51 protein-coding genes (2 of these 51 only partly in view) are annotated in these 55,918 nt (G+C 73.0%); 23 read left to right on the top strand and 28 right to left on the bottom strand.

Going from position 1 to position 55,918, the window contains the following annotated elements:
- From kdpB to BMX74_RS13035, 4 genes are all read right to left on the bottom strand, one after another.
- Window positions 1-1,973, bottom strand: the 5' portion of a protein-coding gene (gene kdpB, locus BMX74_RS13050; RefSeq protein WP_091100464.1) for a potassium-transporting ATPase subunit KdpB. It extends 151 nt beyond the left edge of the window; the window shows 1,973 of its 2,124 coding nt (coding positions 1-1,973); the start codon lies at window positions 1,971-1,973; its stop codon lies off the left edge, out of view.
- Window position 1,974: 1 nt separating this feature from the next.
- On the bottom strand, window positions 1,975-3,636 hold the full coding sequence (gene kdpA / locus BMX74_RS13045) for a potassium-transporting ATPase subunit KdpA (RefSeq protein ID WP_055504529.1): 1,662 nt from the start codon (window positions 3,634-3,636) through the stop codon (window positions 1,975-1,977).
- Window positions 3,636-3,725 (bottom strand): K(+)-transporting ATPase subunit F, encoded by a 90-nt coding sequence (gene kdpF, locus BMX74_RS42990; RefSeq protein ID WP_055504528.1) that lies wholly within the window; start codon window positions 3,723-3,725, stop codon window positions 3,636-3,638. Before kdpF ends, kdpA begins: the two co-directional genes overlap by 1 nt.
- Window positions 3,726-3,982: 257 nt before the next feature.
- A complete protein-coding gene (locus BMX74_RS13035; RefSeq protein ID WP_143078642.1) occupies window positions 3,983-4,360 on the bottom strand; it encodes a hypothetical protein in 378 nt (125 codons plus the stop codon).
- Window positions 4,361-4,438: 78 nt separating this feature from the next.
- On the opposite strand from BMX74_RS13035, the gene BMX74_RS42980 reads away from it, so the two are divergent.
- The 5 genes from BMX74_RS42980 (at window position 4,439) to BMX74_RS44030 (ending at window position 6,935) form a co-directional block, all read left to right on the top strand.
- The gene (locus BMX74_RS42980) at window positions 4,439-4,630 is read left to right on the top strand and encodes a hypothetical protein (protein WP_143078641.1); all 192 of its coding nucleotides are present in this window, start codon (window positions 4,439-4,441) and stop codon (window positions 4,628-4,630) included.
- Complete coding sequence (locus BMX74_RS13030) at window positions 4,627-6,045, top strand: hypothetical protein (RefSeq protein WP_143078640.1); 1,419 nt, start codon at window positions 4,627-4,629, stop codon at window positions 6,043-6,045. Before BMX74_RS42980 ends, BMX74_RS13030 begins: the two co-directional genes overlap by 4 nt.
- A gap of 66 nt (window positions 6,046-6,111) precedes the next feature.
- On the top strand, window positions 6,112-6,594 hold the full coding sequence (locus BMX74_RS13025) for a hypothetical protein (protein ID WP_091100460.1): 483 nt from the start codon (window positions 6,112-6,114) through the stop codon (window positions 6,592-6,594).
- A 2-nt stretch (window positions 6,595-6,596) separates the two neighbouring features.
- The gene (locus BMX74_RS44035) at window positions 6,597-6,749 is read left to right on the top strand and encodes a hypothetical protein (RefSeq protein ID WP_177227329.1); all 153 of its coding nucleotides are present in this window, start codon (window positions 6,597-6,599) and stop codon (window positions 6,747-6,749) included.
- 33 nt (window positions 6,750-6,782) lie between these two features.
- Window positions 6,783-6,935, top strand: coding sequence for a hypothetical protein (locus BMX74_RS44030; protein ID WP_177227328.1), 153 nt, complete (start codon window positions 6,783-6,785; stop codon window positions 6,933-6,935).
- A gap of 7 nt (window positions 6,936-6,942) precedes the next feature.
- Here the strand turns inward: BMX74_RS44030 and BMX74_RS13020 are convergent, their stop codons facing one another.
- Window positions 6,943-7,680: a DUF4118 domain-containing protein gene (locus BMX74_RS13020; protein WP_256256930.1), complete on the bottom strand. Its 738-nt coding sequence runs from the start codon at window positions 7,678-7,680 to the stop codon at window positions 6,943-6,945.
- A gap of 774 nt (window positions 7,681-8,454) precedes the next feature.
- Window positions 8,455-9,441 carry a hypothetical protein gene (locus BMX74_RS45540; protein WP_256256929.1) on the bottom strand — a complete coding sequence of 329 codons (987 nt, stop codon included), beginning with the start codon at window positions 9,439-9,441 and terminating at the stop codon, window positions 8,455-8,457.
- A 152-nt stretch (window positions 9,442-9,593) separates the two neighbouring features.
- Here BMX74_RS45540 and BMX74_RS13005 point away from each other — a divergent pair, with 152 nt between their 5' ends.
- From BMX74_RS13005 to BMX74_RS12985, 5 genes are all read left to right on the top strand, one after another.
- Complete coding sequence (locus BMX74_RS13005) at window positions 9,594-10,562, top strand: helix-turn-helix domain-containing protein (protein WP_091100454.1); 969 nt, start codon at window positions 9,594-9,596, stop codon at window positions 10,560-10,562.
- Window positions 10,559-10,978, top strand: a complete 420-nt coding sequence (locus tag BMX74_RS13000) for a nuclear transport factor 2 family protein (RefSeq protein WP_091100452.1) — start codon at window positions 10,559-10,561, stop codon at window positions 10,976-10,978. Before BMX74_RS13005 ends, BMX74_RS13000 begins: the two co-directional genes overlap by 4 nt.
- A 197-nt stretch (window positions 10,979-11,175) precedes the next feature.
- Complete coding sequence (locus BMX74_RS12995; protein WP_256256928.1) at window positions 11,176-11,748, top strand: dihydrofolate reductase family protein; 573 nt, start codon at window positions 11,176-11,178, stop codon at window positions 11,746-11,748.
- 17 nt (window positions 11,749-11,765) lie between these two features.
- Window positions 11,766-12,143: a YciI family protein gene (locus BMX74_RS12990; RefSeq protein ID WP_091100447.1), complete on the top strand. Its 378-nt coding sequence runs from the start codon at window positions 11,766-11,768 to the stop codon at window positions 12,141-12,143.
- On the top strand, window positions 12,125-13,378 hold the full coding sequence (locus BMX74_RS12985) for an RNA polymerase sigma factor (RefSeq protein WP_256256927.1): 1,254 nt from the start codon (window positions 12,125-12,127) through the stop codon (window positions 13,376-13,378). Before BMX74_RS12990 ends, BMX74_RS12985 begins: the two co-directional genes overlap by 19 nt.
- A 34-nt stretch (window positions 13,379-13,412) precedes the next feature.
- Here BMX74_RS12985 and BMX74_RS12980 read toward each other — a convergent pair whose 3' ends face one another.
- The 5 genes from BMX74_RS12980 to BMX74_RS12960 are packed head-to-tail and all read right to left on the bottom strand — an operon-like array spanning window position 13,413 to window position 17,182.
- Window positions 13,413-13,931, bottom strand: a complete 519-nt coding sequence (locus BMX74_RS12980) for a DUF1707 SHOCT-like domain-containing protein (RefSeq protein WP_091100444.1) — start codon at window positions 13,929-13,931, stop codon at window positions 13,413-13,415.
- Window positions 13,928-14,731 carry an ABC transporter permease gene (locus BMX74_RS12975; protein WP_055504518.1) on the bottom strand — a complete coding sequence of 268 codons (804 nt, stop codon included), beginning with the start codon at window positions 14,729-14,731 and terminating at the stop codon, window positions 13,928-13,930. The genes BMX74_RS12980 and BMX74_RS12975 overlap by 4 nt, the downstream gene beginning before the upstream one ends.
- Window positions 14,728-15,693, bottom strand: a complete 966-nt coding sequence (locus tag BMX74_RS12970) for an ATP-binding cassette domain-containing protein (protein WP_091100441.1) — start codon at window positions 15,691-15,693, stop codon at window positions 14,728-14,730. Before BMX74_RS12970 ends, BMX74_RS12975 begins: the two co-directional genes overlap by 4 nt.
- 17 nt (window positions 15,694-15,710) lie before the next feature.
- On the bottom strand, window positions 15,711-16,652 hold the full coding sequence (locus BMX74_RS12965; RefSeq protein WP_256256926.1) for a DUF4097 family beta strand repeat-containing protein: 942 nt from the start codon (window positions 16,650-16,652) through the stop codon (window positions 15,711-15,713).
- Window positions 16,652-17,182 (bottom strand): toxin-antitoxin system HicB family antitoxin, encoded by a 531-nt coding sequence (locus BMX74_RS12960; RefSeq protein WP_055504515.1) that lies wholly within the window; start codon window positions 17,180-17,182, stop codon window positions 16,652-16,654. The genes BMX74_RS12965 and BMX74_RS12960 overlap by 1 nt, the downstream gene beginning before the upstream one ends.
- A gap of 158 nt (window positions 17,183-17,340) precedes the next feature.
- Between BMX74_RS12960 and BMX74_RS12955 the strand changes: the two genes are divergently transcribed.
- A complete protein-coding gene (locus BMX74_RS12955; protein ID WP_055504514.1) occupies window positions 17,341-17,613 on the top strand; it encodes a GlsB/YeaQ/YmgE family stress response membrane protein in 273 nt (90 codons plus the stop codon).
- Window positions 17,614-17,680: 67 nt separating this feature from the next.
- On the opposite strand, the gene BMX74_RS12950 is transcribed toward BMX74_RS12955, so the two are convergent.
- The 4 genes from BMX74_RS12950 to BMX74_RS12935 form a co-directional block, all read right to left on the bottom strand.
- Complete coding sequence (locus BMX74_RS12950; protein ID WP_143078639.1) at window positions 17,681-18,088, bottom strand: hypothetical protein; 408 nt, start codon at window positions 18,086-18,088, stop codon at window positions 17,681-17,683.
- A gap of 316 nt (window positions 18,089-18,404) precedes the next feature.
- A complete protein-coding gene (locus tag BMX74_RS12945) occupies window positions 18,405-18,812 on the bottom strand; it encodes an arsenate reductase ArsC (protein WP_055504512.1) in 408 nt (135 codons plus the stop codon).
- Entirely contained in the window at window positions 18,805-19,887 is a 1,083-nt protein-coding gene (gene arsB, locus BMX74_RS12940; protein ID WP_091100436.1) for an ACR3 family arsenite efflux transporter, read from the bottom strand. Before arsB ends, BMX74_RS12945 begins: the two co-directional genes overlap by 8 nt.
- Before the next feature lie 10 nt (window positions 19,888-19,897).
- Window positions 19,898-20,239, bottom strand: a complete 342-nt coding sequence (locus BMX74_RS12935) for an ArsR/SmtB family transcription factor (RefSeq protein WP_256256925.1) — start codon at window positions 20,237-20,239, stop codon at window positions 19,898-19,900.
- Between the two features lie 179 nt (window positions 20,240-20,418).
- On the opposite strand from BMX74_RS12935, the gene BMX74_RS12930 reads away from it, so the two are divergent.
- The gene (locus BMX74_RS12930) at window positions 20,419-20,892 is read left to right on the top strand and encodes an iron chaperone (protein WP_055504509.1); all 474 of its coding nucleotides are present in this window, start codon (window positions 20,419-20,421) and stop codon (window positions 20,890-20,892) included.
- Window positions 20,893-21,241: 349 nt separating this feature from the next.
- Here the strand turns inward: BMX74_RS12930 and BMX74_RS12925 are convergent, their stop codons facing one another.
- The 8 genes from BMX74_RS12925 to BMX74_RS12885 form a co-directional block, all read right to left on the bottom strand.
- Window positions 21,242-22,468, bottom strand: a complete 1,227-nt coding sequence (locus BMX74_RS12925; RefSeq protein ID WP_091100432.1) for a wax ester/triacylglycerol synthase domain-containing protein — start codon at window positions 22,466-22,468, stop codon at window positions 21,242-21,244.
- Between the two features lie 50 nt (window positions 22,469-22,518).
- Window positions 22,519-23,307, bottom strand: coding sequence for an SDR family NAD(P)-dependent oxidoreductase (locus tag BMX74_RS12920; protein WP_143078638.1), 789 nt, complete (start codon window positions 23,305-23,307; stop codon window positions 22,519-22,521).
- Window positions 23,308-23,424: 117 nt separating this feature from the next.
- On the bottom strand, window positions 23,425-24,042 hold the full coding sequence (locus tag BMX74_RS12915; RefSeq protein ID WP_055504507.1) for a hypothetical protein: 618 nt from the start codon (window positions 24,040-24,042) through the stop codon (window positions 23,425-23,427).
- Window positions 24,043-24,102: 60 nt separating this feature from the next.
- The gene (locus BMX74_RS12910; RefSeq protein WP_091100430.1) at window positions 24,103-26,316 is read right to left on the bottom strand and encodes an MMPL family transporter; all 2,214 of its coding nucleotides are present in this window, start codon (window positions 26,314-26,316) and stop codon (window positions 24,103-24,105) included.
- 101 nt (window positions 26,317-26,417) lie between these two features.
- Window positions 26,418-33,884: a type I polyketide synthase gene (locus BMX74_RS12905; protein WP_091100427.1), complete on the bottom strand. Its 7,467-nt coding sequence runs from the start codon at window positions 33,882-33,884 to the stop codon at window positions 26,418-26,420.
- Window positions 33,885-34,315: 431 nt separating this feature from the next.
- The gene (locus BMX74_RS12895) at window positions 34,316-35,800 is read right to left on the bottom strand and encodes a hypothetical protein (protein WP_337959846.1); all 1,485 of its coding nucleotides are present in this window, start codon (window positions 35,798-35,800) and stop codon (window positions 34,316-34,318) included.
- Window positions 35,797-36,819: an alpha/beta fold hydrolase gene (locus tag BMX74_RS12890; RefSeq protein WP_143078637.1), complete on the bottom strand. Its 1,023-nt coding sequence runs from the start codon at window positions 36,817-36,819 to the stop codon at window positions 35,797-35,799. The genes BMX74_RS12895 and BMX74_RS12890 overlap by 4 nt, the downstream gene beginning before the upstream one ends.
- Window positions 36,820-37,648: 829 nt before the next feature.
- Complete coding sequence (locus BMX74_RS12885) at window positions 37,649-38,845, bottom strand: ROK family transcriptional regulator (protein ID WP_091100420.1); 1,197 nt, start codon at window positions 38,843-38,845, stop codon at window positions 37,649-37,651.
- A gap of 90 nt (window positions 38,846-38,935) precedes the next feature.
- Between BMX74_RS12885 and xylA the strand changes: the two genes are divergently transcribed.
- From xylA to BMX74_RS12855, 6 genes are all read left to right on the top strand, one after another.
- Window positions 38,936-40,087, top strand: a complete 1,152-nt coding sequence (gene xylA, locus BMX74_RS12880; protein WP_091100418.1) for a xylose isomerase — start codon at window positions 38,936-38,938, stop codon at window positions 40,085-40,087.
- Window positions 40,084-40,827, top strand: a complete 744-nt coding sequence (locus BMX74_RS12875; protein WP_091100415.1) for a sugar phosphate isomerase/epimerase family protein — start codon at window positions 40,084-40,086, stop codon at window positions 40,825-40,827. The genes xylA and BMX74_RS12875 overlap by 4 nt, the downstream gene beginning before the upstream one ends.
- The gene (locus BMX74_RS12870; protein WP_218153947.1) at window positions 40,824-41,927 is read left to right on the top strand and encodes a Gfo/Idh/MocA family protein; all 1,104 of its coding nucleotides are present in this window, start codon (window positions 40,824-40,826) and stop codon (window positions 41,925-41,927) included. Before BMX74_RS12875 ends, BMX74_RS12870 begins: the two co-directional genes overlap by 4 nt.
- Window positions 41,928-42,013: 86 nt before the next feature.
- Window positions 42,014-43,618: a lysine--tRNA ligase gene (gene lysS, locus BMX74_RS12865; RefSeq protein WP_091100412.1), complete on the top strand. Its 1,605-nt coding sequence runs from the start codon at window positions 42,014-42,016 to the stop codon at window positions 43,616-43,618.
- A gap of 216 nt (window positions 43,619-43,834) precedes the next feature.
- Window positions 43,835-44,563, top strand: a complete 729-nt coding sequence (locus tag BMX74_RS12860; RefSeq protein ID WP_055504496.1) for a glycosyltransferase family 2 protein — start codon at window positions 43,835-43,837, stop codon at window positions 44,561-44,563.
- A gap of 90 nt (window positions 44,564-44,653) precedes the next feature.
- The gene (locus BMX74_RS12855) at window positions 44,654-45,031 is read left to right on the top strand and encodes a hypothetical protein (protein WP_091100409.1); all 378 of its coding nucleotides are present in this window, start codon (window positions 44,654-44,656) and stop codon (window positions 45,029-45,031) included.
- A gap of 8 nt (window positions 45,032-45,039) precedes the next feature.
- Here the strand turns inward: BMX74_RS12855 and BMX74_RS12850 are convergent, their stop codons facing one another.
- Window positions 45,040-45,489 carry a hypothetical protein gene (locus BMX74_RS12850; protein WP_256256924.1) on the bottom strand — a complete coding sequence of 150 codons (450 nt, stop codon included), beginning with the start codon at window positions 45,487-45,489 and terminating at the stop codon, window positions 45,040-45,042.
- A 62-nt stretch (window positions 45,490-45,551) separates the two neighbouring features.
- Here BMX74_RS12850 and BMX74_RS12845 point away from each other — a divergent pair, with 62 nt between their 5' ends.
- Window positions 45,552-47,453, top strand: a complete 1,902-nt coding sequence (locus BMX74_RS12845; protein WP_055504494.1) for a sensor histidine kinase — start codon at window positions 45,552-45,554, stop codon at window positions 47,451-47,453.
- Here the strand turns inward: BMX74_RS12845 and BMX74_RS12840 are convergent.
- From BMX74_RS12840 to BMX74_RS44025, 3 genes are read right to left on the bottom strand one after another with little or no spacing between them, the layout of a single operon-like run.
- Window positions 47,412-47,909, bottom strand: coding sequence for an NUDIX domain-containing protein (locus tag BMX74_RS12840; RefSeq protein ID WP_091100406.1), 498 nt, complete (start codon window positions 47,907-47,909; stop codon window positions 47,412-47,414). The two genes, BMX74_RS12845 and BMX74_RS12840, sit on opposite strands and share 42 nt — an antisense overlap.
- A gap of 27 nt (window positions 47,910-47,936) precedes the next feature.
- The gene (locus BMX74_RS12835) at window positions 47,937-48,680 is read right to left on the bottom strand and encodes an MBL fold metallo-hydrolase (protein WP_063792147.1); all 744 of its coding nucleotides are present in this window, start codon (window positions 48,678-48,680) and stop codon (window positions 47,937-47,939) included.
- A gap of 9 nt (window positions 48,681-48,689) precedes the next feature.
- Window positions 48,690-48,833: a hypothetical protein gene (locus BMX74_RS44025; protein ID WP_176573406.1), complete on the bottom strand. Its 144-nt coding sequence runs from the start codon at window positions 48,831-48,833 to the stop codon at window positions 48,690-48,692.
- Window positions 48,834-49,188: 355 nt separating this feature from the next.
- Here BMX74_RS44025 and rho point away from each other — a divergent pair, with 355 nt between their 5' ends.
- The 3 genes from rho to BMX74_RS12820 all read left to right on the top strand — a co-directional run bounded on the left by rho (window position 49,189) and on the right by BMX74_RS12820 (window position 53,234).
- Complete coding sequence (gene rho, locus BMX74_RS12830) at window positions 49,189-50,295, top strand: transcription termination factor Rho (RefSeq protein WP_055504492.1); 1,107 nt, start codon at window positions 49,189-49,191, stop codon at window positions 50,293-50,295.
- Window positions 50,296-50,324: 29 nt separating this feature from the next.
- Window positions 50,325-51,287: a putative RNA methyltransferase gene (locus BMX74_RS12825; protein ID WP_091100404.1), complete on the top strand. Its 963-nt coding sequence runs from the start codon at window positions 50,325-50,327 to the stop codon at window positions 51,285-51,287.
- 162 nt (window positions 51,288-51,449) lie between these two features.
- Window positions 51,450-53,234 carry a S9 family peptidase gene (locus tag BMX74_RS12820; protein ID WP_055504490.1) on the top strand — a complete coding sequence of 595 codons (1,785 nt, stop codon included), beginning with the start codon at window positions 51,450-51,452 and terminating at the stop codon, window positions 53,232-53,234.
- Window positions 53,235-53,305: 71 nt separating this feature from the next.
- Here BMX74_RS12820 and BMX74_RS12815 read toward each other — a convergent pair whose 3' ends face one another.
- Window positions 53,306-54,484, bottom strand: coding sequence for a PP2C family protein-serine/threonine phosphatase (locus tag BMX74_RS12815; protein WP_082535117.1), 1,179 nt, complete (start codon window positions 54,482-54,484; stop codon window positions 53,306-53,308).
- Between the two features lie 486 nt (window positions 54,485-54,970).
- Between BMX74_RS12815 and BMX74_RS12810 the strand changes: the two genes are divergently transcribed.
- Window positions 54,971-55,918 carry the 5' end (the start) of a HAMP domain-containing protein gene (locus BMX74_RS12810; RefSeq protein ID WP_055504488.1) on the top strand. 3,213 nt of this gene lie beyond the right edge of the window, so only the first 948 of its 4,161 coding nucleotides appear in the window; its start codon is at window positions 54,971-54,973; the stop codon falls past the right edge of the window.

Here is a 55,918-nt window from a genome sequence, read left to right as displayed (position 1 = left end):
AGGGGGATCAGGGCGATGATGACGAGCGCGTTGAAGACGACCGCGGACAGGATCGCCGACTGGGGGCTGGCCAGGCGCATGACGTTGAGCGCGTCCAGCCCCGGGTAGACCGCCGCGAACATGGCCGGGATGATCGCGAAGTACTTGGCGATGTCGTTGGCGATGGAGAACGTGGTGAGCGCGCCGCGCGTGATGAGGAGCTGCTTGCCGATCTCGACGATCTCGATGAGCTTGGTCGGGTTCGAGTCGAGGTCCACCATGTTGCCGGCCTCCTTCGCGGCGGAGGTGCCGGTGTTCATGGCGACCCCGACGTCGGACTGGGCCAGGGCGGGCGCGTCGTTGGTGCCGTCGCCGGTCATCGCGACCAGCCGGCCGCCCTCCTGCTCCTTCTTGATCAGCGCAAGCTTGTCCTCGGGCGTCGCCTCGGCCAGGAAGTCGTCCACCCCTGCCTCGTCCGCTATGGCCTTGGCGGTCAGCGGGTTGTCGCCGGTGATCATGACGGTGCGGATGCCCATGCGGCGCATCTCGTCGAACCGTTCGCGCATGCCCTGTTTGACCACGTCCTTGAGGTGGATGACGCCGAGCACCCGGCCCTTCTCGGCGACGACCAGCGGGGTGCCGCCGGAGCCGGAGATGCCGTCCACGAGGTGGCCGACCTCCTCGGTGGGGTGGCCGCCGTGGTCGCGAACCCACTTCATCACCGCGGTCGCGGCGCCCTTGCGGACCTCGCGCCCGTCCAGGTCGACGCCGGACATGCGGGTCTGGGCGGTGAACGGCACCCACTCGGCGTGGGCCAGCTCGCCCGGCTGGCGCTCGCGCAGACCGTACTGCTGCTTGGCGAACACCACGATCGAGCGGCCCTCGGGGGTCTCGTCGGCGAGGCTGGAGAGCTGGGCCGCCTCCGCGAGCTCGGCCTCGCTCACCCCGGCGACCGGGACGAACTCGCCGGCCTGCCGGTTGCCCAGCGTGATCGTGCCGGTCTTGTCCAGCAGCAGGGTCGAGACGTCGCCCGCGGCCTCCACGGCGCGGCCGGACATCGCGAGGACGTTGCGCTGGACCAGGCGGTCCATGCCCGCGATGCCGATGGCCGACAGCAGTGCGCCGATCGTCGTCGGGATGAGGCAGACCAGCAGCGACACCAGCACCACGCCGGTGACGCCGTTCGCGTCGAGCGCGAGCGAGTCGGCCACACCGGGGTTGATGAGCTTCGAGTAGATGGCGAGGGGCTGCATGGTCACGGTGGCCACCAGGAAGATGACGGTCAGCGCGGCCAGCAGGATGTTGAGCGCGATCTCGTTGGGCGTCTTCTGCCGGTTCGCGCCCTCCACCAGGGCGATCATGCGATCGATGAAGCTCTCGCCCGGCTTCTGGGTGATCTGGACGATGATCTTGTCGGACAGCACCTTCGTGCCGCCGGTGACCGCCGAGCGGTCGCCGCCCGACTCGCGGATCACCGGCGCGGACTCGCCGGTGATGGCCGACTCGTCCACCGACGCGATGCCCTCCACCACGTCGCCGTCACCCGGGATGATCTCACCTGCCTCGACGACCACGTAGTCGCCCTGCTGGAGCTCGGGCGCGCCGACCGCCTCCCATTCGGTGGACGTGCTGCTCTTCAGCCGGCGCGCCTGGGTGTCGGTCTTGGCCTTGCGCAGCGTGGCCGCCTGGGCCTTGCCGCGGCCCTCGGCGACAGCCTCGGCCAGGTTGGCGAACACGACCGTCAACCACAGCCAGATCACGATGGCCCAGGCGAAGAACGACGGGTCGAGCACCGCGAGGACGGTGGTGAACACGGCGCCGATCTCGACGATGAACATCACCGGGTTACGCCACAGCGTGACCGGGTTGAGCTTCTTCAGCGCGTCCGGCAGCGACCTCAGCATCTGCCTGGGGTCGAGCAGACCGCCGCCGACCGGGCCGCTCTTCTTGGGCTCGGGAGCCCGGTCCGGCGCTTCGAGTACGGGGGTTGGCATGTCAGGACAGTCCTTCAGCGATGGGGCCGAGCGCGAGGGCGGGGAGGAAGGTGAGGGCGACCAGGATGATCGTCACGCCGACGACCATGCCGACGAACTGCGGCCGGTGCGTGGGCAGGGTGCCCGCGCCCTCGGGGACGGGCGCCTGCGCCGCCAGCGACCCGGCCAGTGCCAGCACCAGGATGATCGGCAGGAACCGGCCGAAGACCATGCACAGGCCGAGCGCCACGTCGTACCAGGGGGTGTTGACCGTGAGGCCGCCGAAGGCCGAGCCGTTGTTGTTGGAGGCGCTGGTGAAGGCGTACAGCACCTCGGACAGGCCGTGCGGGCCGCTGTTGAGCATGCCGGCCCGCTGCTCCGCCGAGCCCATCGCGGACGCGGTGCCGATCAGCACCAGAGCCGGGGTGACGAGGAAGTACAGGGACGCGAGCTTGATCTCGCGGGCGCCGATCTTCTTGCCCAGGTACTCGGGGGTGCGGCCGACCATCAGCCCGGCCACGAAGACGGTGATGACGGCGAGGATCAGCATGCCGTACAGCCCGGCGCCGACACCGCCGGGAGCGACCTCGCCCAGCATCATGTTGAACAGCGTCATCATGCCGCCGAACGGCGTGTAGGAGTCGTGGAAGGAGTCCACCGCACCGGTCGAGGTGAGGGTGGTGGCGGAGGCGAAGGTGGCGGAGTTGGCGACGCCGAAGCGCACCTCCTTGCCCTCCATCGCCGCGCCGACGGCCTGCGGCACGGTCGCGTGGCCGCCCAGCTCGAAGAGGTTGGTGAGCAGCACGCTGGTCAGCGCGATCACCCCCATCACGGCGACGATCGCGTAGCCCTGGCGGACCTGGCCGACCATCTTGCCGAAGGTGCGCGGCAGGCTGAACGGGATCACCAGGATCAGGAAGATCTCGAACCAGTTGGTCCAGCTCGTCGCGTTCTCGAAGGGGTGGGCGGAGTTGACGTTGTAGAAGCCGCCGCCGTTGGTGCCCAGCTCCTTGATGACCTCCTGCGAGGCGACCGGCCCGCCGGTGATCGACTGGGCGCCGCCGGTCAGCGTGGTGACCTCGTGCACGCCAGAGAAGTTCTGGATCAGCCCACCGGACACCAGCACCAGCGCGCCGACGAACGCGATCGGCAGCAGGATGCGGATCGTGCCGCGGACCAGGTCCACCCAGAAGTTGCCGATCGTGCCGGACTTACGCCGGGCGAAGCCGCGTACCAGGGCGATCGCCACGGCCATGCCCACGGCGGCGGACACGAAGTTCTGCACGGCCAGCGCGGCCATCTGGGTCAGGTGGCCCATCGTGGACTCGCCGGAGTACGCCTGCCAGTTGGTGTTGGTGACGAAGCTGATCGCCGTGTTCCAGGCGATGTGGTCGGTGACCGGCTTCATGCCCAGGCTCAGCGGCAGCTTGTCCTGCAGCCGCTGGATGCCGTACACGACCAGGATCGAGATCACCGAGAAGGCCAGCAGGCTGCGCGCGTAGACGGGCCAGCTCTGCTCGGTGTCGGCGCGCACGCCGAGCAGCCGGTAGACGCCGCGTTCGAGGCGGTTGTGCCGGGCGCCGGAATACACGCGGTACATGTAGTCGCCGAACGGCTTGTGCAGCAGGGCCAGCGCGGCGATCAGGGAGACGATGAAGATCAGCCCTGCGGCGGTCGTGCTCATCAGAAACGCTCCGGGAACAGCAGGGCCACCACCATGAAGATCACCAAAGCCACGACGACCACGAGACCGGTGGCGTTGACGGCGCTCACAGCCGCTCCACCGCCTTCACCACCAGCCCGAAGACCACGAAGACCGCGATCGTCAGGGCGACGAAGATGACGTCTGCCATCCCCACTCCTCAGTTCGATGACGAGATCACAGCCGCCCTTGCCGGGCGGCTGTATGACAAGGAAACGATGGGGATTGGGGAGTTTTGTCGTTCTTGACGGGATTCATACGGCCACGGCCTAAATATTGACGGCCTTCATACGTGCTCGCCCGGATCGAGGGGGTCACCGACGTCAGGTCACCGTGGCTGAGGGGGATGGACCCGACCGGCGAGGACGGGAGCCCGTCGGACGTCCCCACGAGCCCGCATCAGGCGGCGGCGTCCGCGGCGGGCGCGACACAGGCGGCGCAGGTGCCCCAAGACCGAGCCCGCGACCGCCACCACGAGGAACACACCCAGCCGATCGAGGTCGGGGCGCTCGAACGCCAGCTCGCCTCCAGTGTGCACCAGGAAACCCGTCGCGAAGCACCAGGCCATCAGTCCCGTCAGCACCGCCCCGACATCGCTGCCCGCCCACGCCCCGAACAGGCCGACGGCCGCCGCCACCAGGACGACACGCGGCCCCATCGCGGAGAAGGCCGCCGCGGACACGGCGCAGGCCCCGACCGCTGTCACGAACCCGACCGGAACCAGCACTTCCACACGACGCCGGCGCGTCGACACTCTTCTTTTCCAGTGGGGGAGCACTTCTCCATGAAACGCAGCACAAATCTGCTGAAAGTACCGTTCCTACGGCATTCCTCCATTTTCCGTACGGCCGCTGACGCGATTCCTACGCGCCAAGAAGACGTCAAGATCCTTGCCTCGGAATTCGGTGAAGGAAAGAGTGAGGGCGACGACCGCGGCAAGAACGGGGAAATGACGGTGCGAACCCGCCGCACATGAGCACGACACAGTCCGCGATGATCACCGCCAGGAAGGAACTCTTCCTACTGGCCGCCCGCGCTCTCGCCGGCCCTCCGGCGGGGGCCGATCCGGGCGATCGGCTCGCGTCCCTGACCGCCGCGTTGGTGACCGACGAGATCTGGGTGCGCGCGTTCCTCGGCTGGGCGCGCAGGCAGGCTCCCCTGCGCCGGCTGGCGCTGGCCGCGACCGCGGAGTTCCTGCGCGCGCGGCTCACCGCCGGGATCGGCTCGGCGGGTGATACCCGCCCGCTCGCCGAAGAGGTGCTCATCCGCGCCGACGACCCCGGCGACCTGCTGGACCATCTGCTCGTCCGGTATGGCCGCTCGATCCCCGAACCGATCAAGCATGCGGCCGGCGAGGCAGCCGAGCGGTTGTACGACGAGCACGCGCTGGCCGTCCACGACACGCCGGACGCCGCGATGCGCTTCGCAGAAGTGATCGCCCGGACCCGCCCCAGGCCCGTCGGCAAGATCCAGAATGATGTCTTCCGGTACGCGTTCCAGCGGCTCAAGACCGACAGCCCCATACCGGAGTCACTGGTCGTGCTGCGGTCCCGTGCCGAACTCCTCGCCGTGCCTGCACCCAGGCGGGTCCGCATGCTGGACAGGCCCGACTCGGCGGAGCTGTTCGCCCAGGCCGTGATGGGCTGGCGGCAGGTGGAGGCCTGGCTCGGCACGGAGATGACCGGCAAGGCGTGGGCGGCGGTACTGCCGTCGATGAGCTACCGGCAACGACTGGCCTGCCTGCGCGGTTTCGAGTCCGCGGGCCTGGGCGCGGACGTCGCCGACCGGGTCTGCGCCGGCCTCGCCGACCCCGGGGCGGTGGCGAGGGGCGGGGCCCTGCCGATGGAGATCCTCGCCGCGTACCGCACCGTGCCCGGATCACGCTGGTCACGAGCCTTGGAGCAGGCCCTCGGCCACGCACTCGCGCAGGTGCCCGTCCTGGAGGGACGCACGCTGGTCCTGGTCGACCGCTGCGCGGCGATGGCCGTACAGGTCGCAGGTCTGAGCAGGGCGGAGGCCGCGGCGGCGTTCGCCGCCGCGCTGGCGCTGCGCTCGCCGTCGGTGGAGGTGGCCGAGTTCGGCCCCGTCACCGGCCGGGTGGAAATGGGCGGCTCTGTCCTGGAGTCGGTGGAACGCTTCCAAGAACCGGGCGGTGCGCACTCGGTGGCGTGGGCCGTACGCGACCAGGTCGGAGAGCACGACCGGGTGATCGTGCTGACCCACCCCGCGGCGGCTGCCGAGGCCGCCGGCGCCATGACCGTCCCCGGCCACCAGCACGTCATCAGCGACGTCAACGACGGGTGGTTCGCCGCGATCCCCGCCATCGAGCGGGCACGGGCCGCCGCCTGGCCGTTCCGACCGACCTCGGATGTCCGAGCGGGCCGGTGTTGAGAAGCGGCGCGTCGCGAGTCCATCGGGGCGGCTCGCGAGCAGGACCGGCTCACCGCCCCACAAGGGGTGGCCGCGCTGTCGCTGGACGCGCTGTCGTCCGTGGCGTACGGGCCGGAAGCGATCGTGATCGTGCTCGCTGCGGCCGGCAGCCAGGGGCTGGGATTCACCCTGCCGGTCACGGTGGCCATCGTGGTCCTGCACGGCGAGCGGGCACTGCTGCGCGTGCTCGTCCTGGCACGGATCACCGCCGTCGACCTGTACGGCGTCGCTGAGTACGCGAAGGTGATGATCGCTCCGACCGTGGTGTTCGTCGCGGCGATCGCCGCCGTCGTGCTGGCCGGGCTGCTGCGCGAGCAGCCCGCCACCGCGCCCGCCCACCCGACCGGCTCGGCGACCGCCGCCGTCGGGGCGGTGCTGCTGCTGCGCGCCTCGCGGCCGACACCCCCTTCGGAGGGCTGCCCGTCCTGGCCTCGCGCCTGGCCCAGGACCACCACCTGCCGCACGTCTTCGCATTGCGCGCCGACCGGCAGGTCTACCGTTACGACGTAACGGTGCTCGCCGTCCTGGCGCTGGTCCTGCTGCTCGCCGTGGAGGGAAACACGCAGGCGCTGGTACCGATCTTCGCCATCGGGGTGTTCATCGGCTTCGCCCTCTCCCAGATCGGCGTGGTCAGGCACTGGCGTCTGGAGCGCGGCCCCGGCTAACGGGGCCATGCCGTTCTGAACGGGCTGCCAGCCGTGCTGACCGGCGTGGCGCTGGTGGTGGAGCTGGCGGCCAGATGGCGCGAGGGCGGCTGGCTGGTGTTCGTGGCCGTCGCCGCCCTGGTCCTGCCGTTCGAGGCGGTGCACCGCACCTACCGGGGCATCGGCGCCGCCGCTCCCTCCACCTAAGCGGCCGTCACCGGCCCGCGGCGGTGTCCAGTGCCGACCCCGCCTGATCGGCCAGGGTGACCGCGACCAGCCGCGCCTGCAAGGGCGGGATCGTCCCCGGGGTGGGGTCGAGCATGAACCGGCCGTAGAAGCGGCCGTTGCCGAAGGCACACAGTTCCACTTCCGTGTCGGGCAGGCCGAACTGATCGGCGTCCCAGCGCCTGCGGCCCCAGGTCACGCTTCCGTCCTGCTCCAGCCTGGGCGGGTGGCCGATCAGGGTGCCGTACTCGAAACGGCACCCACGCAGGCGCAGCACCTCGGGGAGCTGAGCGGTGACGTGATCGACCACCGTTTCCGGAGCGTTGGCGCTCTGGGCCAGTTCGGCGGTGTCGTGGATGCGGGTCAGGTAGTCAGCGTCGGTGATGGTCACCACCTGCAGCCGCCGGGCGCGGGCAGCCAGTTGCGAAACCACCAGGCCCACGACGAGCAGCAACAGCGCGGCCTGAATGTCGGCGGGCCTGCTGATGGTGAAGCGCTGGTAGGGCTGGGTGAAGAAGAAGTCGAACCACACAGCGGCCCAAAGCGCCGCCAGCGCGCCGGCCAGGCGGTTACCCAGAGCTGCGACCGCGACCACGATCACGACCAGGACGAGCACGACGCTGGTGTTGGGCAGGCTGTCACGAAACGGCACCAGCGCACCCAGGACGCCCAGCGGCGCCACCAGCGCGGCCAGGAACGCGACACGATCTGGACCGAGGCGCCTCACGCGGCCACCCATCCCTGCACCACCCCCGCCCTCTCCGCGATCAACAGACCGTTATCCACCTACCCTGTCGCGCGTGATGGTTCACGGGTCAGCCTCCCCCTGAGCGCGGGGCAGCGCACCACCGCGGCATCGCCCCTCGCCGTGGGAGGAGGTCTCCGCCGGCTGCGACAGCCTCACGAACTGCACCTGCCCCGGCTGCCCGTTCCCGTTCGCCGACCTGGCCGAGAGCCGCACCCCGATCTCCCCCGCGAGGGGCCGGCGGCTACCTCGCCAAGGGGAGTCGCGGCGAGACGGCGGGCGCGAACCTGGCGGCATGACACACGCAGCCCCGGCCGCCCGATGGGCGGCCCGGATCGGGATCGCTTCACTTCTGCCGTACGCCGCGATCAAGACATACTGGGCCTTCGGCGGCCGATCCGGCCTCGTGGACGGCTTCGACCTGGCCGAGGAGTTCCGGCGGAACGGAGCCCCCGAGGCGGTCGTCTGGCTTGAGCGGCACGGTGTCGACTTCACTGCGGTCCTCGCTCTCGCGGGCGCGGCCCTGCTGCTCGCCCTGGTCCAGCCTTGGGGGATGCGGCTGCCGCGCTGGATGTTGCTGGGGCCCGCCTGGACGGGCGCGGCACTCCTCGTCCCCTACGGCAGCCTGACGGCGGTGGTCGCCCTCGCCGGAGGGGGCGGCGAAGTTGCGTCTGCCACCACCGGCTGGCTCACGGCCGCGGCGGTCACCGCCTTCTGCGGCATCGGAAGCGCGCTCGCCGTCTGCGCCCGGTCGTTTCAGCGGCGCTCGGCGCAGCGGGCCGCGGCGGCCAGCAGGACGACCGCGCCTCCGCCGAAGACGACGTTGCCGAGCAGGGCTGTGCCGGGCGGTACGTCCAAGTCCTGCGCGTGGGTGAAGCCCAGCCAGACGTAGGTGAGCAGGGCGCCGCCGGCGAGGGCGAGGTGATGTGCCGGGCCCCAGCCGCGGCTGCGTGACCAGCGGGCGCACAGCACGACGAACACGCCGGCCAGGACGAACCACGCGCCCACCGGCACCCACGCCGCGGTCCCGTCGGGCAGGAGCGTCTCGCGGAGCCAGTACAGGCCGCATCCGCCGAACGCCGCGACGCCCACCGCCCACGGGCTCGGCGCGGCGGCGTCCAGGCGGCGAGCTGGGCGGCGGCCGAGTGCGAAGGCGGTCACGACCAGCACGGCGATGACGGCGACCGCTCCGATGAGCCGGGACGGTGGGGCCATGAAGTGCCCGGCGTCGTACTGGGCGACGGCGAGGAACGCGCAGCCCCCCACGAACACGGCGCCGGTGACCGCGAGCCCGATCCTGCCGAGCCACGGAGACCTGTGGTCGCCGTCGAAGGTCTCGATGATCGCGATCGGCACGCAGATGCTCCAGATGGTGTGCATCGACAGCACATCCTGGACAAGCGCGACGCTGGTGCCGAGCGCTGGGACGTACGTCTCCGCATAGGCGAGGCCCATGTCGACGCCGCCGTAGCGCGGATTCCACAGCATCTGGTCGACCGGCCCCTCCTCGATCAGGGAGTAGGCCGCGGCCAGCAGCAGCACCGTCGGCCAGCCACGCCCCGTGCGGCGGGTCAGCTCCCGGATCAGCAACGCGCCGGCGCCGTACATGGGGGCCAGGAGCAGCACCGAGGGCAGCGCGGTGATCGGCTGGTTGCCGAGGAGATACTCCCCGACCAACGGCGCAAGGAAGAACAGCGCGATCGCGTGCCAGGGTCTCCGGCGGTGCTCACGGCTTTCCGTCACGACCTCGACGGTAGACACGGCAGGGCGACGTCAGCGACGTACGAAGGGCGGTAAGAAACATCCTTAAGTTCCTGCGGGACGTCGGCCGCCGGCCGTGGAAAGAGCAAAGCCGATCAGGCGGCGGGGTGGGCCGGCGGTCGAGAATCGCCCGTATGGACAACGTGCGGCCTGATCGGTTGCGGGTGTTGCTCGACACGGTGCTGGCCGCGCTCGATGAGCGGCTCGACGGCCGGCAGGTCGCGGGCCGGGCCCACCTGAGCCGGTTCCACTTCGATCGGCTCCTGTCGGCCGGGCTCGGCGAGGCGCCGGCGGCCTTCCGCCGTCGCTTGCTGCTGGAGCGCGCCGCTTGGCGGCTGTCGAGGGGGTCGTCCGTCACGGACGCGGGGTTCGAGGCCGCCTACGACTCGACCGAGGCGTTCTCCCGTGCTTTCCGGCGGGCGTTCGGGAGGCCGCCGAGCGGGTTCGTCGCCCGCGCGGAGGACTTCCGGCTCCCCGCGCCGAACGGTGTCCACTTCCACCCTCCCGCCGGCCTGCTCGTCACCGGTGACGTATCGGAGATCGCGATGGACCTGACCGACCGGCTGATCGACCACGACGACTGGCTGACGGGGCGGCTGCTCGACAGCGCCTGCGGGTTGACCGGCGAGCAGCTGGACCGGGAGGTGCGGCCCGGCCACACGGTGCTCGCCTTCGACGGCCCGGAGCCGACGGTGCGCCACATGCTCGACCGGCTGGTCTGGACGAAGGAGGTCTGGTCCGCGGCGATCGCGGGGCGTGACCTGCCGGCCGGGGGCGACCGCTCCCTGGAGGGCCTGCGCTCCCGCTGGGATCGGGCGAGCGCGGACTTCCGCGCGCTCGTGCACGACATACGTCGGCGGAATGCCTGGAATGACACGTTCGTCGATGCGCTGTGCGATCCCGTTCAGAGCTTCACCCTCGGGGGCGTGATCGCGCACGTGCTGACCTTCGCCGCCCATCGGCGGCAGGTGCTCGCCGAGGCGCTGTCCGAGCTGGGCGTCGTGGACGTGGCGCCGACGTGCCCCCTGGAGTGGGAGCGAGCCCGCCTCGCCGCCAGGCCGCACACGCCGGCCCAGCTCCGGGGCGCCGAGGAGGCGCGATGACCGCCACGCCGCGGGACGCCGTCACCGCGTGGTGGCAGGCGATGCAGGACCGGGATCCGGAGGCGCTGGCCCGGCTCACGCTGCCCGACTACCTGGCTTCCGGCGGCCCCGCGGGCCGTTCCACCGGGCGGGCCGCGCTCGTCGCGGAGGCGACCGCCTTCTTCGCCGAGGCCCGGATCGACGAGTGGGCGGTGGACGGCATGGAGGTACGCGAGTACGGCGACGCCGCCGTCTGCTCCTACGACTGGCGCGAGAGCGGCGTCCACCTCGGCGTGCCGTTCGTCATGCGCGGCCTGGCGACGGACGTCCTGATCCGCCGCGACGGCGGATGGCGGCACCTGGCTCACCACGTCAGCGCCCTGCCGGACACGGCAGGTGACGAAACCGATCCGGGTCATGAAGGGAGGGAGAGATGATCAGCGACTTCCACGCGGACGTGCCTGGTTTCGACTGGGCCTGATTCCGGCCCGCTCGGCCTCGCCGTCCTTCCGCCGTTCGGCGCGCGGGGGGACGGCGGGCGTCCGAGAAGGACGCGGGCGGTGCTCGGGTGTCTGTTCGGGCCCCCCGACCTCGTCATCACTGTGTCCGGCGAGATGAGGAGGACGAGATGGGCATGATCAGTGTTTTCGTGAGCGTCTGTGTGGACGGTGTCATGCAGGGGCCGGGACGCGCGGACGAGGACACGAGAGGTGGGTTCCGGCACGGAGGTTGGGGCGTCGGGTACGCCGACGAGGTGGCCGGGAGGTACGTAGCGGAGACGGGGAGGGCCGCGGCGATGCTCTTCGGGCGCCGGTCGTACGACGACGTGCTCGGCCACTGGACCTCGGTGTCCGAACCGAACCCGTTCACCGAGGCGCTGGTGAACGCGCGCAAGTACGTCGTCTCCCGGGACGCGGGCCGTCGGCTCGCCCACCCCAACTCCACGCTGCTGGCGGGCGAGGCGACCGGCACCGTCGCGCGCCTGAAGGACGAGGTCGAGGGCGTCATCAGGGTGATCGGCAGCGGTGAGCTGGTGCGCTCGCTGCACGCGGCGGGCCTGGTCGAGGAGTACGTCCTGCTGATCCACCCGATCGTGCTCGGTTCGGGGACGCGGCTGTTCGGGGAGGGGGAACGTACCGATCTGATGCTTCAGGAGGCGGTCACGACCACGACCGGTGTGGTGATCGCACGTTACCGGGTCAAGTGACGAGAGAGGATCGGGACATGCGGTACATGCTGTTGTTCCATTACGGCGAGGCGAGCGAGGAGTCGATCGGGGCCGAGGCGATGGCCGCCGGGATGCGGGCCATGGCCGCCTACGCGGCGACGCTGGAGCAGGCCGGGATCCTGGTGGGCGGCCAGGTGCTGCGGCCGTCGGCCGACTCGACCACGCTCACGCTGGTGGACGGGGAGCCGCGAATCCAGGACGGGCCGTTCGCCGACACGAAGGAGCAGCTCGGGGGCGTGATCGTCATCGACGTCCCCGATCTGGACGCCGCCCTGGAGTGGGCGCGGCAGGCGCCGCCGCTGGCGTGGGGCACGGTCGAGATCCGTCCGGGCGCGGTGCACCTGGAGGGCGGGACGTGGGTTCCGTCGTCGTGACCGGCGGTGGCGGGACGGCCGCGCAGGTCGCCGAGCGCACCGCGCGGGCGTCGTACGGCCGGCTGGTCGCCCTGCTGGCGGCTCCGACCGGCGACCTGGAACTCGCCGAGGACACCTTGGCGCAGGCGTTCGAGCAGGCTCTGACCGCCTGGCCGCGCGGCGGCGTGCCGGACAACCCGGAGGGCTGGCTGCTGACGGTCGCGCGCAACCGCCAGCGGGACCTGTGGAAGTCGGCCGCCCACCGCCGCAACCAGCCGCTGGAGTCGGCCACCGGGATCGGCGCGGAGATCGGCGCCGTCCCGCCGCTGGACGATCTCGACCTGGACCGGATCCCGGACCGGCGGCTGGCCCTGCTGTTCGTCTGCGCGCACCCGGCGATCGCGGCCGACGTCCGTACGCCGCTGATGCTGCAGGCCGTGCTCGGGTTCGACTCGGCCCGGATCGCGCGGGCCTTCGCCGTGCCCGCCGGGGCGATGTCGCAGCGGCTGGTACGGGCCAAGCGCCGGATCCGCGACGCCAGGATCCCCTTCGCCGTCCCGGGGCTGCAGGCCATGCCGCAGCGGCTGCCGCCGGTGCTGGAGGCGGTGTACGGCTGCTACGCGCTGGCCTTTCCCGAACGCGGCGAGGCGGAGTCTCTGGCGGGCGAGGCCCGGTACCTGGCGGTCACGACCGCGACGCTGCTCGGCGACGAGCCGGAGGCGTGGGCGCTGGCGGCGCTGCTCACCTTGGCCTCGGCGCGCGCCACGGCTCCCGGCGATCGCTACCTGCCGCTGCGGGACCAGGACCCGGGCGGCTGGGACCGCCGCCTGATCGCCGAGGGCGAGACCTGCCTTCGCCGGGCTGAGCGGCCCGGCCGCGCGCCGGGGCGGTTCCAGCTTGAGGCCGCGATCCAGGCGGTGCACTGTGATCGCCTCCGGAGCGGCGTCACCGACTGGGACGCGCTGCGCACCCTCTACACCGCTCTGGTCGCGATCGCGCCGAGCCTGGGCAGCCGGGTCGCCCACGCCGCCGTCGTCGGCAGGACCGCCTCACCTCAGGAGGGGCTGTCGCTGCTGGAGGCGTTGCCCGTGGAGCGGGAGCGGTTCCAGCCCTATCACGCGGTACGCGGCGACCTGCTCGCCCGGCTCGGCAGGCGTCAGGACGCGGTCGCGGCCTACGCCCAGGCGTCGGCGCTGAGCACGGACCCGGCCGTCCGGGCCTTCCTGGAACAGCGGGCCGGGGAACTGACCGGCTGACGGCCGATCCTCGCTCGGCCCGCCCGTCACCCGGTCAGCGATGTGTCGGCCGGGCGTTGCGGATGGTCAGGCGGCCGTAGGGGAGCTCCCCGGTGACGTTGACGTGCAGCCTGCCCGGACCCGGGCGGCCCGCCGCCCTGCACACCACGCGGCCCCACTCGGTGCGCACCCCGTCGGCGTTCGCGCTCGCGCCGGCGGGCAGGACGATCGTGGCGCTGCCGTACGCCAGCCTGAGCTCGATGTCGATCCACGCGTACGGGATGTGCGCCCGCGACAGGTCGAGCCGCGCCTTGCCGTACTCGGAGTCGACGCTCAGCCGGCGCGGCACCAGCCAGTCGCCCGTGCGCACGACGTTCCCGCCGACGGAGCCGAGCCGGACCACCTGCTCCTCCCGCAGGTCGGCGACGGCCGGCCGCAGCTCGGTGGAGGAGGTGGCGGTGAGGGCCAGCTCCAGCCGCTGCTCCAGTTCGGCGGGGTCGAGCCGGCCGTCCGCGTAGGCGTGCTGGATCAGCTCGACCGCCCGCTCCTGGTCGAGGCGGGAGACGGCGCTCATCGGCTGACGGCTTTCTGGTACAGCCGGGTGGCCAGCGGCACGAACACGACCAGGAGCACGACCGACCACGCGAACGACACCGGCACCGCGTGCCGCAGCGGCCAGGCGTCCGGCACGGGCATGGCCGGGCTGGTGTTGCCGAACAGCTCGCGCGCGGCCTGGACGAGCGTCGAGACCGGGTTCCACTCGGCGACCACCCTCAGCGGTCCGGGCAGGCGCGTGCTGTCGACGAAGGCGTTGGACAGGAACACCAGCGGGAACGACAGGATGGTGGCCACGTTGTTGAAGACCTCCGGGGTGCGCAGGCTCAGCGCGACCGTGGCCGTCACCCAGGAGAAGGCGTACGCGAACAGCAGCAGCATCAGGAACCCGAGAGCGCCCTCGACCGGCGAGCTGCGGACGCGCCACCCCACCGCCAGCCCGACGAGCGCCATCGTGACGACGCTGGTCAGGTTCATGATCACATCGGCGACGGTCTGGCCGGTCAGCACGGCCGAGGGGGACATCGGCAGCGTGCGGAACCGGTCGAAGATGCCCTTCTGCAGGTCCTGCGTCAGGGTGTAGCCGGTGATCTGGGCGCTGGAGACGATCGTCATCACGAAGATCCCGGGGAGCAGGTACTCCCCGTACGACATGCCCGGCAGGCTGATCATGCTGCCGAAGACGTAGGCGAACAGCAGCACGAACACGATCGGGAGCATGACCACGCCGCCCAGCAGGTCGGGGGCGCGCCGGATCTTCAACGCGTTGCGCCTGGCGATCGTCATGCCGTCGGCGACGGCGAGCTGCAGGGCGTTCATCGGACGGTCTCCTTGGTCTCGGCGTCGGCCTCGTGCCCGGTGAGGCTCAGGAACACGTCGTCGAGCGTCGGCCTGCGCAGGCCGGCGTCGCGTACGGTGACCCGCTCGGCGGCCAGGCGACCGAGCGCCGTCGTCAGTGCCGCGGCGCCGCCGGTGACCGGGGCCGTCACCTGGAGGGCGTCGGCGTCCACCTGCACGTCGCCGACGGCCAGCGGCGCCAGCGCCCGCCCGGCGGTCTCCAGATCCGCCGCGCTCGTCACCGACAGCTCGATCCTGTCGCCGCCGACCTGGCCCTTCAGCTCGTCGGCGGTGCCGAGGGCGATCACCCGGCCGTGGTCGGTCACCGCGATGCGGTCGGCGAGCCGGTCGGCCTCCTCCATGTACTGGGTGGTGAGCAGCACCGTGGTGCCCTCGGCGACGAGCTCGGCGATGACGTCCCACAGGCTCGCGCGGGCCCGGGGGTCGAGTCCGGTGGTGGGCTCGTCGAGGAACAGCACGGGCGGGGCGGCCACCAGGGCGCCGGCCAGGTCGAGCCGCCGCCGCATGCCTCCCGACCACCCCTGCACCGGGCGGTCGGCCGCGTCGGCCAGGTCGAAGCGCTCCAGCAGCTCGCGGGCCCGCCGCCGGCTGCGCTTGACGCCCAGATGGTAGAGGCGGCCGACCATCTCCAGGTTCTCGGCGCCGGTCAGGTGGTCGTCGACCGCCGCGTACTGGCCGGACACGCCGATGTGGGCGCGTAACAGGGCGGCGTCACGGACGACGTCGAACCCGGCCACCCGGGCGTGCCCGGCGTCCGGTTTCAGCAACGTGGTCAGGATCCGCACGGTGGTGGTCTTGCCGGCGCCGTTCGGGCCGAGCAGCCCGAACACCGTCCCCTCGGGCACGGTCAGGTGCAGACCGTCGAGGGCGGTCACGTCGCCGTACCTCTTGACCAGACCTTCTGCCGTGATCGCGTCGGACATGTGGAACTCCTCGGTGGTCAGGAACGGCGGACGAGGACGTCGCCGTAGGTGGTGTGGGCGCGCACCTTGACGACCCGGTCCGACGGGCCGGGGCCGTCGCTCTCGTCCAGGGCGACGCGTACGGTGCCGTACTTCGAGCTCACGTCCAGCCAGGCGGCGCTGCCCTCGGCGATCCCGAGGTCCAGCCCGCCGCCGGTGGTCTCCATGACGACCGCGCCGGACGTCACCTCGCCGATCCGCAGGCTGCCGTACGCCGTCTTGGCCCCCACGCCGGCCAGGGCGCGATCGACGACGGTGTCACCGTGGGCGGAGGCCAGCCGCAGCTCACCGGTGACCGTGCCGAGACGGACCTCGCCGTGGGACGACTTGACGACGGCCGTGCCGTCGATCTCGCCGATGCTGATGCCGCCGTGGTTCGCGGTGACCTGGGCGTGGCCGGACGAGCGGGTGACCTCGATGTCGCCGTACGTGCTCTTCAGCCGTAGCCGTCCGGCCTGCTCGATGTGGATGTCACCGTGCGAGGTGGTGAACGACACCTCGCCGAGCACCCCCCGGCAGTACAGGCCCGCCGCCGACCTGGCCTCGACGCGGGAGCCCGCCGGCAGGCCGACCGTCACCTCGACCGAGCCGGGGCCGAGCAGCAGCGAACGCGCCCAGTTCGAGGGCGACTGCACGAGCCGGTCGAGCGACAGCCCCCAGCCGGAGGCCGCACCGGTCTGCTCCTTGTCCGCCCGCACCACGAGCCGGCCGTCGGCGTAGGTGACCTGGACGGCCCGCGCGGCCTGCACGTCGGCGTCGTTGAACTCGTCACTCGGGCGGACCTCGACCGCGGTGTCGCGGCGATCGCTCGCGGTGATCCGGATGGCGGCGGTCGCCAGGTCGAGGATGGCGAGGACGGGTTCCGGGGTGTCGAAGGCCGGCATCGCGGCTCCCTCGTCGTAGGTGGTGGTCGTGGTCATCAGCGCACCCATCCGCTGTAGCGGTTGCCGGTGTGCTGGGCCGGGCGCCGGCCGGAGCGGCCGCCCGGCTCGCCGGGGTCGAGCGCGGCGGAGATGGCGCGTACCAGCCAGGCGTTGACCGACAGCCCGTCGCGGGCGGCGGCCTCCTCGATGCGGGGCTTGAGCTGCTCGGGGACGCGGAGCGAGATCCTTGACGTGCCGCCGTCGTCGGTGTCGGGCGGCGGCGGCGGGGCGGGCGGGCTCCCGGCCCGCCCGGTTTCGCTCTCCACCTCCGGTGGAGGGGCGGTCGGTGGTGGCGTCACGACGAAGTCGGGGTCGCGTCCGCGCAGCCGCACCTCGACCGAGCCGGGCGTGAGGTCCTGGGTGATCTCGTCCGCGGCGGCGGACAGGGCTTCGAGCAGCGCGAGCCGGGCGGCCGATTCGAGCGTCGAGGCGAGCCGTTCCGCCAACGCCCGAGCCTCCTCCCCGCCCGCGCCTGCGGCGATGGCGAGCTCGCGGCGGAGCTGAGCGACATAGGGCGCAAGGTCCATGGCGTCATGATGACATCACGTTGACGCCACGACAACCCCCATGTGGCGTCATTGCGGTGCTCCTCGCGGCGTGACATCTGCCCAGGCGGGACAGTTTCCGCATTTCACCTCAGGGAAGAAACCAGTTGGCAAAACGACGTCTCGACGAGGAGAGTCCCGTGGCAGTCACCGGCATCATCTCCGCCCTCATCATCGGCTTGATCATCGGAGTCCTCGGCCGACTCGTCGTGCCGGGCCGCCAGCGCATCCCCGTCTGGCTCACCATCGTGATCGGCATCGTGGCCGCCCTCATCGGCACGGCCATCGCCGGGGCTCTCGGCGTCGCCGACACCAAGGGCATCGACTGGATCGAGCTCGTCATCCAGGTCGTGCTCGCCGGGCTGGGCGTGGCCCTGGCCGCGGGCGCGTACAGCAGGCGCGGCATTCACTAGACCTCCGGCCCGGCGCCTCCAGGCGCGAGCATGCCCTGAAGGCGCCGCGCCTCCACTCGCGGGACGGTCACTCGTCCGGCGGGAAGGTGTAGCCGGACGGCGGTTCGAACGACGGGTTCGGGGGTCCGTACACCAGCGCGATCTCCTGGTGCGGCGCGAGCACGATCGCGGCCGGGTCGCCCGGGAAGGGACGCCCGCCGACGTAGGCGGCGAAGGCCCTGCCGCCGCCGGTCCTCAACGCGCCGATCTGGTCGCGCGTCAGCTTGACGCCCCATTCCGTGAAGAACTGGCCCAGGGTGTACCTGGTGCCCTTCGTGTGGGACTCGATGTGGAGCACGCCCGTGGTGTCGTGGGTGTGCAGGTCCGTCAGCGTCTGCGAGGCGGGATCGATGCCGACGTCCGCCGCCACGGGCACCGGCTTGCCGTTCACGTAGATGTCCAGGTGGGCGTGGTAGTGCTCGGCGGCGCCCTCCATCGGCTCCGCCTTCAGTCCAGCGGCCTTGATCCCTGGCCGTGGGTCGGCCGGCGCCGGCCACGGCGGGAACCCGCCGTCGTCCCGCGGTGACGCCGTCACCGGACGGCCCGCAGTCCCCGCCAGGGCGACCGCGGCGATGATCGCGCAGATCACGGCGATCAGCCGCCGGCGACGACTCCGGTCAGGCGGACGGGCGGCTGCCCGCCCCGGACCGAGCCGGGCCTGGTTCGGATGGCGTGAGGACATCGCGACCTCCCCCGTGGCCTTCCTCCACCCTGCGACCTGCCCTTCTGCCGCGCGGCCACACGCCGCGCCCTCAGGCGGGCGGGAGCCCGGCGAGCAGTTCCTCCACCCTGGCGCGGATCTCGTCCCGGATCGCGCGGACGGCCTCGACGCCCTGCCCGGCGGGGTCGTCGAGCTGCCAGTCCTCGTACCGCTTGCCGGGGAAGACGGGGCAGACGTCGCCGCAGCCCATGGTGATCACCACGTCGGACGCCTCCACCGCCTCCGTGGTGAGGATCTTCGGCCGGGCGGCGGCGATGTCGATGCCCACCTCACGCATGGCCTCGACGGCGGCGGGGTTGACCTGGCCGGCGGGCAGGGAGCCGGCCGACCGGACCTCGACCCGGTCTCCCCCGAGGTGGGCGAGCCAGGCGGCGGCCATCTGGGATCGTCCGGCGTTGTGGACGCAGACGAACAGCACGCTGGGCAGCACGCTAGGCATGGACGGGCTCCTTCGCGGGGAACAGGCGGCGGGCGGCCAGGCTGACGTAGACCAGTCCGACCAGGACGGGGACCTCGATGAGCGGGCCGACCACGCCCGCGAGGGCCTGGCCCGAGGCGACGCCGAACACGCCCACGGCGACGGCGATGGCCAGCTCGAAGTTGTTGCCTGCGGCGGTGAAGGCCAGGGTGGTGGCCCGCTCGTACGGCAAGCCGATCACCCTGCCCAGCAGGAGGCCGCCGCCCCACATGAGGGCGAAGTAGGCCAGCAGGGGCAGCGCGATACGGACCACGTCGCCGGGCCTGGAGGTGATGGTGTGCCCCTGCAGGGCGAACAGGACGACGATGGTGAACAGCAGCCCGTACAGGGCGAGCGGGCCGATCTTGGGGAGGTAACGCCGCTCGTACCAGTCGCGGCCCTTGGAGCGTTCGCCGAGCCGGCGTGACAGGTAGCCGGCCAGGAGCGGGACGCCGAGGAAGATCAGGACGTACCGGGCGATGTCCCAGGCCGAGACCTGCAGCTCCGCCTGCGCCAGTCCGAGCCAGCCGGGCAGCACCCGCAGGTAGAACCAGCCGAGCGCGCCGAACGCGACCACCTGGAAGAGCGAGTTGAGCGCCACCAGCACGGCGGCGGCCTCGCGGTCGCCGCAGGCGAGGTCGTTCCAGATGAGCACCATGGCGATGCAGCGGGCCAGGCCGACGATGATCAGGCCGGTGCGGTAGGCGGGCAGGTCGGGCAGGAAGATCCAGGCCAGCGCGAACATCAGCGCCGGTCCGGCGACCCAGTTGAGCAGCAGGGACGACAGCAGCATGCGCCGGTCGCCGGTCACCGTGCCGAGGCGGTCGTAACGGACCTTGGCCAGCACCGGGTACATCATGAGCAGCAGCCCGAGGGCGATCGGCAGCGAGATCTCGCCGATCTTCACCGCGTCGAGCGCGGCGTCCAGGCCGGGGACGAGGCGGCCGAGCAACAGCCCGGCGGCCATGGCGGCGAGGATCCACACGGGCAGGAACCGGTCGAGGACGGACAGGGCGCCGATCACGCCCGGGGTGCGCGGCGGTGCCGTGGTGGTCATCGTGGTCCTCTCAGGCGACGGCGGGAACGCCGAGCAGGGCGGACAGCTCGCCGAGGGTCTTCGGGACGAGGCGGTAGTGCACCCAGGAGGCGCGGCGTTCGGAGGTGAGCAGGCCGACGTCCTTCAGCACCTTGAGGTGGTGGCTGATCGTCGGCTGGGACAGGTCGAACGCGCCGGTGATGTCGCACACGCACACCTCGCCGCCCGCGTGGCTGGCCACGATGGAGACGATGCGCAGCCGTACGGGGTCGCCGAGCGCCTTGAACACCCGCGCCACGGCGGCGGCGCGCGCGGCGTCCAGCGGCGCGCGCGCCAGCGGCGGGCTGCACTCCAGGATCTCCAGCGGTTCCACCGGTACGCTCCTCATATAGACAAGCATCGAAATAGACTCCTGTCTATATTGACACATACCTATGAGCCCAGTTGGCAGGGAGCGGGACAAGCGGTCAGTTTTCGAGAAGTCATCGCCGTGGCCCCCTCTCTACGATGGGAGTCACCGCCCAGCAAGGCCCAAACAGGAGGAAACCCGGCATGACTCAGCAGAACGCCAAGACCAGCAGCACCGCGGCCGACGGCAAGTTCGAGGGGTTCACCGACGAGGAACGAGCCGCGATGCGGGAGCACTCCCAGGAGCTCAAGACGGCCGCCCGCCGCGGCTCCAAGGCGACCAAGGCCGACGGGGAGGCCGACGTCCTCGCGAAGATCGCCGAGATGCAGGAGACCGACCGGGTCATGGCCGAGCGGGTCCACGCCATCGTCACGGCCGCCGCGCCCGACCTCGACCCGAAGCTCTGGTACGGCATGCCCGCGTACGCCAAGAACGGCAAGGTCATCTGCTTCTTCCAGCCCGCGCTGAAGTTCAAGTCGAGGTACGCGACGCTCGGCTTCAACGACGGCGCCCACCTGGACGAGGGCCACATGTGGCCGGTCGCCTACGCCCTGACGGAGCTGACCGACGCCGACGAGGCGCGCGTCGCGGAACTCGTGAAGCGAGCGGCGAGCTGAGCACGCGGGACGCCCGCGAACCACTGGAGATCAACCACGCGGGGACGCCCGTGACGGCCGGTCGTCGCACGCGTTGCTGTGACCGGTCGCACAGGCACGGGCATGAGCGCGGGGAACATCCTGGAGCCGGCGGTGGTTGTGTACGACGTGGCCGGTGTGCTCAGTGTCCCCGGGCCTCATCTCTATCGCCTTCGCGGACTACCGTTCGGCTGGAGCCGCGTTGTGCCTTTCGCCGAGAGGCGACACGCACACCGGTACACACGTTGATCCGAAGACCCCCGCCGGCACCCGCCGGCGGGGGTCTTCGGCTCCTACGGCCTGCCCGCCGCACCCGCCGGGCCGGGCCCCGTCACCCGGGTGCGCGTTCGCCGGGCGGCGGCCTGGTCGTCTCCGCCAGCTCGTCCAGAGCGCGCCGCAGCAGCGCGGGCAGGCGCTCCGCGCCCGGCACCGAGCCGTCGACGAGGAGCGACACGGTCACGGTGTGACCCAGGTTGAGGAACGCCACCATGGCGGGGACCCCCACGGGCAGGATGGGGATGCCGAACATCGACCTCGTGCCGGGAGGCTCGCAGCCGACGGCGCTGAGCAGGGTGACCACGGGGCGGCCACGGCTGCTCCAGCGGGCGACCCGCCGCGAGATCTGGATCCAGGAGTACGGCAACTCGCCGAACACCGCCTGCCGGCGCTGCGCCCGGCGGACGCGGTGCTCCTGGAGTTGCGCCACGACGCGGTCGAGGCGGCCACGAGGGGACGGGTCGGCACAGGGCAACGTCACCGCGATCATGCCGATCCGGTTGCCGAGCGCCGGATGGCCGGGGCCGGCGAAGCTGAGCGGCACCCAGGTGGTGAGTCCGCGACGCCGGAAGCGGCCGAGGAGCGGCTTCCAGCGGTGGGGCGCCCACGCCCGCAGCGCCCCTGCCAGGACGGCGAGGTTGACCTGAGCGACGGTCGCCCCCGCCGCCGCGGCGACCTCCTGCACCAGGGCGCCGTCGAGCGTGGTGACGCTCATCCGCCGTCCGCGCCCGTACGGGCCTGCGCCGTCGTGCCATCGGGCCCTGGGCGCGAGCAGCCGTACGAGCTCGGGCACGGAGGGGAGCAGCCGCGCCGCCCGTCTGACGACGTGCGGGAGCTGCGCGGCGGCCGGTCGCGGCAGGGGGACGCCGGTGAACAGGGCCTGGAAGACGGACGTGATGCTCATGCCGTCGTGGAAGGCGTGATGGGCCCGGTAGCACAGGACGTGCTCGTCGTCGCGGTGCCCGTGGAGGACCTGCACGCTCCACAGCGGATGGTCAGGGGGCAGGGGCCGGCGCAGGGCGTCGAGCACGGCCTCCGCCTCGTCGGATCCCGGGGGCAGGCGGTGGTAGTGGAGGTGCCGGTCGATCTGGAAGTCGTGATCGGGCTCCCAGCGCAGGTGCCGCCCCTGGGTGACCGGCCGGTACGTCAGGGCCGGAGCGTGGTCGACCAGGTGCGTGAGGAGCCGGCGCACGGCGGGCCGGCCCGGACGCGGGCCAGGCAGGCGGACGCCGACGCCGATGTGCCACAGGGACTCCTCGGCGAGGCGGCTCTCCATCAGCATGCCCTGATCGAGACGGCTGGCAGGGACGGCGTCGGACGCGGGGTGCCGGGTCAGCGTGGCCCCCGGTGGTGGCGGACGAGCGCGGCGGTGATCGGCGCGGCGATGCGCCGCTGCGCCGCGATGGCGGGACCGGGCAGGGCCGCGCCCAACGCCGCGGCCACCCGCAGCCACGCCGGAGCGACATCGACCTCCCCGAGATCGCGGCTGATGGCCTTGAGCGTGGCTTGGGCGACGTCCTGTGCCGAACGGGTGCCGATCCAGCGCGGCAGCGGCACCTCAGCGTCGGCGACCAGGCCGACGTCCCTGACGAAGCCGGGGAACACCGCGGAGACGCCGACCCCGTACGGGCGCAGGTCCTCGCGCAGCGCCTGGGCGAACCCGCGCAGCCCGAACTTCGTGGCGTTGTAGAGGGAGGCCTGCCTGGTGGCCGCCTTGCCCCAGAGCGAGGAGACGAAGACCAGGTGGCCGGACCCGCGCTGCGCCATGCGCTCGCCGACGAGCCTGCCCAGGACGATCGGCGCGCGCAGGTTGACGTCCAGCGCCCGATCGATCTCGGCCACCGAGCACTCCTGCAGCGGCCCGAACGCGGCGGTCGCGGCGTTGGCGACGAGGATGTCGATCTCCCCCGCGCCGGCGGCCAGCGTGGCGAGGGCGTCGCGATCCGTCAGGTCGGCCGGCACGGCGGTGCCGCCGATCTGCTCGGCCAGCGCCTTCAGCACGTCGGCGCGGCGCCCGGTGACCGTCACCCGGCAACCGCGCGCCGCCAGGGCACGGGCCAGCTCGCGCCCGATGCCTCCTGTGGCTCCGGTCACCAGCACCCGCGCGCCACGAACGTCCATCTCCGCCTTCCCTCCGGGCCGGTACGAACCGATCACCGGCGTCTCCCGGTGCGGGGCCGGGGCGGGCCCGGCCTGCCTGCCGCACCGGGAGACGCCGGCCTGGTCACGCCGGGAACCTCAGCTGGTGGTGATGAAGGACACCGTGCCGCTGCCCTCGATGCCGCTCAGGCCCTTCGCCGAGCACTGGCTGATGTCGGTGGTGGGCGTGGCGTTGCCGGCCGTGCGGACCCCCTTCATCACCCCGTCGGTGATCTCGCCGAACAGGAGGACGTCACCCGGGTTGTAGGAGTCGATGCCGGCGAGGTTGGGCACGACGGTGGAGGTGCCCAGGACGACGCCCTGGGCGTCCTTCCAGACGATCTTGCCGCTGCCGGTGGCGCTCTTGATGCCGGTGCAGGACGCGAGGGCGCTGCCGGTGAAGGTGAGCTTGCCCGAGCGCAGCCTCGGACGGCTGTTGTCGGGCGAGGTGCAGCCGGTCAGGGAGAGCGCGCCGGAGACGGTCACGCTGGCGGCCTGCTGGCCGAGCTGCGGGGTGAACGTGATCGGTGCGGCGGTGCCCGCCTTGCACGTCAGCACCGGGTGCGGGGCGCGGGCCGGCTGGGCGGGGTGGGTGGCGGGCCCGGCGGCCCGTACGGCGTCGGCCGACGCCCCCTGCGCGGCCGAGGGCGCGGCCGCCACGGCCAGGCTCAGGACGGCCGCCGCCCCGAGGCCGAGGGCGCGGGTCAGGACCGTCAAGCGTGGACCAACCGGGGGAATCCCCATCGTGTCTCCCGAGTGAACTCTTTCAGTAATCGGTCAATCACTATTAGTAACACACTCGGGGTGGGCGTGGGACGACGGCGCCGGCGGCAGCAGGCGGCCCAGCGGGCGCGGAAGCCACCAGTTGTAGCGGCCGAGGAGCCGCATGAGCGCAGGAACCAGGATCATCCGGATGAGGGTGGCGTCGAGCGTGACCGCCACGGCCACGGCGAACCCCGTCTGCTGCAGGTCGCTGCGGTGCGTGAGCAGCAGGCTGGCGAAGGTGAGGGTCAGGACGGCGGCGGCCAGGGTGATCGGGCGGGCCGTGTGCCGCAGCCCGTACAGGACGGCGGCGGTGTTGTCGCCCGTGCGCCGGTAGTGCTCGGAGATGCGGTGGACGAGGAACACCTCGTAGTCGATGGACAGGCCGAACACCACGGTGCAGGTCAGCAGCGGCACCAGGAGGTTGACGTCGCCGGTCGCGCCCGCGTGCTGGAAGCAGGCGGTCAGCAGGCCGAAGGTGGCGGCGATGGACAGCAGGTTCATGCACACGGCCTTCACCGCGATGAGCAGGCTGCGGAAGGTGATCAGGAGCAGGACGAACGAGAAGACCAGCACGAGCGCCACGGCCTGCCGCAGGCCCGAGAGGATCTGCACGGTGAGGTCGGCCAGCAGGGCGGTGGGGCCGGCCGCCAGCACCTCCTGGCCCGGGGGCAGCAGTCGCGGGGCCACCTCGCGGACGTGGCGGAGCAGCGCGGCGGAGGCGGCGCTGTCGGACGGGTGGCGCTCGACGATCAGCAGCAGCGTCAGGTCCCGGCCGTTGTCGAGGGCGGCGGTCGCGCCCACGCGGGGGTCGTCGCGCAGGGCCTCCTTGAGGGCGGCGGTGTCCACCGGGCCGCCTCCCGCCCGATGGGGCAGGACCAGCCCGGTGACGCCGGCCACCCGGTCGGCCTCCATCTGCGCGAGCCCGAGGCCGCTCTGGGTGCCCTCCAGCGACGGACGGTCGTAGTGCAGGCCGAGGCGCATGCCCAGCGCCGGAAGGGCGGCCGCCAGCAGCAGCACCGTCACGGCGACGGCGTGGCGACCGGGGCGGCTCATCAGACGCCGGGCCGCCCGCAGCCAGGCCGCCTGCGGCGCGGCGCCGGGACGGCGGCTCCGGCGGGGAAGCCTCATCCAGTCCAGCCACGGGTCGAGCAGCCGCAGCAGGACCGGTGTCAGGCTCAGCGCGGCCGCCGCCGTGACGACGGCGGCCAGCATCACCGCCAGGGCGATGTTCCTGACCCACGGGGTGGGAACCGTGAACAGGGCGCACGCGGTCAGCAGGATGGCGAGGGCGCACCAGGACACGGTGCCCCCCGCCGTGACGGTCGCCCGCGCCGCCGCGGCGGCCGGCGCGAGTCCCTGCTCACGACGGCACTGCCGGTAGCGCAGCAGGATGAGCAGGGCGTAGTCCAGGCCGATGCCCAGGCAGACCGTGAGGGCGACGGTCAGCTGCGTCGAGTCGACCTGCGCGACCATGCCGGCCAGGGAGAGCGTTCCGGCCGTCACCAGGATCGCCGCTCCCGCCACCAGCAGCGGCACCACGGCGGAGCCGACGGCTCCCAGCCCGATGACGAGCAGCAGCGCGACCAGCGGAACGGTGACGACCTTGAGCCGCTGCAGGTCGCGCAGGTCGCCGTGGATCAGGTCGGCGAACACCGGGCTCGCCCCGACCACGGTGACGGTGACCTTCCCCGCCGACGCCTCACCGGCGGCCCGCTGGGCGAGCGCGATCTGGGCGGGAAGCGCCCGCTGGCGGGCCGCCTCGTCGCCGGTGACGCCGAACAGCAGGTACGTGTGGCGCGGGTCCTGGTCGTCGCCGGTGGGCAGCGGCAGCATGCCGTCGATCTCCGGCAGCGCGGCCAGCGCGCGCACGGTGGCGCCCACCGCCTCCTGATACGCGTCGTCCGTGGCGCGCAACGTGGCCGAGCCGAACGCCAGGACCAGTTGCTCGCTGCCGTACTGCGGGAACCCCTTCGTGATCATCCGTGCCGCGGCGGCGGACGGGGAGCCGGGCACCTCCAGCGGGGGCGGGCTCAGGCGGTGCGCGAGGCCGGGAAGCGTCACGGCGGCCGCCGCCGCCAGGAGGAGCCAGGCCACGACGACGACGTGCCCATGCCGGAGCAGGGCCGCCGCCAGGCGGGCGGACGGGCGCGGAGCTCCGCCGGGCGGGCGCGGGGCGGCGTCGCCGTCGTCCGGCGGGAACCGGCGGGCGCCGAGACGCATGGGCATGTCGTCGTCCTCTGCTGTGCGATCGGAACCGGCACCGAGCAGCACCGGGAGGGGGCGCCGGGCGGGGGGCGGCGCGCCGGCCCCCGCCCGTGCCCTCGGGATCAGCGAGCCACGCCGTCGGGCCCGTCAGCGCCGGCGGAGCCGGGCCGGCGCAGCCGGGTCAGCACGCTGCGGGTGATGTCGGAGACGGTCCCGCCCTGACGCAGGAGCTCCAGCGCGGAGATCTCGATGCCGTACTGGCGGCGGATGGACGCGTGCATCTGGGCGTTCATCAGGGAGTCCATGCCGTACTCCTCCAGCCTCCTGTCGTGGCTGATCTGGTCGGCGGGCATGTGCAGGATCGCCGCCAGCAGGTGGGAGAGCTGGCCGTTGACGTGCTCCACCGCCTGGTCGTCGTCCATGGCGGCCAGGTCCTGCGCCGGCGGCCGGCCTCCGGCCTGGCCGGGCTCGGGCCACGGCGGCATGACCGGCGACATCCGAGGCCGGTTCATCATCTCCGAGAGCTGCGCCAGGCGGCTCCAGTCGCACCGTGCCACGCCCGCGACCGTGGCGCCGTCGGCGAGCATGTCCTCCATGGCGGCGAACGCCTCCTCCGGCCGGACCGGCTCCACGCCGAACCTCGCCAGCGCCTCGCCCTGGCCGGTGCGGGCGAGGACGCCCGTCTCGCCGATGGCCCCGAGGCACACCGCCAGGCCCTGACGCCCGGCGGCGCGGCGGCGGCGTGCCAGCGCCTCCAGGAACAGGTTCCCCGCCACGTAGGGCGCCTGCCCCAGGTGCCCGAGGGTGGCGGTGATCGACGAGTAGAGGAGGAACAGGTCCAGGTCGCGGTCACCGGCCACGGCGTCGAGGACGAGGGCTCCCGCCACCTTGGGCCGCAGGACCGCCAGGATCCGTTCGTCGGTCAGGTCTCGGAGCAGGTCGTCGTCGAGGTGCATGGCCGAGTGGACGATCCCGCGGAGCGGGTGGCCGGAGGCGTCGGCGCCGGCGACGATCCGCCGCATCGCGGCCTCGTCGGTGACGTCCGCCGCGTGGACGCGGACCGAGACCCCTCGCTCGTCCAGCTCGCGGACCAGCCCGGCCGCCTCGGGGGCGGCGGTCCCGCGGCGGCCGACCAGGGCCAGATGGCGGGCACCCCGGTCGGCGAGCCAGCGGGCGGTCGCCGCCCCGAAACCGCTCAGCCCCCCGGTGACCAGGTAGGTGCCCTGCGGGTCGAGGTCCGCCGGGCGCGTCCGCGGTTCGACGGCGACGGGTTCGTCGAGCGGGTCGAAGGTGAGGACGATCTTGCCGAGGTGCCGGGACTGCCGCATGAGCGCGAAGGCGTCGTCCGCACGGGCGGCGGGGTAGACGGTGTGCGGCAGCGGCGGCAGCGCCCCGGCTTCCACGAGCCTGCGCACCTCCTCGGCGGTCTCGGCCGCCCGTTCCGGCGCCTGGCTCGCCAGGGCTCCCACGTCGACGCCGAAGAAGGCGATGTTGTCGCCGAAGGGCCGCATCAGCAGAGGCTTGTCGCCGTAGATGTCGCGCTTGCCGATCTCGACGAACCTGCCGCCCGGCGCCACGGCCTCCAGGCTCCTGTGCAGCGCCTCACCGGCGAGGGAGTTGAGGACGACGTCGACGCCGCGCCCGCCGGTCAGCTCCTTCACCTCCTCGGCGAAGTCGAGGCCGCGCGAGTCCAGTACGTGGCAGGCGCCGAGCGCGCGCAGGAAACCGCGCTTGACGGGAGAGCCCGCGGTGGCGATGACGCGTGCCCCCAGCCGCCGGGCGTAGGCCAGCGCGGCGAGCCCGACGCCTCCGGCGCCGCCGTGCACGAGGAGCGTCTCGCCGGGCCGCAGCCGCGCGCAGTTCCCCAGGGCGTGCACCACCGTGGCGTACGCCAGCGGCAGCGTGGCCGCCTCGGTGAAGCTCAGGCCGCCCGGGATGCGCCGCACGGTCGCCGCGGGAAGCGTCGCGTGGGTCGCGATGCCGACGGGCCCCATCGCCAGCACCCGGTCACCGGGGCGAAGGCCCGTGACGCCCGGACCGACGGCGCTGACGACGCCGGCGCACTCCAGGCCGAGGGGATGGCCGTCGTAGGCGGCGTCGTACGCTTCGGACGGCAGCAGGTTCACCGCGCGGACGAGGTCGCGGTAGTTCAGCCCCACCGCGCGGGTCTCGACGAGCACCTCGCCCGGCCCCGGCGGCAGGGGCTCCATCGGCTGCCAGACCAGCTTGTACGCCGTGCCCGGGTCGCGGACGGCCAGCCGCAGCGCGACGTCGCCGACGGGCCGCCGGACGCCGAGGCGGTTCGCCGCCTCCATCGCCCTCGCGACGAAGCGGCCCGCCGCGGTGAGCACGACCTCGTCCTCGTCGCCGGCGTGGCACAGCTCGGCCAGCAGCCGGCCGGCGTCGGCGCGCGGGTCGCCGGTGCGGTGCAGGCTCACCCGGCGGACGGTCAGCTCGGGCTGCTCGTTGCCCAGCGTGCGGGCCGCCCCCCACACGGCGGCGTCCTCCAGGTGGGTCAGGCCGTCGGGCGCGCCGGGTTCAGGCACCGCGCCGCTGGGCCTGGTGACCAGCCACAGGCCCGCGAAGGCTCCGGCGGGGAGCCGCCCGTGCAGGCCGGCGATCGTACGCAGCGTCGCGAGGCGGCGTCCCGCCGTCTCGGCGGCGGCCTCCGGCGTCGGTTCGGCGTCGCCGCCGAGCACGTACACGAAGCCGGTGGGGGCGGCGTCGGCCGGCACCGCCTCCGCGAGGGAGGCGGGATCGGCCGTGACCGCGCGCCCGCCGCGCTCGTTCAGCAGCGCCTCCAGCGCGGCCCCGAGGCCGTCCTCGGCGACGACGACCCAGGCCCGCGCCGCATCAGGGAGCGCGGGCTCCTCGCGCGACCGGGTGCCGGGGGCGCTCGCCAGCAGCACGGAGACGCTGCTGCGCTCCGGCGTGTCGGCCTCACCGTCGTGCGCGAGGAGGCGGAAGCCGGCCTCGGCCAGCAGGGCAGGCCAGGACGACGCCTCCATGACGCCGTCGTGCCCCTCGACCATCCCGGCCAGGGCGACGACCGGCGGCCGGTGCGGCTCCACCGCCAGCAGCCGGCCGCCGGAAACCAGCAGGCCCGACAGGCGGTGGAGGGCGGCCTCGGGGTCGCGCGCCAGGTGCAGGACGTGGGTGGCGATCACCAGGTCGAAGCCGCACGCCCACTGGCCCTGCTCCGAAAGGTCGGCGTCGAGGTCGAGGACGCGGTAGTCGACGAAGTCGAAGGCCGCGAAACGGCGCCGGGCCCGCGCCAGAGCCGCTTCGGCGACGTCGGTGAAGACGTAACGCGCGCGGTCGGCGGGCAGGACGGGCAGCAGCACGGCGGCGGTGCCGCCGCTCCCGCCCCCCACCTCCAGGACGCGCAGCGGCCGGTCGGTCGGCAGGCTCCGCACGGCGTCCTCGACGTGGGCGCGGACCACCCGGTTGGCGAACACCGCCAGCGGCGCGACGTCGAAGACCTGCTCGTACAGCTCCGCCCCGCCGCTGGAGGCGAACAGCTCGGCGGGGTCGAGCCGGCCCGCGAGGATCGGCGCGAGCTGTGCGGCCGCGAGCACCGCGAGCGCCTGCTCGGCGGCGAACGGCATGCCGCGCTCGCACAGCTCGCGGCTCAGCCGCTCGGTCTCCACCCGGGAGGCGTGCACCAGGAAGCGGTCGCCGTCGAGGCGTTCTGCCAGGCCGTGGCGTTCGAGCAGGGGCAGGGCCCGGCCCACCATCGGGACGCGGCGCGGGTCGACGCCGTGCCGTACCAGCTCGGCGAGGGCGACCCCACCGGCCGTGGCCGGCGCCACCTCGGCCAGGGCGCCCGCGAGGCCGTGCGCGAAGACCTCCTCGAAGCGGGCGGCGGCCCCTCCGTGCCCGGCCAGGGACCAGGCCGCACGCAGCTCGGCGATCCGCTCACGCACCGCCGTGCCGGGCCGCCCGTCCACCCTGGCAGGCTCGGCGAGCCGCTCACCCGCCGCCGTGCCGGGCGGGCCGTCCGCGGTGGCCGGCCACGGCGCGCCCGGGACGTCGTCGTACGGCTGCGCGCGCAGCTCCGTGCGCAGGCGGGCCAGCGGCGTGACGGCGTTGATCGGGGCCCGGCTCAGCCGGCAGTCCTCCATCTCGACCGCCACCTCGCCGTCGAGGTCCGCCACCGTGACGTCCCAGCGCACCTCGTCGTCGCCGCGCGCGCGTTCGCGGACGTGCAGCAGGCCCTCGGGCGACGGCGAGCGCCACACCCGGACCGCGCCGATGGCCGAGGGCAGGAAGCCGTGGCCGGCGCGCAGGGCTTCCAGCAGCCAGGTCACGCCGACCTGCAACCCGCTGTCGAGCACCACCGGGTGGACGTGCCAGGGCTCCTCGGCCTGGGCCGGGCAGGAGTAGCGGCCCAGCGACTCGCCCGCGCCGGACCACAGCCCGGTCAGCACGCGGAAGGCCGGCCCGTACTCCAGCCCGCCGACCCGGGTGCGGCGGTAGAAGTCGTCGGCGTCCCACGAGGTGGGCATGCGGGCGCGCAGCGCGGCGACGTCCAGCGGCGGCGGGCTCGGGCGCAGCAGCGCCCTGACCCGGGCTCGGGCGTGTTCCTGCCCCGGCTGCCCGGCGTCCTCGCCGCTGGAGACGGTCAGCACGCCCGTCTCCAGCGACAGCGCCGTGCGCAGGTGGACGGGCGGGCTGTCGGGGTCGCCCGGCGCGGTCAGCGCCCGGGTCACCCTGAAGCGGTCGACCTCCAACGGGCCGCCCGCTTCCGGCAGGGCCAGCCGGCCGGCGGCGAGGGCCATCTCGACGTACCCGGTGGCGGGCATGACAGGGACGCCGCCGATGCGGTGGTCGGCCAGCCACGGCACCAGCGGGCGTTCGAGGCGGCCGTGCCAGGACGGCTGCGTCGCCGGCATCCGCTCGCCGAGCAGGGGATGGTCGAACTCGCCGCTGCCGCTGGTGCGCTCCCAGGTGCCGCGCCTGCCGATCCAGTGCCGGTCCCGCTGCCAGGGATAGCGGGACAGCGTACGCACCCGGCCCGGCCGGGGGAAGTGGCGCCGCCAGTGCACGCGGCCCCCGCAGGCGATGACGGCCGCGACGGCGGCGCGCAGGTGGGACGGGCCGGGCTCGCCGGCGCGCAGGGTGGGCACGACCGCGGCGCGGCGGGCGGAGCCGGCGGCGCGGCGCAGGTAGGAGCGCAGCACGGGGTGCGGCCCGATCTCCACCAGCACGTCGGCGTGCTCGCCGAGGACGTGTTCGACGGCCGCCCCGAACAGGACGGGCTCGCGGACGTTGCGCCACCAGTAGCCGGCGGTCAGCTCGTCGCCGGACAGCGGGCGGCCGGTCACGGTGGAGATCATCGGGATGCGCGCCGGGCGCGGGGCCAGCCCGTCCAGGGCCCGCTCCAGGGGTGCGCGGACGACGTCCATGGCGCTGCTGTGGAACGGGTAGTCGAGGTCGAGGAGGCGGACGAACGTCCCGTCGCCCTCCAGAGCGGCGACGAGCTGCTTGAGCTGGTCCTCCGGGCCCGCGACGGTGACGTCCCCCTCGGTGTTGACCGCCGCGATCTCCAGGCCGGGGTGGGCCGCGAGCGCCTGGCGGGCCCGTGACTCGGACAGGCCGACGGCGGCCATCCTGCCCCTGCCCCTCGTGACGGCCTGCGCCGTGCCGCGGGCCGCGATCACCAGCGCGGCCTGCTCCAGCGTCAGCGCTCCCGCGGCGTACGCGGCGGCGACCTCGCCGACGCTGTGCCCGAGCACCGCGGCCGGCCGCACCCCCGAGGCGGCCAGCGACGCGACGAGACCGGCCTGCACGGCGAACAGCATGGGCTGCGCCACCTCGGTCGCCGACAGCCGCCACCGCTGCGGCGGCAGCGCCAGCTCGGCCAGCACCGACCAGCCGAGGTGCGGCGCCAGCGCGGCGTCCACCTCCTCGACGGCCTCGCGGAACGCGCCGTCCTCGGCCAGCAGGTCGGCGGCCATGCCCGCCCACTGCGAGCCGTTGCCCGAGAAGACGAAGGCCACCGAGCCGTCGCCGACGGCCTCGGCGCCGCTCTCCGCCGCCTGCCGCCGCAGCTCGCGGGCGGCCTCGCCCGGCGACGCCGCGAGGACCGCGACCCGGTGCGGGTGGGCGCCCCTGCGGACGCACGCCGTGTACGCGACGTCGTAGAAGTCGTCGTCGGGCAGTGTGTCCAGCCTGTCGGCGAAGGCTTCGACCGCCTGGCGAAGGGCCTGCGGCGTCCTGGCGGACGCCATCACCGGCAGCGGCGCGGCGGGCGCGGGCGCCGGGCTCTCCTCGGCGCGCGGAGGGGCGGTGAGCGCGACGTGCACGTTGCTCCCGCCGAAGCCGAACGAGTTGACGCCCACCACGGGGCGTGCGCTCCCTGCGGGCAGCGGCCGGGCCTCGGTGACCACCGACAGCCCGAGCCCGTCGAAGTCGATGGCGGGGTTGAGCTCCTCGGCGTGCAGCGAGGCGGGGAGCGTGCCGTGCCTGAGCACCAGCAGCGCCTTGAGGAGCCCGGCCATGCCGGAGGCCGGCTCCAGGTGCCCGAGGTTCGACTTCACCGAGCCGATCGGCAGCGCCTCGCCCGTGCGGGCGCCGCCCAGCGCCCGGCCCAGGGCTAGGCACTCCGCGCGGTCGCCCGCCTGCGTGCCGGTGCCGTGGGCCTCCACGTACACCAGGTCGTCGGGGTCGATGCCGGCGCGCTCGTAGAGCTGCCGCAGCAGGGCCTCCTGGGCGTCGGCGTTCGGCAGGGCGAGCCCGTTGGTGCGGCCGTCGTTGTTGGTGCCGGCGGCCAGGACGACGCCGTGGACGCGGTCGCCGTCGGCGAGGGCGTCGGTGAGGCGCTTGAGCACGACGACGCCGCCGCCCTCGGCGCGGACGAAGCCGTCGGCCGCGGCGGAGAAGGCGGCGCACCGGCCGCGGCGGGAGAGCATCGCCGCCTGGCTGAACCCGACGTACGTGCGCGGCGAGATCAGCAGGTTCACCCCGCCGGCGAGCGCCACCCGCCCGGCGCCCTCCAGCAGGGCCTTGCAGGCCCGCTCCACGGCCAGCAGCGAGGACGAGCACGCGGTGTCGACCGCCATGCTGGGGCCGCGCAGGTCGAAGGCGTGCGACAGCCGGTTCGCGGCGATCGACAGCGCCGAGCCGACCATCGTGTACGCGTTGGCGCCGTGGGGTTCGAGCATCTGCTGGACGCCGTAGGAGGTGTCGGAGATCCCGACGAACACCGAGGCGTCCGTGCCGGCCAGGGACGCCGGGTCGATGCCCGCGTCGTCCAGCGCCTCGGCGGTCATCTCCAGCAGCAGCCGCTGCTGGGGGTCCATGGCGGCGGCCTCCTTCGGGGAGATCCGGAAGTAGGCGGCGTCGAACCTGTCGACGTCGCGCAGGAAGCCTCCGGCCCGGGTGTAGCTCCTGTCGTCGCGCGGCTGCTCCTCGTCGACCCAGCGCAGGACGTCGAAGCGGTCCGCCGGCACCTCGCCGACGAGGTCGGCCCCTTCCATCAGCGCGCGCCACAGCCCGTCGAGATCGCAGATCCCGCCGGGGAGCCGGCAGCCGACGCCGACCACCGCCACGGCACCGTCCGCGGCCCCGCCTCGTGGTGTGGTCATGAACCCCTCCTCTCACCGTAAGGAAACAGCAAATCACGTAGCGTGACGAGGAGGTGGTGGATCGACCGCTTGGGGCTCTCGGTTCGCCGGGGTGGCGGCCGGGCCTCTTCGTCCGCTGCGCCACGGCTTCACCACGGCGCCGCCGAAGGACACCACCAGGTGGCCGTCCGGGGCGAAGGACCAGGACAGAGCGCCGGAGTAGGAGGAACACCGCGACGGCCCGAACGGGCCCGCGGGCGCCGCTTCACGCGACGGCCCACCGGGGCTGGGCCAGGGAACCGCCGCTCGCGGCACTCTCGCGGGCTAAGGAGAGCCGGTCGCGGGCGCCGCCTGGCTCGGCGCCCGCGACCGGGGTCATCGCGCCCCGACGCCCCCGGGTTCGGCCGCCGCCGCCGCGAACTTGGTGCCGCCGAGGTCGAGACCGAGCGCGATCACGGCCGGGCCTCGTCGAGGCAGCGCAGCACCGGGCGGCTGACCAGCGCCTCTGGGTCGAGCTCGCGCTCCGTGGCGACGTAAAAGGTGACGGTGACGGCCACGCCGCCGGGCTCGGGCACGACGCGCGTCTCGTACGCGGCGACGGGGAACGCCACCTGCGGGTCCTCCGCGAAGAAGCGCAGCGTGCGGGAGCCGTCCAGGGTGGCGCGCAGCAGCTCGGCCGACGGGTCGCCGGGGACGGCGACGGACGCGGGCAGCCCGACCTCGGCCGTCGAGCGGGGCGCCACCTCGACGTGGACGCTCTCCTCGGCCAGCGTGACGCCGTCCAGGCCGAGGCGCTCCAGCGCCAGCTCCCCCGCCCACGGCTCGGGCGAGTCGTTGACCGCGACCACGGCGCCGTCCCGCACGGTGAGCAGCCGGTCGGCGTAGGCGCGGCGCAGCGCGTACCACAGGGGCTTGGGCCTGCCGTCGCCGTCCACGGCCGCCCAGGAGACGACCGGCCAGCAGTCGTTGAGCTGCCAGACGATCGTGCCCGTGCAGGACGGCCACTGGGCGCGGAAGTGCTCGACGCCGAAGGCGACCGCGCGGGCCTGGTTGAGCTGGGTCAGGTAGTGCCAGTCGTCGAAGTCGCGCGGCTGGGGCAGGTGCTCGCCCAGGCCGCGCAGCAGCTTGTCGTGGCCGTCGATCGCCTTCTGGTGCGTGGACCCGGGGGTGAGCGTCGCCTCCGAGCCGGCCCGGCGCAGGGTGGCGTACGCGGCGGGCCCCTGGAAGCCGAACTCGGCGACGAACCTCGGGCGGTAGGCGGCGTCGCGGGAGTAGTCCTCGCGGTTCCACACGTCCCAGATGTGGATCGTGCCGCGCGCCGGGTCGTTGGGCGGCAGGTCGGGAGCCCCCGAGTAGGGGCTGCCCGGCCAGTACGGACGCGTCGGGTCGAGCTCGGCGACCACCCTCGGCAGGAGGTCGTAGTAGAAGCCGGCCCCCCAGGAGCGGCCCTGCAGCTTCTCCTGCCAGCCCCAGTCGGCGTGGCCCTCGATGTTCTCGTTGTTGCCGCACCACAGCACCAGGCTCGGGCGGGCGCTCAGCCGGGCGACGTGCTCGCGGGCCTCGGCCTCGACCTCGCCCGCGAAGGGCCCTTCCTCCGGGTAGGCGGCGCAGGCGAAGGGGAAGTCCTGCCAGACCAGCAGGCCCAGCTCGTCGGCGAGGTCGTAGAAGTCCTCGCTCTCGTAGCGTCCGCCGCCCCAGACCCTGACCAGGTTGACGTTGGCCTCGACGGCCTGGGTGAGGCGCTCGGCCAGGCGGTCGCGCGTCAGCCGGGACGGGAAGCAGTCGTCGGGGATCCAGTTCACGCCGCGGACGAAGACCGGCGAGCCGTTGACCACGATCGTGAAGGCGCCGTCGGCCTGGTCGAGCCGGACGTCGTGGAAGCCGATCTTCCTGGTGTCGGACCCCCGGCCCTCGCCGAGCGGGCGGCGCGGATTCACATCGAGGGCGCGTTGCCGCGGAGGAACGCGCTCGCCGCGGCCTGCGCCCGGCCCGCCGCGGGGCCGAGCCAGAAGCCCAGATGGTCGTCCTGTTCCATCCAGTACCGCCGGGCGCCCGGGATCCGCTCGGCCGCCGACTTCCCGTGCTCGAACGGCACGTCGCCGTCCCGCATGCCGTGGACCACCAGCGTCGGAGCCGTGATCCGCTCCAGCGGGGGCACGCCCCGCCGGGCCTGCTCGGCGTCGTTGTCGGTGCCCGTCCAGCGCCGCTCGTACGGGAACGTCGTGTCGAACATCGCCGCGAAGAACGCCCGCACGGGCGGCGTACGCATGATGTACGCGGCCCTGGCCCGCCGCTGCTCCTCCGTGAAGGTGCTGGTCTCGTCCAGGGTCGCGGCGACGACGCTCTCCAACGAGAGCCGCGCGGTCAGCAGGGTGAGCTTCTGGCCGACGGTGGTCATGAACGTCCGCTGCAGGGACGACCCCGGCTCGGACGGCACGGGCCGGCTCACGCCGCCCACGGAGACCAGCGCCCAGACCCGGTCCGGGTGACGCGCGGCGAAGGCGTAGCCCACCGGGGCCCCCGCGGAGACCGCGAGGACGCCGACCCGGTCGATGCCGAGCTCGTCCAGCAGCGCGGCGAGCAGGTCGGCCTGCTCCTCGTCGGTGCGGCCGCCCTCCAGCGGGGTGCCGCCGTAGCCGGGGCGCGAGGGGCTGAGGATGCGGAACCCGTCCTTCTGGAGCCAGGAGGCGAACAGGCGTCCCTGGTCGGCGCCGCCGAGCCCGGCGTGGACGGACAGCACGACGGGGCCTTCGGCGCCGTACAGGTCGTACTCGACCGGGCCGAGCCGGGTGGCTGCGGTCCGCAGGTCGATCCGCACGCCGGGGAGGAGCTGCCTACGCGGGTCGGTGCCGACGTCCGGGTCCCAGACGAGGAGGGCGGCCACTCCCGCGACCGGCAGCCCGACCAGGACGGCGAGCACCACCCTGACGATCTTCTTGATGCTCCGCCCAGGCATTCGGCACCCCTTCGCCGCGTCCGCGTCACCGCGATCCTCGCCCGGCGGGCGCGGCGCGTCGTCGGCCGGCGGGGGGCACCTGGGGCTACTTCCCGGGCGGTAGGACGGGTGGCCCCTGCGCCCGGCGGAGCAGGCGGGCAGTCCGCCGGGTGGCGCACGGGGGCTCATGTTCCGGCTGTGACCTCCCTGCGCGCGAGACGAAGGTCGCGTACCGGGCCGCCGGAGCCGTGAGCGTTCCGCCCGCTCAGGCGGCGGCCCTGGAGGCCGCTTCCGGCGCCGGGGCGGAGGGTCGCGCGGGCTCCTCCGGCCGCTTCGGGCGTTTCAGAGGCTCGGGCCGTTCCAGGCGCTGGGGGTGGTGCGGCGGCTGCGCCCACTGGGCCGCCTGCATGGCGCTTCTCCGGCGCGTGCACGCGGCCGTCCGGCGGGACGGCTGCCGGCGCGTCGCCCTGGGGGCGCCGTCTCTCGCGGCGTGGAGATGAGCGCGGGAGGCCGGGCGGCGCTCCGGGGGCGTGCGTTCGCGCCGCGATTCGGGTGAGGACGCGGCGGGGAGCAGCGTCTCCTCCAACCGCTGCATGAGCATGAGACCGATCAGGGCCAGCGCGGGGATGGCCAGTACCAGGATGAGGATGGTCGTTCACCTCCTGCTGTCGCCCCGCCCCGGCACGGGCCGCGTGCGACGACGAGGCCGTGTCGGTGAGCGGCGACGGGGACGGCTGGTCGCGGTCGTCCGACCGCCCGCGTCCGCCCCTACCTCCCAGCACCCCTCCTAAACGGGAAAAACGGTGACGAAGGACGCGGGTGGGACGATGCCGCCCCTCTGGGACGGGCGTCACAGGCCGAGGACGGTGACCGGGTCGGCGAGGAGGTCCTGGATGACGAGGCCGGCGGCGCCGAGGACGGCGGCGTCCGAGCCGATCTGCGAGACGGCCAGCTCCGGTGTGGCGCGCAGGTGGCCGAGGTGGGCGGTGAGCGTCTCGGCGGCGGGGCCGGACAGCCAGGGGAAGAGCGGGGCGTACACGCCGCCGAGGACGATCCTGCCGGGGTCGAGCAGGTGGACGGCGGAGGTGAGCGCCACGCCGAGCGCGTGCCCGGCCCGGTCGCAGGCGGCCAGCGCCTCGCCGTCACCGGCCTCCAGCCGCGCCACCAACTCGGCCACCCCGGCGGTCCCGCCGCCGGGAAGGCCCGCAGGAACGTCCCCGCGCAGGCCCGCGGGAGGGTCCTCCGCGGGAGGGTCCGCGGGAGCGTCGCCGAGGGCGGTCAGGAGGGCGTCCTGGCCGGCGTAGACCTCCAGGCAGCCACGCCCCCCGCAGCGGCAGGGCGGCCCGTCCGGGACGACGACGACGTGCCCGATCTCCCCCGCCAGCCCGTACGCCCCCCGGAACAGCGACCCGTCGACGACGAGCCCGGCGCCGATGCCGATCTCGCCGGAGACGTAGAGGAAGTCGGCCGCCCCCGAGCCGAACCACAGCTCGCCGAGCGCGGCCAGGTTCGCCTCGTTGTCGATCGTGTACGGCACGTCCGGCAGCCCGGTCACGCGCACGTCCCGCCACCCGAGGTGGGGGGCGTTGCGCAGCAGCCCGCCCTCGACCAGGCCGGGCACGGCGAGCGCCGCGCCGATGACGCGCAGCCCGTCCGCCGCCGCCTCGGCGACGACCTCGTCGGCGAGGCGGCGCAGGGCCTCCAGCGTGTCGCCGGGGTTGGAGTTGCGGTTGTCGGCGGTGCGGGTGCGGCGCAGCCGCACGGCGCGGGTGAGATCGACGACGCAGGCGGCCAGGTAGTCGATGTTGATCTCCAGGCCGAGCGCGGCGACGCGTTCGCCGCTGAGGCTGACGGCGACGCCCGGCCTGCCGCGTTCGCCGCCGCGTACCGCGCCGCGTTCGCTGACGGCGCCGGCCTCCAGCAGGTCGGACACGAGCTTGGACACCGTGGTCTTGGTGAGGCCGGTGCTTTCGGCGAGCGCGGCCCTGCTGAGCGGCCCGGTGCGGTGGATCGCGCCGAGCACGACGGCCATGTTGCGGGCGCGCATGGCATCGTGCCTGACCCCTCTTGACGCCGCCACACCCACCTCCTCAGGATTATGTACAGATTATGGACTAATACCGTGCCGGAGGTAGACATGCCCGCCTACACCCCGACTCCTGAGGACCGGTTCACCTTCGGCCTCTGGACGGTCGGGTGGCAAGCCCGCGACCCGTTCGGCGACGCCACCCGCGCCGCCCTCGACCCGGTCGAGTCCGTGCACCGGCTCGCCGAGCTGGGCGCGTACGGCGTCACCTTCCACGACGACGACCTGCTCGCCGTCGAGCCCGACAGGGACAGGGCCGTCGCGGCCTTCCGCAAGGCGCTCGACGAGACCGGCATGAAGGTGCCGATGGCCACGACGAACCTGTTCACCCATCCCGTCTTCAAGGACGGTGCTTTCACCAGCAACGACCGCGACATCCGCCGGCACGCCATCCGCAAGGTCATGCGCAACCTCGACCTGGCCGCGTCGCTCGGCGCGACGACGTACGTGTGCTGGGGCGGGCGCGAGGGCGCGGAGTCCGACGCCGCCAAGGACGTCACCGCCGCGCTCGAACGCTACAAGGAGGCCCTCGACCTGCTCTGCGGGTACGTCCTGGACAAGGGCTACGACATCCGCTTCGCCATCGAGCCGAAGCCGAACGAGCCGCGCGGCGACATCCTGCTGCCCACGATCGGACACGCTCTGGCGCTCATCGGCGAGCTGGAGCACCCTGAGATGGTGGGGCTCAACCCGGAGGTCGGCCACGAGCAGATGGCGGGGCTCAACTTCGTCCACGGCATCGCCCAGGCGCTCTGGCACGGCAAGCTCTTCCACATCGACCTCAACGGGCAGCACGGCCCGAGGTACGACCAGGACCTGATCTTCGGCCACGGGGATCTGAAGAGCGCGTTCTTCCTGGTGGACCTGCTGGAGAACGGCGGCTACGACGGCCCCCGCCACTTCGACTACAAGCCGCTGCGCACCGAGGACGCCCAGGACGTCTGGGGCTCCGCCGCCGCGAACATGCGAACGTACCTGATCCTGAAGGAGAAGTCGCGCGCCTTCAGGGCCGACCCGGAGGTGCGGGAGGCGCTGCTGGCCTCCCGCGTGGACGAGCTGGCCCAGCCGACGCTCGCGCCCGGCGAGACGCTGGCCGACCTGGCGGACGACGACTTCGACCTCGACGCGGCCGCCGCGCGCGGCTACCACTTCACCCGGCTCAACCAGCTCGCTCTGGAACACCTCATGGGGGTCCGTGGATGATGCAGCCGATCAGCGTCCAGCTCTACACCGTCAGGGAACCGCTGGCGGCCGACCGCGACGGCGTGCTGCGCCGCCTGGCAGCGATCGGCTACCGCGCGGTGGAGCCCTTCGACCCGATGTCCGACCCCAAGGGTTTCCGGCAGGTGGCCGACGACCTGGGCCTGATCGTCCCGAGCACCCACGCGTACGCGCTGCTGGAGCGCGACCCGGCCGAGGTGTTCGACGCGGTCGCCACGATCGGCGCCCAGCTCGTGGTCATCCCTGCGGGCTTCCCGCCGGAGGAGTTCACCACGCCCGACGGGCTCGCCCGCACCGCCGACCGGCTGAACGGCCTGGCGGAGCGGGCCGCGGAGCACGGCGTACGGCTCGGCTACCACAACCACTGGTGGGAGGTCGAGCCGCTGGTGGACGGCAGGCACGCGCTGGAGGCGCTGGCCGGCCTGCTGGCGCCTGAGGTGTTCCTGGAGGTGGACACGTACTGGGCGGCGGTGGGCGGCGCGGACGTGCCCGCGCTGCTGCGCCGCCTGGGCGACCGGGTGCTGGCGCTGCACGTCAAGGACGGCCCGGTGGCCAGGGACGAGCCGCACACGGCGGTGGGCGCGGGCGCCATGCCGGTGCCCGCGGTGCTCGACGCCGCGTCCGGCGCCTGGCGGGTGGTGGAGCTGGACTCGTGCGCGGGCGACGTGTTCGCGGCGCTCGCCGACAGCCACGCCTACCTGACCGGGCTGGAGGGCCGGTGAGCCCGGCGGGGCCGGTGGGGGTCGCGCTCGTCGGGGCGGGCGTCATCAGCGGCCAGTACCTGCGCAACCTCACCGCCTTCCCCGACGTACGGGTGATCGGCGTGGCCGACCTCGACACGGACCGGGCTGCGGCCGTCGCGGGCGAGTTCGGCGTGCCGGTGTCGGGCACGCTGGACGACGTGCTGGCGGTGCCGGAGGTGGAGATCGTCGTCAACCTCACGGTGCCGTCGGCGCACGCCGAGGTGGCGCTGCGGAGCTTACGCGCCGGCAAGCACGTGTACGGCGAGAAGCCGTTCGCGCTGGACCTGGACGAGGCGGCCAAGGTGGCGGCGGAGGCGGACGGCAGGGGCCTGCGGCTCGGCGGCGCGCCCGACACCTTCCTCGGCACCGGGCTGCAGTCGGCGCTGCGGGCCCTGCGGGAGGGCCTGATCGGCGTCCCCGTGGCGGTGACGGCGGCGACGCAGAACCTCGGCCCCGAGTCGTGGCACCCGAACCCGGAGTTCTTCTACCAGCCGGGCGGCGGCCCGCTGTTCGACCTCGGCCCGTACTACCTGACCGCGCTGGTCGCGCTGCTCGGCCCGGCGGCGCGGGTGGCGGCGAGGACGAGGCGGGCGCGCGACCACCGGGTGGTCGGGTCGGGCCCGAAGGCGGGGACGGCGTTCCCGGTGGCGGTCCCGACGCACGTCCACGCGCTGATCGACTTCCCCGGCACGGCCGCGACGACGACGTTCAGCTTCGACTCGGCGGTCAACCGGCGGATGATCGAGATCATCGGCACGGAGGGCGCGCTGTCGCTGCCCGACCCCAACACCTTCGAGGGGCCGCTGCTGGCACGCGGCCCGGCCGACGCCGACTGGCGGGAGCTGCCGGTGGCGGGGACGACGGCGGGACGCGGCATCGGCGTGCTCGACCTGGCGAGGGCGCTGCGCGCGGGCACGCCCCACCGCGCGTCGGGCGAGCTGGCCGCGCACGTGCTCGACCTAATGACGGCCATCACCGCGGCGGGCGAGCGCGGGGAGTTCCTGCCGGTGCGCTCCACGGTCGCGCCCCCGGAGCCGCTCCCGCAGGACTGGGACCCGTACGCGCGCACCCTGTCGTGAGACCCGCCCGCCCCGGTCCCGTGCCGGGGCGGGCGGAACCGGGCGATGTGTTCGCCTGATCTCCGCGGAGCCGCGAGAATGGCGCGATGGCGGAAAGTGCGGAGACCGACTGGGTCTCGAGGTTCGCGGACGAGGTGATCGCCGAGGCGGAGCGACGTTCCCCGGGCAAACCGATCGTCTGCGCCTCGGGCCTGAGCCCGTCGGGGCCGATCCATCTGGGCAACCTGCGCGAGGTCATGACCCCGCACCTGGTGGCCGACGAGATCCGCAGGCGCGGCCACGAGTGCGTCCACCTGCTGTCGTGGGACGACTACGACCGCTTCCGCAGGGTGCCCGCGGGCGTCGACCCGTCGTGGGCCGAGCACATCGGCAAGCCGCTGACGTCGGTGCCCGCGCCGCCCGGAAGCCCTCACCCCAACTGGGCCGAGCACTTCAAGGCGCCCATGACGGCGGCGCTGGCCGAGCTGGGCGTGGTGGTCCACGCCATCAGCCAGACGGAGCAGTACACGTCGGGGGCGTACAGGGAGCAGATCCTGCGGGCGGTGCGCGAGCGGGCCAGGATCGACGCCGTGCTGTCCCGGTACCGCACGAAGCAGGTGGAGGAGTACTTCCCCTACAAGCCGTACTGCGAGCTGTGCGAGCGTGACCTGACGACGGTCACCGCGTACGACGACATGAGCACCGAGCTGGCCTACACCTGCGAGTGCGGCTTCGGCGAGACGGTGCGCCTGGCCGAGCACGACCGCGGCAAGCTGGTGTGGAAGGTCGACTGGCCCATGCGCTGGGCGTACGAGGGGGTCGTGTTCGAGCCGTCCGGGGTCGACCACCACTCGCCGGGTTCGGCGTGGATCGTCGGCGGGGAGGTCGTGGGCGACGTCTTCGGCGGCGAGCGGCCGATCGGGCCCATGTACGCGTTCGTCGGCATCACCGGCATGGCGAAGATGAGCAGCTCGAAGGGCGACGTGCCGACCCCGGCCGACGCGCTGGAGATCATGGAGGCTCCGGTGCTGCGCTGGCTGTACGCCCGCCGCAAGCCCGCGCAGTCGTTCAAGATCGCCTTCGACCAGGAGATCCAGCGGCTCTACGACGAGTGGGACGCGCTCGGCCGCAAGGTCGCCGCCGGGCAGGCGCAGCCGGCGGAGCTGGCGGCGTACCGGCGGGCGGTGTCCACGGCCGAGGGGCCGCTGCCGGTGACGCCGCGCCCGGTGGCGTACCGCACGCTCGCCTCGGTCGTCGACATCACCACCGGCGACCCCGACCAGACGCTGCGCATCCTGCGTGACGTCGACGGCGTCGCCGATCTCGACGAGGCGCGGCCGCGGCTCGACCGCGCGCAGCGCTGGGTCGACACGCAGATGCTCCCCGACCAGCGCACCCGGGTGCGCCGGGAGCCCGACCACGAGCTGCTGGGCTCGCTCGGCGAGACCGAGCGCGAGTCGCTGCGGCTGCTGCTCGACGGCCTCGACGCCCACTGGTCGCTCGACGGCCTGACCACGCTGGTGTACGGCGTGCCGAAGCTCCAGGCGGGGCTCGCCGCCGACGCGCCGGCGACGCCCGAGCTGAAGGCGGCGCAGCGGGCCTTCTTCGCGCTGCTGTACCGGCTGCTGGTGGGGCGCGACACCGGTCCGCGCCTGCCCACGCTGCTTCTGGCGGTCGGCGCCGACCGCGTCCGCGACCTGGTCGGCCCCTGAATGGGCCGTGCGTAATGTTGTACTTGGGCGGGATTTCGGGCTCTTTATCAAGTTGATCGGCGGGCGTCCGTCCGGGGCGGCGGTGCTCGCCCCGGAGGCGTCCGGCGAGATCCTCACCGCTCCGACCAGGCGGTTGTCACCTGGGGTCACATATAACCGTGATCTCTGCAAGGCAGTGTCAAGCGGGTTGCATGCGCTCTAGAGAACTGTGGTCCCATGAACAAGCAGCCCTTCGCCGCGAGCGTCAGCGTCATCGTCCCCGCGATGAACGAGGCCGAGAACCTGCCCCACGTGTTCGCAACGCTGCCCGAATGGATCGACGAAGTGATCCTGGTCGACGGCAACTCGACCGACGACACCGTCGCCGTGGCGCGCGGGCTGCGCCCCGGACTGCGCGTCGTCACCCAGACCCGCCGAGGTAAGGGCAACGCTCTGATCGAGGGTTTCCAGGCGGCGACGGGCGACATCATCGTCATGATCGACGCCGACGGGTCCACCGACGGCCACGAGATCGGCGCGTTCGTGACGGCCCTCATGGAGGGCGCCGACTTCGCCAAGGGCTCCCGTTACGCCCCCGGCGGCGGCTCCGACGACCTGAGCCCCATCAGGTCGCTCGGCAACAAGGTCCTCACGGGCCTGACCAACCTGCTGTACGGCACCCGCTACACCGACCTGTGCTACGGCTACAACGCCTTCTGGGCCAAGCACCTCGACGCCCTCCAGCTCGATTGCGACGGATTCGAGATCGAGACCCTGATGAACGTCCGCGCCGCGCAGGCCGGGCTCGTCATCAGCGAGGTGCCGAGCCACGAGCGCTGCCGGATCCACGGCGAGAGCAACCTGCACGCGGTGCGCGACGGCTGGCGGGTGCTGAAGACGATCGTGCGCGAGCGGGCCCGCGGCACCGCGGCGGCGCCGCAGACCCAGGTGGCGCTCGCCAAGTGACGGGATCCCCTTGTACGTCGGGGGTTTCGCGCATATCGCGGCGGAGCCCGGGCAGGTGAACTGCTCTCCCGACGACAAGGGGTGAGTTGGATGATGTTACTGGGAGTCGTCCTGGTCCTGCTCGCCGCGGGCGCGGCCGCGCTGGTCGCGACCGAGGAGGGTTCCACGTACACGCTGTTCGGCTACACGGTGGTCCTCGACGACCTGGGGATGTTCCTGGCGGGCGCCGCGACGGGCGCGGCGCTGCTGCTGGGGCTGTGGCTGCTGGCGGCAGGCTCCCGCCGCACCGCCAGGCACCGCAGGGAGGTGCGCGCCGCCAGGACGCGCGCCTCGGAGAAGGTGGCCAGGCTGGAGGGCGAGAAGCGCGAGCTGGAGCGGCGGCTCGAACGCGAGCAGGTCCCCGGTGACCGGCTCGTGGCGGGCGGCGACACCGCACCCGACCACGACACGATCACCAGGACCCGGTGACCAGGTGATCAGGAGGCTTCGGCGGCGGCGTGGCGCGGGGGCAGCAGCCTGCCCTCGCGCCACAGCGCGAACCCGGTGACGAGCGCCCCCAGCCCTTCCCAGAGCCCGACGCCGAAGAACTCCCGCGGCGCCGCCCCCGTCACCACGAGGGTGGTGAAGACGGTGAACGTCACCAGCCTGAACGGCACCGTCCACCGGAAGAACGGCGTGTAGTCCGCGGAGGCCGCGAACACGTAGTACACCCCCATGTTGACCGCCGCCATCGACGAGGCGGCCATGTAGACGAGCGTGTAGTCGCCCGGGGGACGCTCCTGGACCACCTCGAAGCCCAGCATGGTCAGCAGCACGCCCGGCGCCATCAGGCCGACCAGGCCGAGCACGAAGGCGAGGACGCCGAAGACGGCCATCGTCCAGCCGGAGAAGGACCGCGGGAGACGCAGGAGACGCGGCAGAGGCACAGAAATCCTTCCAAAGGGGGGTGTAATCTGCGAGGCGCTCTCATCATGCACCCGGAGGTCGCATGCCCCCCACGCGTGGCCGTCCCATAGCGCTGAAACTCCTCATCCTGCTGTCCGTGCCGCTGCTGTCGCTCGTGGGGCTCTGGGTGTACGCCGCCGGCCTGACCGCTGGCGGCGGGCTGCGGCTGCTGGAGATCGACGACCTGGCGAAGAACTTCGCCAACCCGTCCGAGCAGGTCAACATCGACCTGCAGCAGGAGCGGCTGTCCTCCGTGGAGCTCCTCCTCACCGGCGAGGGCGCCGCCGCGCTCGCCGGGCAGCGCGGCGCGACCGACAGGTCCGTCGCGCTCTTCCTCGACCGGGCCAGGCGCCAGCGCGGCATCTCGCCGGAGATGAAAGCCCAGCTCGACGTCCTCGTCGACCGGCTCAGCCGGCTCCGCGACATCCGCGCCCAGGTGGACGGCGGCAAGGCCGCGCCGCTCGACGTCATCGACGCCTACAACCAGATCGTCGACGCCTCCTTCCGCATGTACGACGCCATGGTGCTCGTGCCCGACATGGCCCTGTACCGCCACGCCAAGGCGGTGACCATGCTCGGCGAGGCCAAGGAGATCGTCTCCAGGGAACGCGCCGTGATCGCCATGGTGCTGGACGAGGGCAGGGTCGAGCCCGAGGTGCGCGAGGCGTTCGGCGGGATGGTCGCCACCAGGCGGCTGCTGTTCTCCCGGGCCCTCTCACAGCTCGACCGGGAGGCCAGGGCCCCGTTCGACAAGGTCACCGCCTCCCCCGCGTACAAGGAGTTCACGGCCACCGAGGACGCGATCAGGCGGCAGGCCGCCGCCACCGGGCTCCCCGCCGCCGCGGCCACCTGGCCGGTGGACGGTCAGAACGTGTGGCGGTCGCTCGAACGCGCCCAGGCCAAGGCCGTGAAGGAGACGATCGACCGGGTCACCCCGACCGCCGTCGGCATCCTCGTCAAGGTCGGCGTGGCGGGCGGCTTCGGCCTGCTCGCCGTCGTCGCGTCGCTGCTGCTGTCGTTCCGCTTCCGGGGGCGCCTCGTCCGCGAGCTGGCCGGGCTGCGCGACGCCGCCACCGAACTGGCCGAGGTACGCCTGCCGAACCTGGTCAAACGCCTGCGCACCAACACCAGGCCGCCGACGCCCGAGGAGGTGTCGCCGCTGGAGGTGGCGACGGAGACCGCCGAGGTCGCCGACATCGTCCAGGCGTTCAACAGCGTGCAGTCCACCGCCGTGCAGGCGGCGCTCACCCAGGCCAGGCTCAGGCAGGGCGTCAACCAGGTGTTCGTCAACCTGGCCAGGCGCAACCAGTCGCTGCTCCACCGCCAGCTCCTCCAGCTCGACGGCATGGAGCGGGCCACCGAGGAGCCCGACATCCTGGCCGACCTGTTCAAGCTCGACCACCTCACCACCCGCATGCGCCGCCACGCCGAGAGCCTGATCATCCTGTCGGACCAGACCCCGGCGCGCGGCTGGCGCAACCCGGTGCCCATCCTCGACGTGCTGCGCGCCGCCGTCGCCGAGGTGGAGGAGTACGAGCGGGTGGAGGTGCTCCAGCCGCCGCAGGCGGCGCTGGTCGGCTCGGCCGTCACCGACGTCGCCCACCTGCTGGCCGAGCTCGTCGAGAACGCCACCCTCTTCTCCCCGCCCAGGACCAGGGTGGACGTACGCAGCGAGACCACCCCGCACGGCCTGGCCGTCGAGATCGAGGACCGCGGGCTCGGCCTGCCCCGGGCCGAACTGGACGAGCTCAACGAGCGCCTGGAGCAGACGCCGGAGTTCGACCTCGCGCAGAGCGACCGGCTCGGCCTGTTCGTGGTGGCCAGGCTCGCCGCCAGGCACGGCATCAAGGTGGCCCTGCTGCCCTCGCCGTACGGCGGGCTGACGGCGCGGGTGAACCTGCCGTCAACCCTCCTGGCCGACCAGCCCGTGCTGAGCGGGCGGTAGGTCGGCGGGCGGCAGGTACGCCATCCCGCCCGACTCCCTGGCGGCCGCCGCCGCGAGCAGCCGCCGGTGGGCGTGGGCGGGCAGCAGCACGGCGGCCTCGTCCAGGGTGTGGAAGCCGTAGCCGTCGAGCTCCTCGACCTGGAGCGTGATCGCCGTGTCGGACGGGATCTCGCCGCAGTCGAACAGGAAGTGGACCACCGGGTAGGGCGTGGCCTTGAGGTCGTGCACCCAGCTCACCGTGAGCAGTCTGCCGACCTCCAGGTCCAGGCCCACCTCCTCGGCGACCTCCCTGGCGCACGCCTGCGCGGGGTGCTCGCCCGCGTCGATGATGCCGCCGGGGAACGCCCAGTGGTCGCGGTAGTTGGGCTTGACGAGCAGCGCGCGGCCCCGCTCGTCGGTGATGTACGCCGCAGCCCCCGTGATGACACGGTTGACCGTGGCCCAGAAGTCATCCATCGCATCCACGGTAACGCCAGGCGCGGCTCACAGCCGGACGAACGGCTCGCTGAAATGGGCGGTGGCGAGGACCGCGTGCTCGGCCCTGAGCCCCGACAGCACGTCGGCCCTGGTGCGGGCCGCGGCCTCCTGGTCGCCGTCGTAGACGTAGCGGACGGCGGGGTCGTCGAGCTGCACGGGGTGCAGGACGAGGTCGCCGGTCACGGCCAGCTCTCCGGCCCTGACGATCTGGTGCCCGGGCGTGTGGCCGGGCGCGAGGTGGACGCGTACGCCGGGCGCCACCTCGGCGTCGCCCTCGACGAGGTGCACCTGGCCCTTGATGGGCGTGAGCACCTGCTCCAGCATCGGGCCCCTGGCGGCGTCGAACTCGGCCTGCTGGAGCACGTACCTGGCGTTCTCGAACACGGGACGGCCGTCGCTCACCGCCCCGCTCGCGTGGTCGCTGTGCAGGTGGGTGAGGACGACCGTGCCGATCTCGGCGGGCGACACGCCCGCCGCGGCCAGCTCACCGAGCAGCGTGCCCGGCACCGGCGCCCAGCTCGACGCCGGCGAGTCGGCGGCCCCGATGCCGGTGTCGACCAGGGTGAGCCGGCCCGCCCGGTCGCGCAGGAGGTAGCAGTGGAAGTGCAGGACCCACGGCTCGTCGTCGCGGAGCGCGGCTCCAGGGAACATCTCCGCGAGCGGGAGGCGGATCGAGGGGCCCATGGGGCCCACCGCGTCGCACAGCGGCGTCACCTCGACGCCGCTCACGATGGCCGGCTGGTGTGGCATACCGCCAGACTAGGCGGCGACGCGCGGACGCGGAACGTACTCGTTCTCGAGGTCGGCGGCGTAGACGGCGCGGCGGCAGTGCGCGCAGCGGTACATGATCGGGCCTTCGTCGAGCTCGTGCTCGCACCGCGGGCAACGGGTGCTGGTCTTCATGGTGTCCCCCAAGGAGTGCTGCTGCTGTGGCTCTATGGAACCCTCACCGAGTTGCAGGGACCCTGCACGCCGCTTGTCATGGCCTGACGGCCGTGCTTCCTGCCTGAACGGTGTCGAGAAGAACATTGTTACGACAGGGGGGTGCCGATCGCCGGGCAAGACACGAGAATGCCCCGGGAATAGCTCAAGAGGGCTAGGCGTTGAGTGGACAAGACCGTGTGGTACCGTGCCACCAGGCGTCGAGCTTCAGCTCCGCCGATCTTCCCGAGTCCCGCCCCACTGGGGCCCCGGCTCTCCTCTCTTCTCACCGCCCGCCGATCCACTTCGGCGCGCTCTCCCCCAGAAGGGGTGCGTCATGCCTGTTCACACCATTCCTCAACAGCGCTCGGACGCGCCCGTCCACCAGGTCAGCGGCCTGCTGGACGTGCGTGACTCCTCCGCGTTCATCCGGGCGGGACACCTGCCCGGCCCCGGCGACGCCCGGCTGCCGGCCGACCGGGCCGCACGGCTCGGGCTGCGGCCCGGCGACCACGTCGTCGCCGCCTTCGCGGGCGGCAGGCTCGCCGCCGTCGAGTCCGTCAACGGCTCCGCCGACTGGCGGGACCGCCCGCGCTTCGCCGACCTCGTGCCCGTGCACCCGCACGAACGGCTGCGCGTCGAGACCGAGTCGCTCAGCACCCGCGTGATCGACATGTTCACGCCCATCGGCAAGGGACAGCGCGGCCTCATCGTCGCCCCGCCCAAGGCCGGCAAGACGATGGTCCTCCAGGCGCTGGCCGCCGGCATCACCCGCAACCACCCCGAGGTGCACCTCATGGTCGTCCTCGTGGGCGAGCGTCCTGAAGAGGTCACCGACATGCGTGCGAGGGTGCGCGGCGAGGTCTTCAGCTCCACCTTCGACCATCCCGACCGCGACCACACCGCCGTCGCCGAACTCGCCGTCGAACGCGCCAAGCGCCTCGCCGAGTCGGGACGCGACGTGGTGATCCTGCTCGACTCCCTGACCCGGCTCGGCCGGGCGTACAACAACCTCGCGCCCGGCGGCGGCCGGGTGCTGAGCGGCGGCATCGACGCCGCCGCGCTCTACCCGCCCAAGCGCCTGTTCGGCGCCGCCCGCGCCCTGGAGGGCGCCGGCTCCATCACGATCCTCGCCACCGCGCTGGTCGACACCGGCTCCCGCATGGACGACAACCTGTACGAGGAGTTCAAGAGCACCGGCAACATGGAGGTGCACCTGACGCGCGAGCTGGCGGAACGCCGCGTCTACCCGGCGGTCGACCTCGGCGCGTCCGGCACCCGGCGCGAGGAGATGCTGCTCCACCCCGAAGAGCGGCAGGCGATCTGGCTGCTGCGCCGCAGCCTCGGCGCGCTGGAGCGGCACCAGGGCATGGAGGCGCTGGTCGGCAGGCTGCGCTCCACGTCCTCCAACGCCGCGTTCCTGCTGGAGGCGGCGCGCGTCTGACCCGGTACGGCCCGGGGGAGAATGGGCGGATGCTCGATGACATCGTCCGATACCTGCGCTGTCCCGTCTGCGGTGAGGACGTCGTGTCGGCGGGCGGCGCCCTGCGGTGCGGGCAGGGGCACTCCTTCGACGTCGCCAGGCAGGGGTACGTGAGCCTGCTCGTCGGCTCGCGGCCGCCCGGCACGGCCGACACGGCGGCGATGGTGGCGGCCCGCGCGGCGTTCCTCGAGGCCGGGCACTACGCGCCGCTGGCCGGTGCCGTGGCTCGTGCCGTGGCTCGTGCCGTGGCTCGCGCCGTGCGCGAGCGGGCCGGGCAGGAGACCGCTCCAACCGAACGTGAATCGTCCACCGATTCCGGGGACGGCGCGGGGATGAGGGCGTACCGTGGGGCGGGAGCGCCGGTGGTCGTCGATGCGGGCGCGGGCACGGGCTACTACCTGGCGGCCGTGCTGGACACCGTCCCGAGGGCCGTCGGCATCGCGTTCGATGTGTCCAAGCACGCCGTGCGGCGGGCCGCGCGGGCGCATCCGCGGGCCGGGGCGCTGGTCGCCGACGTGTGGCGGCCGCTCCCGATCAGGTCCGGCGTGGCCGACGTGGTGATCGACGTGTTCGCCCCGAGGAACGGGCCGGAGTTCCTGCGCGTCCTGCGTCCCGGCGGGGCGCTCGTGGTGGTCACGCCCGCGAGGGCCCACCTGAGCCCGCTGGTGGAGGAGCTCGGGCTGCTCTCCGTCGACGAGGAGAAGGAGCGCCGGGTGGCGCGCAGCCTGCAGGGGTTCGCCGAGGTGGACCGGAGGACGGTCGAGTTCGACATGGAGCTGGAACATGACGAGATCGCCGAGGTGGTGCAGATGGGACCGAGCGCGTGGCACACGGACTCGGCCGCTCTTGACGAGCGAATCGGGAGATTTCTATCCCACAATGTCGCGAAAAGACAGGAAAAAGTAGCAGTGCAGGCTGCCTTCCACCTGTCTATCTTCGAATCAACGCCTTGATCAAGGTTGTTCCTTGACTGGTGTACGCGACTGGTGTTACTGATGGGGCATTTAGTCCCGAAATTCCCCCACATTCTTCGGGTATTTCCCCGACACAGGCGCAATACTGGACGGCGACCCACGCCCCGACGCGTGGGGCTACACAGGGAGGGGGCGCGCCGGATGAAGGCGGAGGAACGCTGGCAGGCCAGGTTCCGCGCGTCGCGCACCACGCTGCCGTCGTGGGCACGTCAGGCCCCGAACCGCTCCATCTACCGCTCCAACGCCACCGGCACCTGGGAGGTCTACGCCTGGGACCGTGCCAGCGGCGTCACCCGCCAGGTCACCCACCGGCCCAAGGGCACCGCCCACGCCGCCCTCGATCCCACCGGCCAGTGGATCTACTGGTTCGCCGACACCGACGGCGACGAGTTCGGCGTCTGGTGGCGCCAGCCGTTCACCGGCGGCCCCGACGAACTCGTGGCCCCCGGCCTCGCGCCCGGCCAGCCCGGCGGCCTCTCGCTGTCGGCCACCGGCCTCGCCGCCATCAGCCTCGCCGCCGACGGCGTGTTCACCATCCACCTGGTACGCCCCGGCGAGCCGCCCCTGCTGCTGTACGAGAACGCCGAGGCCGCCTGGGTCGCCGACATGTCGCTCGACGGCCAGCTCATCGCCATCAACCACGGCGAGTACGGCGACTTCCGCCACCCCGCGCTCCGCGTCGTCAGGCCGTCCGGCGAGACCGTCGGCGAGCTGCACGACGGCCCCGGCAAGGGCGTGCTCGGCCTCGGCTTCGCCCCCGTCGCCGGCGACCGCCGCCTGCTGGCCCTGCACGAGCGCCGGCACCGGCAGGAGCCGCTGGTCTGGGACCCCGTCACCGGCGAGCAGCGCGAGATCTGGCTCAAGGACCCTGGCGAGCTGTCCGCCGAGTGGTACCACGACGGCCGCGGCCTGCTGATCCTGCGCGACGACCGCGCCCGCAGCCACCTGCACCGCTACGACCTGGCCGGCGGCGTACTGAGCCGCATCGAGACCCCGCACGGCGTGATCGACGCGGCCGCGCCCCGCCCCGGCGGCCACGTCGAGTACTCCTGGTCCAGCGCCTCCCGCCCGCCCGTCATCAGGTCGAGCAACGGCCAGGTCGTGCTCAACTCCCCCGGGCCGCCCGCGCCGCCCAGCGTCCCCGTCGAGGACCTCGACGTCGAGGGCCCCGGCGGGCGCATCCACGCGCTGCTGTCCAGGCCCGAAACGGGGCACGCGCCCTTCCCCGCCGTCTTCCTGCTGCACGGCGGCCCCAACACCCACGACCGCGACGCCTTCTCCCCCGAGGTGGCCGCCTGGGTCGACGCCGGGTTCGCCGTCGTACGGGTCAACTACCGGGGCTCGTCCGGCTACGGCTCGGCCTGGCGCGACGCGCTGCACGGCGACGTCGGCCACATCGAGCTGGCCGACGTGGCCGCCGTGCGGGAGCGGCTGGTCGAGCGCGGCGTCGCCGACCCGGCCAGGACCGTCATCGCGGGCACCGCCTGGGGCGGGTTCCTCACGCTGCTCGGCCTCGGCACCCAGCCCGACGTGTGGGCCGCCGGCATCGCCGCCGTGCCCATCGCCTGCCACCAGACGTCGTACGAGGACGAGGCCGAGAGCCTGCGCGCCTACCACCGGGCCCTGTTCGGCGGCTCCGCCGACGAGCAGCCCGACCGCTACGCGGCCAGCTCCCCCATCACGTACGTGGACCAGGTGAAGAGCCCCGTGCTGATCCTCGCGGGCGAGAACGACACCCGCTGCCCGCTGCGGCAGATCGAGAAGTACGTCGCCAGGCTGGCCGAGCACGGGCGCGAGCACGAGGTCTACACCTACGACGCGATCCGCGGGTCGCACGTCGTGTCCGAGCGCATCGCGCAGATCGAGGTGCAGCTCGACTTCGCCCGCAAGCACTGCGGCCTCCCCCTGCGCCCCGCCCCCCACTGACGCCCGCGGGGTCAGCGGGCGCGGCTCGTGCCGGGAGGGGTGAGCGGGCGGCGGCTTGTGCCGGCGGGGCGTCAGCGGGCGCGGAGCACGAGGATGGCCAGGTCGTCGGCGCTGGGCTCGGCCGCGAACTCGGCCGCGCTCCTGCGGATGCGCTCGGCCACCGCGCGGGCCGACAGCCCCGCGCACTCCGACAGGAGCTTGGCCAGGCCGCCGTCGTCGTCGAGCAGGCGCCCGGCCGAGCGCCGCTCGGTCACGCCGTCGGTCACGGCCAGCAGCACGTCGCCGTGGTCGAGGTGAATGGTGTCGGTGTCGTACGAGACCTCGTGGAAGACGCCCAGCAGCGACTGCGGCGTCGTCACCGCCTCCACCTCGCCCGTGGGCCGCAGCCGGAGCGCCTCCGGGTGCCCGGCCGAGACGAGCCGCACCTCCAGCCCGGTCTCCACCGGGGTGATGTCGCCGTGGAGCAGCGTCAGGAACCTGGCCCGCTCGCCCTCCTCCAGGATCGCCTGGTTGAGCCTGCCGACCACCGCGGCGACGCCGTAGCCCTCGCGGGCGAGCAGCCGCAGCGTGTGCCTGGCCAGGCCGGTCACGGCCGCCGCCTCCGGGCCGGTGCCGCACACGTCGCCGATCGCGAAGCGCCAGCAGTCGTCGCCCGCCTTGAACAGGTCGTAGAAGTCGCCGCCGACCTCGTTCACCTCGCCGGCCGGCTCGTAGATGACGCCGTAGTCGAGCCCCGGGACCTCCGGCTCGTTCGGAGGCAGCAGGCTGCGCTGCAGCGCCCGGTTGGCGGCGGCCTGCTGGGCGTACAGACGGGCGTTGTCCATGGCGAGCGCGGCCCGCCTGGCGATGTCCTCGGCGAACTGGATGACGTCGTCGGGGAAGCGGTCGGGCCTGCCGAGGCACATCAGGCCGAGGCTGCGCCCGCGTGCGACCAGCGGCACGGCCAGCACCTGCGAGTCGGCGACGTGCGCCAGCGACGTGGTGCGCGTCTCGGCGTCGCCGATCTCGACCTCGGACAGGCGCTCACGCAGGCCGTCGATCCTGGCCTCGTCGGCGTGCCAGAGGTAGACCAGGCGCAGCGGGCCGACGTCGCTGTCGGAGGTGTAGACGGCGCACCAGTTCGACAGCCTGGGCACGACGATCTGGGCGATGATGGCGGGCACCATGTCGGGGTCGAGCGTGCCGGCGAGCAGGTCACTGGCGTCGGCGAGGAAGCCCAGCCAGTGCGGCCCCCTGGCGGTCTCCTCCATCCATTCCTGTGTGACCTGCTCGGTCGAGCCAGGTAGCGTGAGTCTTGCCCAATGGACATGGGAATCGCCGGTGAAGGTGACTCCCCATTCCTCTACTGTCGTGGAAGGAGCTTTCGGATCCCTGTGGGAGGTGCCGCGCTGCCGCAGCTCCACCTGAACAGCGGTGCCAAAATGCTTCCAAATAACCTCAAAAGGCTGGTCCGTGACCTGCTCCGCCAGATCCGCCGCGACCTGTTCCGCGGCATGCGTCACACTCCCGGTCGCCCACGCGGTCATCACCTCGCGGGTGAACCTCATCGCAGCGGTCACAGCGGTTTCACCAGGCGCGAACGTCGCGGCCAACACCGCTTGGGGAGTACCAGTCATCCTCCCGTGCCTACCACACTTCCCGTTGACTTGGGGTAAATCCAAGGACAGGACTACGAGCTACTGATCGTGACAGACTTGCATCACTCGCCGGAGCCAGCCGCGGGTGAAGGAGGCCCCATGACCACAGCCAAGGCCGCCGGTCCGGAGGAGCGGACGTACACCGAGTCCGATCTCGTCCCGATCCTGGAGACGCTGTTCTCCTGGCGCGACGGCGACTTCCGGCGAAGGGTGCCGCACGCGCCGCCGGGCATCCTCAGCGAGGTGCGGCTGCTGCTGAACGAGGTGGCCGACCGCCGCGAGCACCTCGCGAACGAGTTGGTGAGAGTACGCAAGGAAGTCGTGAAGGAGGGCCGCTTCGGCGAGCGGCTCACCCCCGGCCCCGGCGTCGGGGCCTGGGCCGAAGGCGTCGAGTCGGTCAACACGCTGATCGACGCGCTCGTCAGCCCGGTCACCGGCGCCGCCGACGTCATCGACGCGGTGGCCAAGGGCGACCTGTCGCGCCGCATCGACCTCGACAGGTCGGCGCGCGGCGAGGTGCGCCGCCTGGGCAAGGCCATCAACGGCATGGTCGACCAGCTCGCCCTGTTCACCTCCGAGGTCACCAGGGTGGCGCGCGAGGCCGGCACCGAGGGCCGGCTGGGCGGCGCGGCGAACCTGCGCGGCATGTCGGGAAGCTGGCGCGACCTGACCGAGGCCGTCAACACCATGTCGTCCCGCGTCGCCGCCCAGGTGCGCGACATCGCGGTCGTCACCACGGCCGTGGCGAAGGGCGACCTGAGCCGCAAGGTCACCGTCGACGCCGTCGGCGAGATGTTCGAGCTGAAGAACACCGTCAACACGATGGTCGACCAGCTCTCCGGCTTCGCCGAGGAGGTCACCCGCGTCGCTCGCGAGGTCGGCACAGAGGGGCAGCTCGGCGGCCAGGCGCAGGTCAGCGGCGTGTCGGGCGTGTGGAAGGACCTCACCGACAACGTCAACTTCATGGCCAACAACCTGACGTCCCAGGTACGCAGCATCGCGACCGTGGCGACGGCGGTGGCCAAGGGCGACCTGTCCAAGAAGATC

Origin of the sequence: Nonomuraea pusilla (genome assembly GCF_900109355.1) — a bacterium.
Classification (GTDB): Bacteria; Actinomycetota; Actinomycetes; order Streptosporangiales; family Streptosporangiaceae; genus Nonomuraea; species Nonomuraea pusilla.
The sequence above is the reverse complement of the archived record's forward strand: the minus strand, read 5'-3'. Positions and strand labels throughout refer to the sequence as shown.

What these genes read in the sequence shown, in the direction of transcription:
- BMX74_RS12890 (WP_143078637.1), bottom strand. Translation starts at nt 36,819, where the DNA reads ATGCCTGGGCGGAGCATCAAGAAGATCGTCAGGGTGGTGCTCGCCGTC.
- lysS (WP_091100412.1), top strand. Translation starts at nt 42,014, where the DNA reads ATGGCGGAAAGTGCGGAGACCGACTGGGTCTCGAGGTTCGCGGACGAG.
- BMX74_RS12945 (WP_055504512.1), bottom strand. Translation starts at nt 18,812, where the DNA reads ATGCCTAGCGTGCTGCCCAGCGTGCTGTTCGTCTGCGTCCACAACGCC.
- rho (WP_055504492.1), top strand. Translation starts at nt 49,189, where the DNA reads ATGCCTGTTCACACCATTCCTCAACAGCGCTCGGACGCGCCCGTCCAC.
- BMX74_RS12920 (WP_143078638.1), bottom strand. Translation starts at nt 23,307, where the DNA reads ATGGACGTTCGTGGCGCGCGGGTGCTGGTGACCGGAGCCACAGGAGGC.
- BMX74_RS12980 (WP_091100444.1), bottom strand. Translation starts at nt 13,931, where the DNA reads ATGAGCGCCGTCTCCCGCCTCGACCAGGAGCGGGCGGTCGAGCTGATC.
- BMX74_RS12860 (WP_055504496.1), top strand. Translation starts at nt 43,835, where the DNA reads ATGAACAAGCAGCCCTTCGCCGCGAGCGTCAGCGTCATCGTCCCCGCG.
- BMX74_RS12820 (WP_055504490.1), top strand. Translation starts at nt 51,450, where the DNA reads ATGAAGGCGGAGGAACGCTGGCAGGCCAGGTTCCGCGCGTCGCGCACC.
- BMX74_RS12855 (WP_091100409.1), top strand. Translation starts at nt 44,654, where the DNA reads ATGATGTTACTGGGAGTCGTCCTGGTCCTGCTCGCCGCGGGCGCGGCC.
- BMX74_RS12975 (WP_055504518.1), bottom strand. Translation starts at nt 14,731, where the DNA reads ATGAACGCCCTGCAGCTCGCCGTCGCCGACGGCATGACGATCGCCAGG.
- BMX74_RS12930 (WP_055504509.1), top strand. Translation starts at nt 20,419, where the DNA reads ATGACTCAGCAGAACGCCAAGACCAGCAGCACCGCGGCCGACGGCAAG.
- BMX74_RS12995 (WP_256256928.1), top strand. Translation starts at nt 11,176, where the DNA reads ATGATCAGTGTTTTCGTGAGCGTCTGTGTGGACGGTGTCATGCAGGGG.
- BMX74_RS12885 (WP_091100420.1), bottom strand. Translation starts at nt 38,845, where the DNA reads ATGCGCGCCCGCAACATGGCCGTCGTGCTCGGCGCGATCCACCGCACC.
- BMX74_RS12840 (WP_091100406.1), bottom strand. Translation starts at nt 47,909, where the DNA reads ATGGATGACTTCTGGGCCACGGTCAACCGTGTCATCACGGGGGCTGCG.
- BMX74_RS12905 (WP_091100427.1), bottom strand. Translation starts at nt 33,884, where the DNA reads ATGACCACACCACGAGGCGGGGCCGCGGACGGTGCCGTGGCGGTGGTC.
- BMX74_RS44025 (WP_176573406.1), bottom strand. Translation starts at nt 48,833, where the DNA reads ATGAAGACCAGCACCCGTTGCCCGCGGTGCGAGCACGAGCTCGACGAA.
- BMX74_RS13005 (WP_091100454.1), top strand. Translation starts at nt 9,594, where the DNA reads ATGGACAACGTGCGGCCTGATCGGTTGCGGGTGTTGCTCGACACGGTG.
- BMX74_RS12910 (WP_091100430.1), bottom strand. Translation starts at nt 26,316, where the DNA reads ATGCCCATGCGTCTCGGCGCCCGCCGGTTCCCGCCGGACGACGGCGAC.
- BMX74_RS13000 (WP_091100452.1), top strand. Translation starts at nt 10,559, where the DNA reads ATGACCGCCACGCCGCGGGACGCCGTCACCGCGTGGTGGCAGGCGATG.
- BMX74_RS12835 (WP_063792147.1), bottom strand. Translation starts at nt 48,680, where the DNA reads ATGCCACACCAGCCGGCCATCGTGAGCGGCGTCGAGGTGACGCCGCTG.
- BMX74_RS12845 (WP_055504494.1), top strand. Translation starts at nt 45,552, where the DNA reads ATGCCCCCCACGCGTGGCCGTCCCATAGCGCTGAAACTCCTCATCCTG.
- arsB (WP_091100436.1), bottom strand. Translation starts at nt 19,887, where the DNA reads ATGACCACCACGGCACCGCCGCGCACCCCGGGCGTGATCGGCGCCCTG.
- BMX74_RS42980 (WP_143078641.1), top strand. Translation starts at nt 4,439, where the DNA reads ATGAAACGCAGCACAAATCTGCTGAAAGTACCGTTCCTACGGCATTCC.
- BMX74_RS13030 (WP_143078640.1), top strand. Translation starts at nt 4,627, where the DNA reads ATGAGCACGACACAGTCCGCGATGATCACCGCCAGGAAGGAACTCTTC.
- BMX74_RS12925 (WP_091100432.1), bottom strand. Translation starts at nt 22,468, where the DNA reads ATGCTGATGGAGAGCCGCCTCGCCGAGGAGTCCCTGTGGCACATCGGC.
- BMX74_RS12990 (WP_091100447.1), top strand. Translation starts at nt 11,766, where the DNA reads ATGCGGTACATGCTGTTGTTCCATTACGGCGAGGCGAGCGAGGAGTCG.
- BMX74_RS12965 (WP_256256926.1), bottom strand. Translation starts at nt 16,652, where the DNA reads ATGACCACGACCACCACCTACGACGAGGGAGCCGCGATGCCGGCCTTC.
- BMX74_RS12875 (WP_091100415.1), top strand. Translation starts at nt 40,084, where the DNA reads ATGATGCAGCCGATCAGCGTCCAGCTCTACACCGTCAGGGAACCGCTG.
- BMX74_RS12970 (WP_091100441.1), bottom strand. Translation starts at nt 15,693, where the DNA reads ATGTCCGACGCGATCACGGCAGAAGGTCTGGTCAAGAGGTACGGCGAC.
- kdpA (WP_055504529.1), bottom strand. Translation starts at nt 3,636, where the DNA reads ATGAGCACGACCGCCGCAGGGCTGATCTTCATCGTCTCCCTGATCGCC.
- BMX74_RS12825 (WP_091100404.1), top strand. Translation starts at nt 50,325, where the DNA reads ATGCTCGATGACATCGTCCGATACCTGCGCTGTCCCGTCTGCGGTGAG.
- BMX74_RS12815 (WP_082535117.1), bottom strand. Translation starts at nt 54,484, where the DNA reads ATGGAGGAGACCGCCAGGGGGCCGCACTGGCTGGGCTTCCTCGCCGAC.
- BMX74_RS12960 (WP_055504515.1), bottom strand. Translation starts at nt 17,182, where the DNA reads ATGGACCTTGCGCCCTATGTCGCTCAGCTCCGCCGCGAGCTCGCCATC.
- BMX74_RS12950 (WP_143078639.1), bottom strand. Translation starts at nt 18,088, where the DNA reads ATGGAGGGCGCCGCCGAGCACTACCACGCCCACCTGGACATCTACGTG.
- xylA (WP_091100418.1), top strand. Translation starts at nt 38,936, where the DNA reads ATGCCCGCCTACACCCCGACTCCTGAGGACCGGTTCACCTTCGGCCTC.